47 protein-coding genes (1 of these 47 running past the window's edge) are annotated in these 57,671 nt (G+C 67.9%); 20 read left to right on the top strand and 27 right to left on the bottom strand.

Features of this window, described 5'->3' with window-relative positions; all coding sequences use genetic code 11:
- Both G6O54_RS20925 and G6O54_RS20920 read right to left on the bottom strand, forming a co-directional pair.
- Positions 1–736, bottom strand: the 5' portion of a protein-coding gene (locus tag G6O54_RS20925; RefSeq protein WP_165227619.1) for a serine/threonine-protein kinase. 1,637 nt of this gene lie to the left of the window's left edge; the window shows 736 of its 2,373 coding nt (coding positions 1–736); it begins with the start codon at positions 734–736; its stop codon lies beyond the left edge, outside the window.
- Between the two features lie 53 nt (positions 737–789).
- A complete protein-coding gene (locus tag G6O54_RS20920) occupies positions 790–1,530 on the bottom strand; it encodes an RNA polymerase sigma factor (protein ID WP_165227617.1) in 741 nt (246 codons plus the stop codon).
- A gap of 237 nt (positions 1,531–1,767) precedes the next feature.
- On the opposite strand from G6O54_RS20920, the gene G6O54_RS20915 reads away from it, so the two are divergent.
- The 3 genes from G6O54_RS20915 to G6O54_RS20905 all read left to right on the top strand — a co-directional run bounded on the left by G6O54_RS20915 (position 1,768) and on the right by G6O54_RS20905 (position 4,517).
- Positions 1,768–2,931, top strand: coding sequence for a hypothetical protein (locus G6O54_RS20915; protein ID WP_165227615.1), 1,164 nt, complete (start codon positions 1,768–1,770; stop codon positions 2,929–2,931).
- 200 nt (positions 2,932–3,131) lie between these two features.
- Positions 3,132–3,353: a hypothetical protein gene (locus tag G6O54_RS20910; RefSeq protein WP_165227613.1), complete on the top strand. Its 222-nt coding sequence runs from the start codon at positions 3,132–3,134 to the stop codon at positions 3,351–3,353.
- 129 nt (positions 3,354–3,482) lie between these two features.
- A complete protein-coding gene (locus G6O54_RS20905; protein WP_165227611.1) occupies positions 3,483–4,517 on the top strand; it encodes a DUF1559 domain-containing protein in 1,035 nt (344 codons plus the stop codon).
- Between the two features lie 201 nt (positions 4,518–4,718).
- Here G6O54_RS20905 and G6O54_RS20900 read toward each other — a convergent pair whose 3' ends face one another.
- Positions 4,719–5,609, bottom strand: coding sequence for a hypothetical protein (locus tag G6O54_RS20900; protein ID WP_165227609.1), 891 nt, complete (start codon positions 5,607–5,609; stop codon positions 4,719–4,721).
- A gap of 347 nt (positions 5,610–5,956) precedes the next feature.
- Between G6O54_RS20900 and G6O54_RS20895 the strand changes: the two genes are divergently transcribed.
- The 4 genes from G6O54_RS20895 to G6O54_RS20875 all read left to right on the top strand — a co-directional run bounded on the left by G6O54_RS20895 (position 5,957) and on the right by G6O54_RS20875 (position 10,442).
- A complete protein-coding gene (locus tag G6O54_RS20895; RefSeq protein WP_165227607.1) occupies positions 5,957–6,544 on the top strand; it encodes a hypothetical protein in 588 nt (195 codons plus the stop codon).
- A gap of 236 nt (positions 6,545–6,780) precedes the next feature.
- Positions 6,781–7,722, top strand: coding sequence for a polysaccharide biosynthesis/export family protein (locus tag G6O54_RS20890; RefSeq protein ID WP_165227606.1), 942 nt, complete (start codon positions 6,781–6,783; stop codon positions 7,720–7,722).
- Between the two features lie 351 nt (positions 7,723–8,073).
- A complete protein-coding gene (locus tag G6O54_RS20885) occupies positions 8,074–9,486 on the top strand; it encodes a sialidase family protein (RefSeq protein ID WP_165227605.1) in 1,413 nt (470 codons plus the stop codon).
- 440 nt (positions 9,487–9,926) lie between these two features.
- Complete coding sequence (locus G6O54_RS20875; RefSeq protein ID WP_165227604.1) at positions 9,927–10,442, top strand: Uma2 family endonuclease; 516 nt, start codon at positions 9,927–9,929, stop codon at positions 10,440–10,442.
- A 72-nt stretch (positions 10,443–10,514) separates the two neighbouring features.
- Here G6O54_RS20875 and G6O54_RS20870 read toward each other — a convergent pair whose 3' ends face one another.
- Positions 10,515–11,435 carry a Calx-beta domain-containing protein gene (locus G6O54_RS20870; protein WP_165227603.1) on the bottom strand — a complete coding sequence of 307 codons (921 nt, stop codon included), beginning with the start codon at positions 11,433–11,435 and terminating at the stop codon, positions 10,515–10,517.
- 422 nt (positions 11,436–11,857) lie between these two features.
- Entirely contained in the window at positions 11,858–12,640 is a 783-nt protein-coding gene (locus G6O54_RS20865; protein WP_165227602.1) for an SDR family oxidoreductase, read from the bottom strand.
- A 53-nt stretch (positions 12,641–12,693) separates the two neighbouring features.
- Here G6O54_RS20865 and G6O54_RS20860 point away from each other — a divergent pair, with 53 nt between their 5' ends.
- Positions 12,694–13,089 carry a winged helix-turn-helix transcriptional regulator gene (locus G6O54_RS20860; RefSeq protein WP_165227601.1) on the top strand — a complete coding sequence of 132 codons (396 nt, stop codon included), beginning with the start codon at positions 12,694–12,696 and terminating at the stop codon, positions 13,087–13,089.
- A gap of 124 nt (positions 13,090–13,213) precedes the next feature.
- Here the strand turns inward: G6O54_RS20860 and G6O54_RS20855 are convergent, their stop codons facing one another.
- The gene (locus tag G6O54_RS20855; protein ID WP_165227600.1) at positions 13,214–14,476 is read right to left on the bottom strand and encodes a glycosyltransferase; all 1,263 of its coding nucleotides are present in this window, start codon (positions 14,474–14,476) and stop codon (positions 13,214–13,216) included.
- Positions 14,477–15,390: 914 nt separating this feature from the next.
- On the opposite strand from G6O54_RS20855, the gene G6O54_RS20850 reads away from it, so the two are divergent.
- Together G6O54_RS20850 and G6O54_RS20845 are read left to right on the top strand one after the other, a co-directional pair.
- Positions 15,391–16,956 (top strand): 5'-methylthioadenosine/S-adenosylhomocysteine nucleosidase family protein, encoded by a 1,566-nt coding sequence (locus G6O54_RS20850; RefSeq protein WP_165227599.1) that lies wholly within the window; start codon positions 15,391–15,393, stop codon positions 16,954–16,956.
- Positions 16,957–17,228: 272 nt separating this feature from the next.
- Entirely contained in the window at positions 17,229–17,921 is a 693-nt protein-coding gene (locus G6O54_RS20845) for a PEP-CTERM sorting domain-containing protein (protein WP_165227598.1), read from the top strand.
- 447 nt (positions 17,922–18,368) lie between these two features.
- Here the strand turns inward: G6O54_RS20845 and G6O54_RS20840 are convergent, their stop codons facing one another.
- From G6O54_RS20840 to G6O54_RS20830, 3 genes are all read right to left on the bottom strand, one after another.
- Complete coding sequence (locus G6O54_RS20840; protein WP_165227597.1) at positions 18,369–19,406, bottom strand: DUF1559 family PulG-like putative transporter; 1,038 nt, start codon at positions 19,404–19,406, stop codon at positions 18,369–18,371.
- On the bottom strand, positions 19,403–20,533 hold the full coding sequence (locus tag G6O54_RS20835; RefSeq protein ID WP_165227596.1) for a hypothetical protein: 1,131 nt from the start codon (positions 20,531–20,533) through the stop codon (positions 19,403–19,405). Before G6O54_RS20835 ends, G6O54_RS20840 begins: the two co-directional genes overlap by 4 nt.
- A 934-nt stretch (positions 20,534–21,467) precedes the next feature.
- On the bottom strand, positions 21,468–21,941 hold the full coding sequence (locus G6O54_RS20830) for a hypothetical protein (protein ID WP_165227595.1): 474 nt from the start codon (positions 21,939–21,941) through the stop codon (positions 21,468–21,470).
- Positions 21,942–23,053: 1,112 nt separating this feature from the next.
- On the opposite strand from G6O54_RS20830, the gene G6O54_RS20825 reads away from it, so the two are divergent.
- Entirely contained in the window at positions 23,054–23,770 is a 717-nt protein-coding gene (locus G6O54_RS20825; RefSeq protein ID WP_165227594.1) for a fused DSP-PTPase phosphatase/NAD kinase-like protein, read from the top strand.
- On the opposite strand, the gene G6O54_RS20820 is transcribed toward G6O54_RS20825, so the two are convergent.
- Positions 23,749–27,165, bottom strand: a complete 3,417-nt coding sequence (locus G6O54_RS20820) for an exo-beta-N-acetylmuramidase NamZ domain-containing protein (protein WP_250847006.1) — start codon at positions 27,163–27,165, stop codon at positions 23,749–23,751. The genes G6O54_RS20825 and G6O54_RS20820 overlap by 22 nt on opposite strands.
- Positions 27,166–27,249: 84 nt before the next feature.
- Here G6O54_RS20820 and G6O54_RS20815 point away from each other — a divergent pair, with 84 nt between their 5' ends.
- The 3 genes from G6O54_RS20815 (at position 27,250) to G6O54_RS20805 (ending at position 30,721) form a co-directional block, all read left to right on the top strand.
- Positions 27,250–28,305, top strand: coding sequence for a formylglycine-generating enzyme family protein (locus G6O54_RS20815; protein WP_250847005.1), 1,056 nt, complete (start codon positions 27,250–27,252; stop codon positions 28,303–28,305).
- A gap of 98 nt (positions 28,306–28,403) precedes the next feature.
- Positions 28,404–29,678 carry a Gfo/Idh/MocA family protein gene (locus G6O54_RS20810; protein WP_165227593.1) on the top strand — a complete coding sequence of 425 codons (1,275 nt, stop codon included), beginning with the start codon at positions 28,404–28,406 and terminating at the stop codon, positions 29,676–29,678.
- Positions 29,679–29,836: 158 nt separating this feature from the next.
- Complete coding sequence (locus tag G6O54_RS20805; RefSeq protein ID WP_165227592.1) at positions 29,837–30,721, top strand: ThuA domain-containing protein; 885 nt, start codon at positions 29,837–29,839, stop codon at positions 30,719–30,721.
- Positions 30,722–30,794: 73 nt separating this feature from the next.
- On the opposite strand, the gene G6O54_RS20800 is transcribed toward G6O54_RS20805, so the two are convergent.
- The 16 genes from G6O54_RS20800 to G6O54_RS20725 all read right to left on the bottom strand — a co-directional run bounded on the left by G6O54_RS20800 (position 30,795) and on the right by G6O54_RS20725 (position 45,136).
- Positions 30,795–32,945, bottom strand: a complete 2,151-nt coding sequence (locus G6O54_RS20800) for a prolyl oligopeptidase family serine peptidase (RefSeq protein ID WP_165227591.1) — start codon at positions 32,943–32,945, stop codon at positions 30,795–30,797.
- Positions 32,946–33,743: 798 nt separating this feature from the next.
- Positions 33,744–34,034, bottom strand: coding sequence for a gas vesicle protein (locus G6O54_RS20795; protein ID WP_250847004.1), 291 nt, complete (start codon positions 34,032–34,034; stop codon positions 33,744–33,746).
- 82 nt (positions 34,035–34,116) lie between these two features.
- A complete protein-coding gene (locus tag G6O54_RS20790; RefSeq protein ID WP_165227589.1) occupies positions 34,117–34,347 on the bottom strand; it encodes a hypothetical protein in 231 nt (76 codons plus the stop codon).
- 456 nt (positions 34,348–34,803) lie between these two features.
- Positions 34,804–35,151, bottom strand: coding sequence for a gas vesicle protein K (locus tag G6O54_RS20785; RefSeq protein ID WP_205678956.1), 348 nt, complete (start codon positions 35,149–35,151; stop codon positions 34,804–34,806).
- A complete protein-coding gene (locus G6O54_RS20780; RefSeq protein ID WP_165227588.1) occupies positions 35,148–35,405 on the bottom strand; it encodes a gas vesicle protein in 258 nt (85 codons plus the stop codon). The genes G6O54_RS20785 and G6O54_RS20780 overlap by 4 nt, the downstream gene beginning before the upstream one ends.
- 3 nt (positions 35,406–35,408) lie before the next feature.
- A complete protein-coding gene (locus G6O54_RS20775; RefSeq protein ID WP_165227587.1) occupies positions 35,409–35,783 on the bottom strand; it encodes a tetratricopeptide repeat protein in 375 nt (124 codons plus the stop codon).
- A 139-nt stretch (positions 35,784–35,922) separates the two neighbouring features.
- A complete protein-coding gene (locus tag G6O54_RS20770; RefSeq protein WP_165227586.1) occupies positions 35,923–36,336 on the bottom strand; it encodes a gas vesicle protein GvpG in 414 nt (137 codons plus the stop codon).
- A 21-nt stretch (positions 36,337–36,357) separates the two neighbouring features.
- Positions 36,358–37,140, bottom strand: a complete 783-nt coding sequence (locus G6O54_RS20765) for a GvpL/GvpF family gas vesicle protein (protein WP_165227585.1) — start codon at positions 37,138–37,140, stop codon at positions 36,358–36,360.
- 18 nt (positions 37,141–37,158) lie between these two features.
- A complete protein-coding gene (locus tag G6O54_RS20760; RefSeq protein ID WP_165227584.1) occupies positions 37,159–37,506 on the bottom strand; it encodes a hypothetical protein in 348 nt (115 codons plus the stop codon).
- An 18-nt stretch (positions 37,507–37,524) separates the two neighbouring features.
- Positions 37,525–38,568: a gas vesicle protein GvpN gene (gene gvpN, locus G6O54_RS20755; RefSeq protein ID WP_250847003.1), complete on the bottom strand. Its 1,044-nt coding sequence runs from the start codon at positions 38,566–38,568 to the stop codon at positions 37,525–37,527.
- 127 nt (positions 38,569–38,695) lie between these two features.
- Positions 38,696–39,241, bottom strand: a complete 546-nt coding sequence (locus tag G6O54_RS20750; RefSeq protein ID WP_165227582.1) for a hypothetical protein — start codon at positions 39,239–39,241, stop codon at positions 38,696–38,698.
- Positions 39,242–39,411: 170 nt separating this feature from the next.
- Complete coding sequence (gvpA, locus tag G6O54_RS20745; protein WP_165227581.1) at positions 39,412–39,630, bottom strand: gas vesicle structural protein GvpA; 219 nt, start codon at positions 39,628–39,630, stop codon at positions 39,412–39,414.
- Positions 39,631–40,497: 867 nt separating this feature from the next.
- Entirely contained in the window at positions 40,498–41,340 is an 843-nt protein-coding gene (locus tag G6O54_RS20740) for a GvpL/GvpF family gas vesicle protein (RefSeq protein WP_165227580.1), read from the bottom strand.
- A gap of 188 nt (positions 41,341–41,528) precedes the next feature.
- On the bottom strand, positions 41,529–43,691 hold the full coding sequence (locus G6O54_RS20735) for a CDC48 family AAA ATPase (RefSeq protein WP_165227579.1): 2,163 nt from the start codon (positions 43,689–43,691) through the stop codon (positions 41,529–41,531).
- Between the two features lie 23 nt (positions 43,692–43,714).
- Entirely contained in the window at positions 43,715–44,236 is a 522-nt protein-coding gene (locus G6O54_RS20730) for an Hsp20/alpha crystallin family protein (RefSeq protein ID WP_165227578.1), read from the bottom strand.
- A 249-nt stretch (positions 44,237–44,485) separates the two neighbouring features.
- A complete protein-coding gene (locus G6O54_RS20725) occupies positions 44,486–45,136 on the bottom strand; it encodes a hypothetical protein (protein WP_165227577.1) in 651 nt (216 codons plus the stop codon).
- 451 nt (positions 45,137–45,587) lie between these two features.
- Between G6O54_RS20725 and G6O54_RS20720 the strand changes: the two genes are divergently transcribed.
- On the top strand, positions 45,588–45,896 hold the full coding sequence (locus G6O54_RS20720; RefSeq protein ID WP_165227576.1) for a hypothetical protein: 309 nt from the start codon (positions 45,588–45,590) through the stop codon (positions 45,894–45,896).
- 456 nt (positions 45,897–46,352) lie between these two features.
- On the top strand, positions 46,353–47,066 hold the full coding sequence (locus tag G6O54_RS20715; RefSeq protein WP_165227575.1) for a PilZ domain-containing protein: 714 nt from the start codon (positions 46,353–46,355) through the stop codon (positions 47,064–47,066).
- A 37-nt stretch (positions 47,067–47,103) separates the two neighbouring features.
- On the opposite strand, the gene G6O54_RS20710 is transcribed toward G6O54_RS20715, so the two are convergent.
- Positions 47,104–47,754: a response regulator gene (locus G6O54_RS20710; RefSeq protein WP_165227574.1), complete on the bottom strand. Its 651-nt coding sequence runs from the start codon at positions 47,752–47,754 to the stop codon at positions 47,104–47,106.
- Between the two features lie 420 nt (positions 47,755–48,174).
- On the opposite strand from G6O54_RS20710, the gene G6O54_RS20705 reads away from it, so the two are divergent.
- The 4 genes from G6O54_RS20705 to G6O54_RS20690 form a co-directional block, all read left to right on the top strand.
- Entirely contained in the window at positions 48,175–49,896 is a 1,722-nt protein-coding gene (locus G6O54_RS20705; protein ID WP_165227573.1) for an ATP-binding response regulator, read from the top strand.
- Between the two features lie 432 nt (positions 49,897–50,328).
- The gene (locus tag G6O54_RS20700) at positions 50,329–55,641 is read left to right on the top strand and encodes a PAS domain S-box protein (RefSeq protein WP_165227572.1); all 5,313 of its coding nucleotides are present in this window, start codon (positions 50,329–50,331) and stop codon (positions 55,639–55,641) included.
- Positions 55,598–56,827 carry an HD-GYP domain-containing protein gene (locus G6O54_RS20695; protein ID WP_205678954.1) on the top strand — a complete coding sequence of 410 codons (1,230 nt, stop codon included), beginning with the start codon at positions 55,598–55,600 and terminating at the stop codon, positions 56,825–56,827. Before G6O54_RS20700 ends, G6O54_RS20695 begins: the two co-directional genes overlap by 44 nt.
- 84 nt (positions 56,828–56,911) lie before the next feature.
- The coding region (locus G6O54_RS20690) for an Ig-like domain-containing protein (RefSeq protein WP_165227654.1) at positions 56,912–57,671 on the top strand (760 nt) is incomplete at its 3' end.

The raw sequence follows: 57,671 nt of genomic DNA, 5'->3' as shown, positions 1-57,671 counted from the left end.
CCATGATGTTGGAGGGCTTGAGGTCGCGATGGATCACGCCGCTGCTGTGGGCGTAGGCCATCGTCTGGCAGACCTGGTCGAAGGTCGCGAGCAGCCGCGGCAGGTCGTCCGTCGGATCCGCCCGCCCTCGGAGCATCTCCGCCAGCGTGCGGCCCCGGACCAGCTTCATGGCGATGTAGAGCCGCGAGTCCGGGAGCCGGCCCAGCTCGTAGACCGGGATGATGCCGGGATGCTGGAGCTGGCCCCCGATCTGGGCCTCCTCGACGAACCGGCTCACGACCTCCGGCCGCTCGGCGAGCTCCTCCCGCAGGACCTTCACCGCGACGTCCCGCCCGAGGTCCACGTCCCGCCCCCGGATCACCACCCCCATCCCGCCCCGGGCCAGCTCCTCGAAGAGCTGATAGCGGGCGGTGCCTGGGGCGAGCGGACCGACCGTCGCCACCCCGTTCTCTCCCCCCGGCCCTTCGCCCGTCGTGCCGTGGCGGAGATCGATCCGCGAGATCTTGCCCACGGTCGTGCCCGAGGCCCCCGGGGCCCGACGCACTCGCGCCGAGGGGGCTCGACGATCCGGGGCCCCCCGCGCGAGCTTCCGCCCGCCCCCCGACCTTCGATCGTCCCGGTCGATCCCCGGGCCGAGGGAGAGGCCCAGCCGCAGCAGGCAAGCCGGGCAAGCCCCCACCGGATCGCTCGGAGGCCGGACGACTCCGCACCGCGGGCAGACGAGTGGATCGCTCATGTTCGGTGGTTCGCCCATCGCGTCTCGGGCTCGAGGCCCGTCCCGATCCGGGTTCACGATCCCAGGGACGCGAAGAGGTCCCGGATCTCGTCGTCCACGTCGGCGGGGTCGTTGAGGGTGGAGGCGATCTCGCGGCGGAGGAGCTCGCCGTAGCGGCGGCGGAGGCGGTGGGCGGCGACCCGGGCGGCCCCCTCGGTGGTCCCCAGCCGGGCGGCGATGGCCGCGTGGGGGAGGTCCTCGGGACCGTGATCCAGGCCGATCCTCAGGATCTCGAAGGTCGCGGCCTTGCCGGCCTCGTCGTACTCGCGGCGGAGCCGATCCAGGACGCGGCTCAGGAGCTCGAGCGCCCAGCTCCGGTCGAAGATCCGGTCCGGAGTGACCTCGTGGGCGAGCTCGCGTTCATACCGCCCCTCGGCGTGCGCCGCGTCGATCGAGACGGCGACCCGCCCGCCCCCGCGCTTGCGGGCGGTCTCGCGGTCGTGGCGATTTGCCAGGTAGTGGGCGCAGACCGTCCGGAGGAAGGACCGGAAACGGCCGCGGGACGGATCCGCCTCCGCCAGGGTCCCGCGTTCGAGGAGCCGCGCGAAGAAGTCCTGCGTCAGGTCGCGCGCCGACTCGGGGCCGTGGCCCCGGCGCCGGATGTACGCATAGAGGGGATACCAGTACGCCCGGCAGATCGCGGCGAGCGGCTCGCGACTGCGAGACTCGCGGGGATCGGCGGCCGCGATCACGCGGCTCCAGTGGGTCGACGGGAAGCTCGCCGGAGTTTCCGGCTCCGATAGCGTCTGGAACATGACGGACCGAGCCCTGGATGGTCCCCGGCTGGGATGGGCGTCGCGGTTGACTCTATGCTCTCAAGCGTCATCGCAACGGGCTTGGGCCCATCGACCGCGGATTTACTACGAAATCCTACGGAGTGCGCGTAACGTCTCGCCGATTTCGCTTGAACTTCCTGTTGGAGACGGCTCGGACCGTCGCGGTTGACACCCGCGTTCGACGGCATTTGATCGATTCCTTGACGAGGTCCCGCCATGCTGGGCAAGATTCTCGTGATCGCGGTCCGAGTGACCGCCCTGGCCGCCATGTTCGGCGCGGGCGTGGCCATCCTCGTGTCTCCCCCCACGTCCGAGCCGCGGTGGCGTCATGCCACCGCCGTGCCGCCCGCCATGATCCTGCCCAGGTCCCTCACCGACCGGGCCGGCATCGAGCCGCAGGTGCTGCACCCGGATACGCCACGCGTCGAGCCGTTGGCACCGATGCTCCCGGGGGGGATCTCCCTCGACCTGGCTAGCTTCTCCCCCTGGGAGGACCGGGGACGGCGCCAGATCGTGGGGGTCGCATGGTCCCGCGGCGGCCTCGACGCGTCCGGCCCGGAGATGATCCGGATGGTGCTGCCCGATGGCCAGATCCTCGATCGGATCCCGCTCCTCGGCGATCCGCTCCCCAACGACGCCCCGTGCTGGCTGCCGGGGAACCGGGCCAGGGTCGTCTATCCGGGGGCCGACGGGCGGGTCTATGGCCTCGATTTCGAGGCGGGATGGGCCGGCGGGAGCTCGGACCAGCCGTCCGGGATCCGGCCTCGCGAGCTGCCCTGGCAGCCCTCGCCGATCGCCGACGCGACACCCTTCGTGGGCGACCTGTCCTGGGATGAGGACGACCCATCGGGCCGCCGCATGCTCGCCTCGGTCCAGTTCAGGGGCGGGGGGGCCGGGATCCCCACGGACTGGCAGCTCTGGTGGCTGGAGCTGGACCGCGGCACGACCAGGATCGTCGCGGCCGGACGTCTCCTGGACGCGGAGGAGACCGGGCTCATGGTCCGTCGGCGACATCCCCGGATCTTCCGCGGCGGGGACGGCAGCCCGAGGCTGGCCTACGTCGCCACCCGGATGCGGGAGATGACCAACGAGCTGAGGGTGGCGACGCTCCACGTGGCCGCCGGCTCCGCCATCCCCCGCGCCAGCGAAGCCGAGGCGAAGGTCGTGGCCAGCGGCATCCTCCTCGCCCCCCCGGCGATCGCCCCGGATCGGCGTTCCGTCGCGGTCCTGCGCGCGGCGGGGCGATCCGTGGAGGCGGTGCGCGTGCCGGCCGGGTGGGACATCGCCCGGTGCGCGAGCGTCCCTGACGTGCACAGCCCTCGCGAGCCGGTCCCATCCGCACCTACCGCCCAGACCCGAGGGCCGAGTACCACTTTCTGAAACCGAATGGGAAATCCGTCCAAGGACATCTCGGAAAGCGCTTGTTTCTCCAGCCAGGCCCGCTTAGATTCGCTGGCATCGGGTCTCGGTCGCGTCGAAGTGCCACCAACGTTCGGGGCCTTTAGGGTCAAGTGGCCTTCCGCTTCTGCAGAAAAATGCGACGTTGCAGCCGGCTCTGGTTCGGCTCACCGGAGGACATCATGAAGGGTTTGCGTCTGGTCTTGGCGGGTGTGGTGGGCTTCGTCGTCTCGTTCGGCACGGCCGCCACGTTCAGCGGCTGCGGTGGCGATAACCAGAACGGCACTCAGGTCAAGGAGAGCGCCGAATCCAAGCAGGAGAACACGCGTACCAGCGACGCGATGAAGGAGGCCATGCAGAAGCAATTCGGCCCGAAGGGGGCCACCAAGGCCAAGTCCCATTAGTCGGACGGACTCAGCGCTCTGCGCGAGGCGTCCAAGCGGCGGTGAGCCCGATCGGCACGAGCCGCCGTCGCTCAGCTTTCGTCATCATTTCCACTTCGTCCCGGTCGTTCGTCGTCGGAGGGTCGTTTCATGAGATTGCGCGGTCATCGAGGCTTTACCCTGATCGAGCTGCTCGTCGTCATCGCGATCATCGCGGTCCTGATCGCCCTGCTCCTGCCCGCGGTCCAGTCCGCCCGCGAGGCGGCCCGGCGGGCCCAGTGCATCAATAACCTGAAGCAGCTCGGCCTGGCGATGCACAATTATCACAGCGCCATCGGCACGTTCCCGCTGATGAACTCCATCGCCTATTCGGACGTGAACGTGACCACGGAATGGGGGACCTGGAGCGCCCAGGCCTTCTTGCTCCCTTACATGGAGCAGACCCCCATCTACAATACGATCAACTACAGTTGGACGAGCTGGTACGGGCTGAACTACCAGTATCCCAATCCGATCAATTCGACGGCCTGGAATACGAAGGTCAACTCGTTCCTCTGCCCGTCGGACTACATGGCCGGCAGCAATAACATCAACAGCTACCTGGGCTGCTACGGCACGACCACGGATTGCTGGAACTCCGACAGCATGGGCGTCTTCGCCCACAAGAACGCCTACAGCCTGGCCGCGATCCAGGACGGCTCTTCGAACACCATGGCCTTCAGCGAGTCGCTCGTCGGGGCCAACTCGGGCACGATCAAGTACCGGAGCGGCCCGGCCCTGAACATCAGCCCGACCCGATATCTCGACGCGACCCAGGACGCGAACTCGATCTCGGTCATCACGGGCTACATGCAGCAGTGCCAGCAGGCGTTCGCCACCAACCAGTACATCTCGAACAACAAGGGCTATCGCTGGGCCCCGGGCTCGCCCGGCCTCACGTTCTTCAACTCGCTCATCCCGCCCAACTCGAAGCAGTACCAGTACACGGGCTGCCGCCTCGACTGCCAGGGCTGCGGGATGGACTTCGGCGACTTCCTGAACGTCTCCAGCAACCATCCCGGCGGCGTCAACGCGCTGATGGCGGATGGCAGCGTCAAGTTCATCAAGGACTCGATCCAGCAGACGACCTGGTGGGCGCTCGGCACCAAGGACAAGGGCGAGGTCCTCTCGGCGGACAGCTACTGAGCCGGCCACGGCCGCCGACGGCCCGCTCTCGCGGGCCGTCGACGGCCATCGACACATCCAGGATCCCCGGGCCGAGCAACTCGCGGCCCAGGGCCGGGGCGAGCCGCCTGATCCACCGGCCATGCCGATGATCAGGGAGCCCGCCCCCGTCGTTTGCATCCGCGTCGGCGGCGCCGGTGACGACCGATCTCCGCGGGGCGATCACCGCCTCAGCAGGTTCCAACCGCCGTTGAACAGGGCGCTCAGGCGGCCCCGGCGAGGGGCCGCCGGTGCAGGCTGCGCGGCGACCGGGGCCGATGCTCCCGGACCTCCAAGGACCGCCCCGTCGCCGGCCTGGCCGACCTCCTCGACCTCGGGCAGGGTGACATCGGCAGACTCCAGCAGCGGACCGCGACTCGCCACCCGGGCGGGCAGGGCCTCCACGTCCCGATCACCCCTGGTTGAGCGACTGGCCCTGGGCGCCTCCGGGACGCCCAGCTCCGGCGCCCTCGGCGTCGCCGGGCCGGCCGCGGGGGGCTTGGCCGCCGGGGGCTTGTCGGCCGGCGTTTCGAAGGGCGAATTCACCGTGCCCGGCGTGGGCCGTGGGGTCGTCGGGGCCGCGGGCGGGGTGTTCACGGTGCCCGGCGTGGGCGTCCGAGCCGGCGCCGACGTCGACGGCCGGCGCGGGGCCGTCGACCCCTCGGCCGGGTCCATCTCGAACGGTGACTTGGTGTCCGTCGGCGGCTCCGGGACCGCCGGCTTGTCACCCGCATCGGGCGCCTCCCGGTCGGGCTTGTCCCCCTCCGCCGGGGGCTCCGAGACGGCCGCGAGCGGATGCTGCTGGAACTCCGCCGCGGCATTCGGCGTCTCCGGCCCCGCCAGGTTCCACCCCTGCGGGAACGGCTTCCACTGGGTCGGATAGTAGCCGTAGTACTGGTTCCTGTAGGTCCCGTAGATCGGATCCTCGTTCGGGCAGGCCACGCGCTGCCGCTTGATCGGATGCAGCGGGAAGAGCCCCCCCTGCTGGGCGTTCGCCAGCCCCGTCATGCCCGCGAACACCGCCAGCGCGGCCACGACCCGCCGGGTCCTTCGCTCCAATGTTCTCGTCAGCATTCCTTGCCTCATCCGTTCGGGTGACTCGATTCGCATGCCGCTCCCCGAGCGCGTGCCTCAGCACCTCGGGTTCCTGGAAATCTCGATCGGGTGCCGCGATTCAGAGGCTACAGAGAATCTGGATAAGCAAGGAGAAATCCGAGTTTTGCGCAATCGAGGCTTATCGGGGTTGAGCGGGAAATTCCGATCCCGATCGAAACACGGAGGGTATCGAGAGAAAGGATCAAAGCGGGGAGATGGCATTCCGATCTAGTCAAGGAGTCGCAGGGACACGCCTGCGCTGTCCCCCACTCCGCCGCCTGTGGGGTTCCGCGACGGAGGCTGCAAGCGGTCAGGGAGTCATGACGATGATCGAATGCCGGAATTTCTCGCGCCGGGTGGCGCTCCTGGTCCTGGTCGCGGCGTCCGGAGCCTGGTCGCCGACGGCCCGGGCCCAGGCGACGGCGGGGAGCAATACGGGACTCGGCCTGGCCCCGCTGCCGTTCAATTCGGGCGGCGGCAACTCGCCGGCGATGGGGATCATCCCGATGGGGACGACGGGGACCGGCTCCGCCACGGCGGGGTCGCGCGCCTCCGATCCGCTCGGGATCGGTTACGTCTATGGCGGCGCGGCGATGCCGATGACCAGGGAGCAGACGGGCCTGTACATGCTCTCGGCCTCGCAGCGGATGCTCGGCGTGGGCAACGGCCAGCTCAGCGGAGTTCGGCCGGGCGGGCCGGCGGGCCAGGCGAGCAAGGCCGGGCGGACGCGGACCCTCCGGGCTCCCGAAGGGGATGAGGATCCGAAGGCCGCATCGACCCACCGGCGGGATGCGAACGTCCCCGGGGGGCTGGCGGCGGCCTATTTCAACCGGCCGACCGGGCCGGCGGCCAGGGCCAACAAGCCGCAACGATTCAACCGCCCGCTCCGCTATTTCCCCCAACGCGGGCAATAATAGCGCGTCGGGCCTTTTCGATTCGAGAGACCGGGCGATTGTGCCGATTGTAAGTCGTGTCAAGACCGGCCTCGCATCGACGGGGCGGCATCTCGGGTGTCGGACGGGAATTCGAGGGTTCAAGGGATCGCCTCGGCGGCGAGCCGAGCCGGCCGCGATGGATCGCGGCGGTTGCGATGGTCCGAAGCTTCCGGGGGCCAGCTCGGCCGGTCTCGGAGTGCCGGGAGGAGTGGTGCATGGGACGCACAGAGAATATTCGCCGTGCCGGCTTGCTGCTCGTGCTCGTCGCATGCGTCGCGAGCGGCTGCCAGACCGTGAAGACGCCCGAGGAGAAGATCGCCAACAGCAATATCCCCAGCGAGTTCAAGAAGGTCACGATGCCGGAGTACGTCATCGAGCCCCCGGACATCGTCCTCGTCGAGGTGCTCGAGGCGGCCCCCGGCCGGCCGATCTCGGGCGAGCGGCTGGTCCGCCCCGACGGCAAGATCTCGCTCGGTTGGTACGGCGAGGTGTACGTCGCCGGCCTCACCATCAGCGAGGCCAAGGAGAAGATCATCTTCCACCTCCGGAAGTTCCTCCACGACGAGACCCTGGGCCTGTACGAGGAGGAGGAGGACGCCGACGGCTACCCCCACGTCAAGATGGACAAGGACGGCAAGCCGATGCACATCAACCCCAGGGATAGCGATCGCGTCTTCGTCGACGTCACGGCCTACAACAGCAAGAACTATTACGTCCTCGGCGACGTGGCCGCCCCCGGTCGCCTGCCGATCACCGGCAACGAGACGGTGCTCGACGCCCTCGAGTTCGCCGGCGGGCTGCTCCCGACCGCGGCCCCCCAGAACGTCCGCCTGGTCCGCCCCGCGCCCCCCGGAGCCTGCTGCGAGCAGACGCTCCCGGTCAACCTGGCGGCCATCATGAGCGGCGGCGATTCCACCACCAACTACCAGCTCATGCCCGGCGATCGCCTGGTCGTCTACCGCGACCCGATCGTCCGCACCACGGTCTTCCTCGATCGCCTCGCCGCCCCGTTCCAGACCGTCCTGAACGCGATGCTCCAGTACTCCTTCACGGCCCGCTCGGTCGAGTTCCTCTCGCTGGGCGTCCGCGGAACGACCGGGACCGGGACCGCGGCCACGACGACTCCGACCCTGGCCAACCAGCCCGGGGCGCGATGACCTCGCCCGAGGTCCCCGCCGGGGCCGATCTTCCGGCCTGAACCCGAGAATGCCCGGGCCGATCCCGCCAGCCACCCTGGCCCGGATCGGCCCGGGGCTTTTCCATTCCGAAGCCTCAGCTCAGGGCTTGGTGGTCGAGCCGTCACGGCGTCCGCGAGGCGGAGCCGACGCCCGGCGGCGTGATCCTGAATGAAGAGGACTCTGTCCCCGCTCCCTGGAATCTTCGAGGCATGACCCCAGGCTCATCGATCGTCGCCGGCCGTCCAGGGACCTCGATCGCCGCAACCCGACGCCCTATCATGACGAGATCGTGCGGAGGAGCGGACGTCAGGACGGTCGGAGGGGTTCGCCATGTGCGGATTGCGTCATGCGGTGGTCGTCGCCTTGCTCGTCGAGGCCTGGGGGGGCTCGGCCTTCGGCTGGCAACAGGCCGCGAAGCCGCCGGGGTTCATCAAGGACGCCGACGACCTGCGGGGCCGGATCGCGAAGGAGCTCCAGGCGACAAGGCCCGACTTCGTCGTGTTCGTGCCCAAGGTGGAAGGCGACAAACTCGTCGACACGGGCAACGAGCACTTCCTCGTCTTCGACGGCCCCACCGGATCGTTGATGGCGGTCTGGACCCAGAGCTCGGTCGAGAACTCCTCGGCCGCGCTCCCGCCCGACCAGCACATCGCGTTCGCCCGCAGCGACGATGAGGGGAAGACCTGGACCGAGCCCCGGATCATCGCCGGCCCGAAGAAGCCGGGCGACGGCCCGATGGCGAGCTGGGGCTATCCGCTGGTCTCGAAGAAGGGGCGGCTTTACGTCCTGTACAGCCAGCATGTCGGCAAGTACGACACGTTCTTCCACCACACAGGATGGCTGCGCGGGATCTACTCGGACGACGCCGGCAAGACCTGGTCGGCCCCGCAGGAGGTTCCCGTCGCGCGGAGCATCCACGACAACCCTGACCCGACAATGCCCCCCAACATGCTCTGCTGGCAGAAGCCCCTCCGGCTGGGCGAGGGGGGGAAATACCTCGCCGGCTTCACCCGCTGGACCAGCCACGCCGTCATCCCGCATAAGCTCAAGGACTGGCGCGCGGCCGACGCCCGGGTCGAGTTCATGCGATTCGAGAACGTCGATGATTCACCCGAGCCGCGCGACCTCGAGATCTCATGGTTCGCCTCCAACCGGAAGGCGCTGGCCGTGCCGTTCCCCGGCCATCCCGAGCTGAGTGCGTGCCAGGAGCCCTCGACCGTGAAGCTCCCCGACGGTCGCCTGTTCGTCGTGATGCGGACCGCGGTCGGGAGCCCGTACTGGTCGCAGAGCCGAGACAGCGGCGAGACCTGGGACGCCCCTCGGGTCCTGCTGCGCAAAGATGGCGGGGCCCCGCTGCTCCATCCGCTCTCGCCTTGCCCGATCTACGACGTCGGTGGCGAGGCGGCCGGCAGCGGCACGTACGCGCTGTTTCTCCACAACCACGACGGCCATTACAAGACCTACGGCCCGGAGGACACCGGCTTTCATCGTCGGCCCGTCTTCCTCGCCGCCGGCCGCTTCCATCCTGGCGGCGATCAGCCGATCTGGTTCGACGAGCCGAGGTTCTTCATGGACCACGACGGCGTTACGCTGGGCAAGCCGGGCACGGCCGGCCGGCTCGACCTGGCGCTCTACGCCAGCTCGACCGTCCGCCGCGGCCAGGCCGTGCTCTGGTATCCCGACCGCAAGTTCTTCCTCCTCGGCCGGATCATCGGCGAGGAGTGGTTCGCCCCGGTCCCCTGACCAAAGGTTGTCGCCACCGGCTCGAGGCCCTGAGCCGCCCCCCCCGAGCCGCGTCCAGCCCCGACTGGATGGACCCGCCTTCCTCTCTGTTTTGCCCGGACTACCCACTTCGGGTGCCTGGCCTTTGGTGTCCTCGGTCGCCTGCCGATCACCGGCAACGAGACGGTGCTCGACGCCCCCCAGAACGTCCGCCTGGTCCGCCCCGCGCCCCCCGGAGCCTGCTGCGAGCAGACGCTCCCGGTCAACCTGCCAGCCACCCTGGCCCGGATCGGCCCGGGGCTTCTCCATGAACCGGCCCGGCCAGCCTCCCGCCTGCTCGCAGCGGCCGATGCTCGAGGACCAAGCATCAATGCCGCCTGTCCTGTTGGTGAGCCGTCCGGTAGGATAAACGGTGACGCCCGCTGGAGGTCGCCATGGCCACTGATGTACGCAAGAAGCCGTTGTGGACGCCGGCAAGGTTCCGGGAGGCGGTCGACGCCGGCATCTTCGATGATGTGAAGAAGGTCGAGCTTGTAAGAGGCCGCCTGGTCGCGACCATGGTGGAAGATTGGCCGCACTACAACGTCGCGTCGAACGTGAAGGAGGCCCTCCAGCCGTTGCTCCCAGGCTTCTTCGTCGAACGCGAACTCACGGTGGACGCGGGCGACTCTCTCCTCGTCCCCGACGTGCTCGTGACGCGAGGGACCAGGAAATCCCGATCGAAACTGCCGCGACTTGGGGAGATCTTGCTCGCCATCGAGGTGGCCGACACCACCCTGCGCCGCGATCGGCGGCTGAAGGCCCCGGTGTACACCGCCGCCGGGGTCGTCATCTGGGTCGTCGATGTGCGACGCCGACAGGTTGAGGCGTACGCAGGCACTTCCGCCCCGACGGTTCATGGCGTCGAGGACTCCATCCCTGTCCGCATCGACGGTGTCGTCTTCGGGGAAATTCGCGTCCGCGAGCTCTTCGATTGATCGGGGGCGGGAGGCGTAGCAACACCTCCCGTCGGACAGCCTTCCGGCTCTCAGGGTGTCGCGGTCGGGCCGTCACGGCGTCCGCGAGGCGAGGCCGTCGCCCAGCGGCGTGACGGCCTTGCGGGTCACCATCGCGACGAAATCGCCGCCGGCCACGCCGTCGCGGTTGCCGTCGATCGGGCGGCCTGAAAGGTCCAGGAGCCCCGACGACGACCCGTTCACGGTCAGCCGCAGCGGCGATCCGAGCGCGAGCGAGCCGCCCCGGGCCGTGATCGTGATTGTGTTCGTCGCGGGGTTGTAGGCGGCCTTGCTGAGCCGGACCACCTTGTCGTCTCGAGTCCCAAATATCTTGTCGCGGCCGGCCGAGATCAGGACGTGGTTCGAGAGGGCGCGGGCGCTGCTGGAATCGAGCCCCCCGTCAACCTGGATCACGATCCCCGTCACGGTCTTCTTCTTCATCGCCAGGCGGGCGGCGACGATCGAGACCGGCCGTGGAGTGGACGGTCTCGATGTCGGCGGCTCGTCGTCCACGATGGTGACGGTCGTCGTGGCGCGATCAATGGTCTCCACGCCGTTCGATGTCTCCCTGATCGAGAAGAAACGAATCGTGAACCGCTCGTCTCCCTCGGACACCGCGTCGTCGATCACCGGCACCTTGAAGGTCTTGATCGACTCCCCGGGCCCGAAGCCGAGGATCTGGGCGGTGGGCTTGTAGTCGGCCAGGGCGGTCGCCGACTGGTCGTGGGTCTCGTAAAAGAGCGAGGAAACCACGACATCGATGTCGCCGGACCGAACGACGGTGACCTCCGCGGCCCCCTGATTCTCCAGGACCTTCACGTCCGCGACCGCGTACGAAACGGACGGATTCGCCACCGCCGCGTGGGCAATACCGGGTGGGATCGTCGGTGGCGAGCCGGCGAGCAACCGTCGCTCCTCCAGCCGCTCCATCTCCAGCGCGAACGGCCGGGGAGATCGTCCGCCAGGGTGCCTCATGGTCGCTTCCCGTGAAGTGATTCCGCAAAGAGCAATTTCATGACATGAGATCCTAGCAGCGATCGCCGCCGCCGGCCATGACGACCGGAGAATTTCGCGATTCCAGAACGGCTCGTGCCTGGTCAACACCAGAAATTCGGGTCGCAGGACACGGGTCGCAAGACAGGCAGGAATGCCTGTCCCCCGGGTTCATCGCCAGGCGAGTCGGAGGACAGGCATTCCTGCCCGTCCCGGCCAACCCCAAAATTGAACTGTGACAGAGCACCAGCGCCGGGATCGCCTGCGGGGACAGCCCTGCGGGGACAGCCGCGCAGGATCCGGCTCACAGGTTTGCATGCCTTGCGAGCGTCTGGCGTACCAGGCATGGTCGCCGTCGGGAGCGGGCGGGACCGTTGCGGCCGTCCGTTCCTGGGCGGCCAGCCTCATGCGGTCGGCACGGTCCCGCCGTCGATGACGAATTCCGTTCCCGTGATGGAAGCCGCTCGCGGCGACACGAGGAAGGCGACGAGATCCGCCACTTCCTGGGGCCGCGCCGGTCGGCCGATCGGGATGCCTCCCAGTGAAGCCATCAGGGCCTTCTTCGCCCCCTCGACGTCCGTGCCCGTCTTGGCGGCCAGTTCCTCCAAAAAGCCGGTGGCCGCGGTCGTCTCGACCCAGCCGGGGGAGACCCGGACCACGCGGATGCCCTTCGGGCTCACCTCCTTGGACAGGCCCTTGCTGTAATTCGAGAGCGCCGCCTTCGCCGCCGCATAGGCGAGGGTCGCCTCGGGCAGCGGCAACTGCCGCTGGATCGAGGTGATGTGGATGATCACGCCCGAGCCGCGAGCGAGCATCGCCGGCAGGAGCGCGCGATCCAGCCGGACCGCCGAGAGCAGGTTGAGGTCGAGGGCACGACGCCATTCGCCGTCGTCGAGCACCGCGAAGCCGCCCGCGGGGGCCGACGATCCCCCGGCCACGTGGACGAGGAGATCGACCCCGCCAAGCTGGTCTCGGGCCGCATCGGCCACGGCCTCGCAACCCTCCGCGGTCGCCAGGTCCGCGGCCACGAAGAGATCATCCTCCGCGACATCCCCGGCCCGATTCCTCGCCGCGATCAGGACCGTCGCCCCCGCCTCGCGTAACGTCGCCGCGACCGCCGCCCCGATCCCCTTCGTACCACCCGTGACCAGGGCCCGCAGCCCTTCGAGTTCGCGTCCACCGCCCATGTTCACCTCCCGGATTGGTTGCTGTGGGAGGCATTATTCTCGATACTGAATTCATGGCAAGAACGGACAAAATAGTGGGGTACTCACCCACAGGTAAGATAGAGGATGTCACGCCCCAGATGGCGGCCCAGGGCGTCGAACGCGCGCTCCGCATGCTGGAGGGCCGCTGGAAGGTGGTCATCATCTTCCATCTCTTCGCGCGAGGCATCCTCCGCTTCTCGGAGCTGGAGAAGCGGATCCCGGGCGTCTCCCAGAAGATGCTCATCCAGCAACTCCGCGAGCTCGAGCGAGACGGCCTCGTCAGCCGCACCGTCTACCCGCAGGTGCCCCCGAAGGTCGAATACGGGCTGACCGAATGGGGGAAGGCCATGTGCCCGGCGCTCGACGCCCTGCTGGAGTGGGCCGCGCAGTGTCCGCCGGCCGCCGAGGACGCCCCGCCCGAGGGCTGAGCGAGACGTGGCGAAACCTCGCTGAGCAGCCGGCCTGGACGTGTGGGGCGTTCTGAGAGTCCGCCTCCGCGGCGCGGATGGCACGCGGCTGCCCCGTCATCGCGGCGAGCCGATCGATTCGGGGTCAAGCGCGGTCGACCAGCTCGGTCTCGATCCACTCCGCGGCACTCGGGGCGCCGCCCGCCTCTCGGATGGACGATCGGATCCTCTCCGCCGCCTGCCGGTAGGACGGATCGTGGAGCACGCGGGTGAGGGCCGATCGCATCAATTCCGGCCCGACCCGGTCGAGCGAGGGGAGGGCCTCACCCGCCCCGGACCAGGCGATCCGCGCGGCGATTCCGGGCTGTTCGTTGGTCACCGGCACGGCCACCATCGGCACGCCCAGGCTCAGGGCGTCGAGCGCCGTATTCAGGCCGGCATGCGTGATCGCCAGGACGGCGCGGCCGAGCAGCTCCAACTGGGGCGCGTACGAGACCACCACGGGCCGGCCGGGGAGGTCTCCGAGCGCCTCCGGCGGCACCCCATGACCCGTCGAGATCACGAGCTGGGCGTCCAGCCCGTCGCAGGCCCTGGCCATCGTCCGGAAGGCGTCCTCGACCCGGTTCTGGAGGGTCCCCAGCGACGCGTAGATCAGCGGGCGGCCGTCCAGTCGTTGCCAGGGGAATTCCACCGGCGGATAGCCGCCGGGGAGCCGGAGAGGGCCCGCGAATCGGAACGAGGGCGGCAGCTCCGAGCGTGGGAACTCGAAGGCCGCCGGCTGCTGGCTGATCTGGAGCCGGGTCGACCAGAGGTCGGCGAGCCGGCGTGGGATCGTCGTCCCGTGGCGTTTGCAATACTCGCGGATCAGGGACAGGATCGGCCGGGTCCTTCGCTCCAGCCCCGCCCACGCCAGCCGGTTCCTCAGCCGCTTCCACGCGGACTTGCCGGGGAGCCAGGGGGTGAAGTAGGGCGGGACGTTCGGCTCCGGGTGCAGCATCAGGGCGTTGCAGACCGTCGCGAACGGCAGGCCGAGCCGGTCGGCCACGACACAGGCGGTTGACGAGGCCTGGTCGACCACCAGCCGGGTGACGCCGGCCCCGCGGATCGCCTCCGGCCCGACCGTGAGCACGGCCTCCGCCGACCGGCAGAAGAGGCCGATCGTGTGCTGGAGCGCGGCCTTCCCCTGGAGCGAGCCGAGGCGCACGAAGCCCTGCCGGAATTCGTCCGGCGGGAAGATCGATCCTCCCAGCGGCACGACCTCGAAGCCGGCGTTCGTCACGGCCGGCGGCGGGTCGCCCAGCAGGAAGAAGGTGGCGCGATGCCCGCGGCCGCGAACCGCGTCGGCGAGCGCGACCATCGGGTTGATGTGCCCCGGCGAATTCGGGCAGACGAAGCCGACGTGCTCCACGCGATCGCACCCTCGTGCTGGCGGCCGTGCCGTCCACAGGTGCCCCCCGCGGCCGGGGGGCCGATTGTAGGCCGTCGTGCTCCCCTCGTCCACCGCAGTCGAACCTGACCGAGGTCCAGGCCGATTCCGGCCCGAACCGACCGAGGCAAGCTTTCCTGTCCAGGTCGGTGACGTGCCGGAATCGGGGAATCCGCGGCCTGGGAAGCCGCGGCCATGCACCTAAAGTACTTCCTCCCGGCTGCGGCTAGGGGTTACGGCGCCCCCGAGTCCTCACGCCCCGGTCATCGTCCGATCCCATCCCGAGGCCTCCCGTTCCCGCCGCCGGCTCCGGAGCGCCACACACACGCCCCCTCGCGTCGTCAGCGTTGTTGTTCCTCGGTTGCGTGGAACGTTGTGTCAAGCAGCGATGGTCACGACCGAATCAATCTGCCATGGTCTCCGCCTTGCCTAGATTGCTCTCCTCGGATGACTGGCCGTTGATCCCATTGAACCTGTCCTCCAGAGCCGAATTCACGCGGCCTCCACGACGCGTTCTCCCAGGACGTCCGGACGCGGTGTGATGCCGAGGTCCGGGTCGAGGCTTGCGGCCATGAAGCACTGGGGGCGCTGGGGGCGCTGGCAGCGGTTATCTCGATGACGTAGCTGTTCGGCCGAATGGGGCGAGCCGAACATGGCCACCGGTCCGAACGGGGCCGGCCACTGCATAGCACTCCCTAGCAGTCCGCATCCTAAATTGCTCTGGTTTAATGAGTTATCGGCACAGACTGACACTTGTTTTTTGAGATGACTGACGGGTGTATCATATACTTCTGTCATCAGGACCACGGGAAGCGCCTATCTCCGTTGCCATGCCCGCCGTCCCCGATCAATTGCCTCGTTGAGGGCTTGACTCCGAGTTGAACCGAAAGCATGCCATGTCCGCCGCCTCTCCTCCGATGCCGCCCCTTGAACAATTGGAAGAACTCGCCAAGGCTCTCACGCGATTCCTCTGGCATGATGAGAGCTCCTTCTTCGCTGTCCCCAGAGCGCAGGAGGCACATCGCCTGCCGGGATTCCTTCGCGTTGCCGACACCATCAGGCCCCTACGAGATCTCCAGGAGACGAGCGGCTGGCCCCCCTGGCTAAAGGAATTCATCCCTCAGCTCATCAAGATCTTCGATGTCCTAGCCTACACTTGGGGATGGGGGGAGCTGCTGAAGCCGGAGGAAGTCCGTGCCGCATATATCCAACGACGCCACGAGCAATTCCGCGAATCCTATCTGATCCCCATCCAGGAGGCGGCCAGACTCTGCCGGATGCATTTCTCGTCGATCGATTGCCCTTCGGTCGTCGAAGAGCTGTGCGAGACAATCCCTCCGATCGACTTCGACCTTATGCCCAGAATGAACCCCCAGGATCGGCTCGATCCTCTCTGGGACGCGATCTATCGGAAGCAAGGGGCCTTCTTGCTGGGTGAGTCGTTTCCCTCGCTCTCTGGGGCGGGCGGCGATGCTGAGCAGTTCGCCCCGGATCGGGTCCTCGGCGAGGCCCTCAAGTTCGCACACCGGAAGCTGGAGCGGCTTGTGGCCCAGGCCAAGGCCGAGCAGCGGACTTCGCCGACCGAGCAGCCGCCTCTTCGACCGGTCCTCGAATTGCCGTTCTATCTCGCTGAGGATCAGCCGTGGCACGGCGCGCTACCCGAGGTCCGGGAGGCTGCTTTCAAGGATCTCATATCCCAAGTCGGCCAGATCGATCTCATTCTCTTCACGGTCACCGATATCGAGCTGCATGCCGCTCTACGTCTCGTCGAACCTTTGCCCCGCCGAAAGTTCGTACAAAAGGGGTTCGTCCAGCAGGAGACCTACTACCTCGGGAGGCTTGGCACATGCAACATGGCTGTCACCAAATGCCGCATGGGCTCGGTCGGTTCGGGCTCTGCCGAGCTTGCTACTCAGCACGCCATCCAGATTTGGCGACCTCGCGCCATTATCATGGCCGGCATCGCCTTCGGCAAGGAGCCGGCGAAGCAGAGGATCGCCGATGTGCTCGTTGCCTCCGAGATTATCCCCTACGAGCCACAACGGGTCGGGGAGGCTCTCACCATCCGGCGCGGAGCAGTAGTGCCAGCCAGTACGACCTTGTTGAACCGATTCGATAATGTGCCGCACTGGTCCTTCTCGCGGCCGGACCGATCGCCCAGTGGCAAGGTCGTCGGCCCCGTCCTATCGGGCGAGAAACTGGTTGACGATCTCGCGTTCAAGTCGTCCCTGTTCAACGCCCATCCCACAGCGATCGGGGGCGAGATGGAGGGCGCTGGACTGGCCGCAGCTGCGCACCGGCATGGGGTTCCCTGGATCATGGCAAAGGGCATTTGCGACTGGGCAGATGGAGCGAAGCATGACAGTCATCAGCCGCTCGCGGCAGCGGCGGCCATGTCTTTAGTCCATAATGTCTTGTCGCAAGCCGATGTCCTTCACGGCCTGGAGAAGAAGATCCTCTGAGCTACTCCGTACTCCCCTTGGATAGCTGGCAATCGGTGCCCCTGGCCATCGGTGCCCCCATCGGTGCCCCGCAGCCTACTCTCCTTGGCTGCCTGGCCATCAATGTCCCCAACCGGAAAGCCCCTCTTCCCTCTCTGCATCACTCTAATTGCCCGCTTTGGGAGCCTGGCCTTTGATGTCTGCGTGTCGAATCTCTGCGACACACACGTCCCCGCCGCGATCATTCCGCACAACATGCACTTGTGACGGGTTCAGGCATCCGTGATGACCAGATGTCTTTGATCAGCACCCTCGAACCGCAGGGAAACCGACCTATGCGCCGAATGGCGATCTGTCTAGCCATTGCCCTATGCGCACCGTCGTTCCTGGCCTCCTCGCTCCACGCCGAAATCATACTGGAGACGGCCACCGCAGGCCCGAACCCGACGCCTGCCGTCGGCATCGGCGGCTTGCAGTGGATCGGTGCGCGGTTCAGCCTCACTCAGACGGTCAAAGTCGAGAGCATCGGCGTCAATCTGTCGGGCTCCTCGACGATCTTTGGGGCCATCGTCGCGCTGAGCGGGCCGGGCGGCCTGCCGGGAGTGCCGCCCTCGCAGATCGAGGCCGACGCCCTGGCGGGGACCTCCTTCACCGTAGGCCAGGCCGTGGCCGACTACTCCACCGCCCTGCCGGTGCTGCTGGCTCCGGGCGATTACGGGGTCGTCTTCGGCGTGGGTGAGTTCGGTGCCAACGGGGGAGCGAACCTGACGGGGGGCAACATCCCGACGGCCCAGGCATCCTTCTTCAGCGCCTTGCCGCTGAACGGGAACATCTGGTTGGATCGGCCAGACCTGACCGGTCTTCGCATCTTCGTGAACGGCCAGGCCGTCCCCGAACCGGGATCGATCACCTTGCTTGGCATGGGTACTCTCGGCCTCCTGCTCCTTGGATCGAAATCGGGTTACCCGACGCGGCGTCTTGGATGACCAAGAACGCAGCTCCGGCATCCTCCGAGGACATCCCGCGGGCAGTCGAAGTCCTGATCGGCATGGTGCTCCGCGGAATTTGCCTGATGCTCGCGGCGGGTCTCGCACTGCTGGGGATTCTGGCATGGTTCAAGACGTGGCCATGGTGGAAGGCTCCCCTGCTCTTCTCGGCGGTCCTCGCTCTATGCACCTTTGCTTTCAGGCCGCGGGGTAGGGGAGCCTGTGGCCACGCACTCAAGACAGAAAGACCAGGAAAGCTGGCGAACACACGAAGTGAACGGCTCGTCGCTATCACGAGCCGGCCGCTGACAGCCCCAGGTCCCCGAATCCACCAACCGGAAGGCCCCGCTTCCCTCTCTCGCATCACCCAGATTGCCCGCCTTGGGAGCCTGGCCTTTGATGTCCTGGCCTTTGATGTCTTTTGCTGACCGGAGGGTAGGATTCCACTCAGTCGATGGCGTCCAGGACCTCGCCTCCGGCACGGGTCGCCAGCGCTCGCCACACGCGCGGCGAGACTCCGTCCGCGACGAAGCGCACACTGCCGTCCATCGAGGCCGTCATGACGCCGCCGTTGTGGTAGCTTGTGGCCGGGAACACCCCCCCGTGAATGACTCGGATATCGATCGGCTCCAGGAGGTCGTCGAAGGCGCAGGCCACGCCCTTTCCATTAGGCGGCAGTAAGTGGTTGTAGTTCGTGAAGTGGAAGCCCGAGACGAACCAGCTTTCGCCTCCGCGCGATTCGACCGCGAAACCGGCCGGCACCGAATTACAGAGCTCCACGGCTTCGTCGGCAGAGAGGATCTGCGCCGCCCCATTGAACGGCGAAAGAGAATAATCGCCCCCGCGCTTGAAAGTGGACTTCACCCAGTCCCCTTGGAGACGCTCCGAGACCCCGACGGTGTTGGATAATCCGTCCGTGAAAGCCGCCGGTGAGTAAGCGAAGTGCGTGGTGAAGGGACCTGCCAGGGAAGGCGGGTCGCTTGCACCGGGTGCAAATCGGCACGTCACGCCAACGTTGAAGCGATAATTCGTCCGGCCATAACCTTCGACCACCCCGCCCGAGTCCGACGGACACAAGAACAGCCCTACGTGACTCAACATCGCGGTCCGGTTTGAGACGAGACCGTCGGTGACGACAGGAACAAAGTAGAAATTCACAGAGTTATACAGGGGCACATTGTCGGCAAGATGCAACGTCCGGGTCAGGACACTGTAGTAATGTGCGGCGGGCATGCCAGGTCGGTACGACGCAAGATCAATCGGTGGGAAGCACCCGGATTGGGAGACGTAATTCTGAAGAGCGAGCCCAATCTGTCTCAGATTGTTCGAGCAGTGCATCTTCCGCGCCGCTTCCCTCGCACTCTGCACGGCGGCCGTGGTGAGCATGAACAGGATGCCGAGCACCCCGACGACGATGACGAGTTCGACCAGCGTGAGCCCCGAGCGAACCGCGCGCAGGAGCACGGCCCCCTTTGTTCCGCTCATCGGATCCACCTCTTTCGAAGCCAGATCGCGCACACGAGCACGGCGGCCGATACGAGGCCGATGGCCACGATGAAGGCGTGGCGGGGAGAGTTCTCCAACTCTCCCGGCAGGGCGGGCGCCCCGATGGCGTTCCCGGCTAATGGCTTGATGAATCGTGCCGGCGTGGTAGAGGCTTTCAACGCTTTCAGGTCGCGCAATGATATTCCGCTGAGGTCCTGGTAGACGACTTGCTTCACGGAGTCCGGAATCACGACCTTCTCGTCGAAACTCAACTGGAAGTCGCTTGATCTCGGCTTCTTGCTGACTTCGAAACCGGTCATTCTCATCAATTTGGCCGTTCCGTTCATCGCGTTGTAGAGGACCATAGACTTGGGAAGCCAGCAGCGATCGGCGCAGTGGAACACGTCCCCCAGGACGGCCATGGTACCAAGTCTGCCATGCTCGTCGTAATTCTCCGTCGCCATGGGCAGGCAACCTCGCACCGGATCCACCGTGTACGCCCGCTTCAAACCAGCCTCGGTCTCGAAGACGACCCGAATCATTTGCCGCCCGTCGCGTTGGAAATCCATGTTCAACTCGCTGACTCGTGTCTTCTTCTCCTCCAGTAGCGGGAGTTCGCTCGTGAACCTCGTCGCGCGATCCCGAAAACCAAGCGGCTGCACGAATAGAAAGTAGCTGCGGAAGTAAGACTGGTCCGCGTCCGGGAAGATCTCCACGGAGTGGCCCAAGGACCCCTTCGCCGGGTCGACGATCGACTTCACGTCCAGGCACGTCGACTTGCGATCCGTGAGCGCCTGGATGCTCATGTGCTTGAGGCGGAACCTGGAAGCAGAATCCACGGATACGCCAGCCTTCAAATCCGCTTCGTCGTAGAGACACCGGTAGACGGCGTTTTCCGCTTCGAAGACGTAACTGCCGCTCGCTCTGGAGGAGACCTCGATCTCACCGCGCAGCGCCTGCTCAGGGCCGCGTGCCGTCCCTGTCACAAGATCGAAAGTGAACGAACCATACTCCAATTGGGACAGGTTCGCCGCCTGGCTCGTGGCAATGAACCTCGGGACGGCGTCTTGCTGTTTCTCATCCGTTGCGGCAACCGCGACTGCGGCGACCATGATCACCACTGTCATCATCAACACTCCCCAATCGGCCCACGCGGCGGGATGCGACCCCGTAGGTGAAGACCGCAGAAGGTGCAAACGGACCAGTGGCCACGCCGGAACCAGTGGCCACGCCGGAACCAGTGGCCACGCACCCAGGATAGAGGACCCAATGGAATCAGTGACCACGAGGGGAACCAGTGGCCAGGGGAATCAGTGGCCACGCACCCAGGATAGAGGACCCACGCGAACGGGGGAATGCACCGGCCGAGCGGCGCATCGATCCCGCGCAGGACAGTGAACAGAAGGCACCCGCCGGAATAGCTCGATGGGAACGGAGCAATTGTCCCCGGGAAACTGGCATAGAGGCAAGGCTTGATTTGCCGCGATCCGGGCGGCCGTGATCGTCTCCGTGAAGGTGCGGGGGATCTTGATGGGCAACTTCTTGGAGATTCCCCGCGAGTTTGTCCCCATCCCAGGATTAGTTGGCGAATGCGGCGTAGCGAGATTGCCCCCATCGGAGACGCAGCCTGTCTTGCCGTGACTCGATGATCCGGCAGGGGCGGAGCAACGGCCCGCGAGCCGGGGGGACGCTGCGCTCCTCTTCTCTCTGGCCACCCATTCGATCGTGTGGGATCAGATCATGGGGAGACTCCTCTCTTGCCTGGTCGCGGCGGGAAGGATCGCTGCCCGAATCTCCCGGCACGGATCGAGGATCCGGATAGACGGTCCGGCGATCCCTCCCGAGCACGGATTTCCGATTTTGGTGAAACTGGCCGCCGCCTTTTCGGGATTGTACTGGATAGGCGCTCGCGCGATTGCGCGCGCTTCACCAGGTACAACCCACGTGAGGGCGACCGGCGATGAAGACCAGGCCCGGGGGTTCGGCGAGGGGACGGAAGGCGGCGGCGCGGCCGAAGGGCCGGGGCGAGGATCCCCGGGGCATGGAGCGGAGGACGGCGGACTACCTCAGGGACGCGGGCCTCGGCGCAAGCGACCACGAACGCGAGCTGCTGGCAAAAGCCGCCGAGCTCTCCTGGAAGATCGAGCAGGCCGAGAAGGCGGAATCCGCTTTCCTGGCAAAGGTTACGGCGAAACCGAAGGGGCCGCGGAAGCGGTCGCCCGCGACGAACGAAGCCAATCGCGAACGGGTCGAAGTCCTCACGCAGAAGCTCCTGGCGTGGACCGGCTGGGTCGACGATCCGAGCGAGCAAGCCGCGGCGATCATCGCCGAGCTGGAGACGACCGAGGCGGGCCGGCTGACGCTCCGCGGCCACTGGCGGACGCTCCGCGACTGGATCCGGCTGGGGGGCGAGATCGGCCTCCCCGAACGACACCAGTTCGTCCGGCTCCTCGGCGGCGACTCCTGGGACACGACGATCGACCCGCTGATCAACGCCGTCTTTCGGGCCTGCAATGCGCTCGATCCCAATGGCATGGCCGGCTGCGAGGCCTACTTCGCCGCGGCTCGGGCGCATGCAGGAAGGGGCGAGGGGCGAGGGGCGAGGGGCGAGGAGGAGCAGACGGAGGGACGGGGAGAGATCATCGGTTGCCAGGCTCGGGACGGAAGCGCGGTGATTGACGGCACGGGCCGACGTCAGCCATTCCCCCCGTCCTCCTCGTCCCTCGCCCCTCGCCCCTCGCCCCTTTCCGAGGCCCCTCGCCGAAGCCCCTCGATGGGGTGCCCGGACTTTCTGATCGAGTCGCTCTGCTGGCGCGAGCTGGGGCCGCCGCCGAGATCGGCGGATGCGGCCTGGACGTTCCTGCTGCGGGTCATCGACGACGAGCTCGGGCGGATCGAGGCCCTGGACGGTGCGGCGGAGGAAACCGGTCGCGACGACGACGCGGCGTTTCTCGCGGAGGCCGATCTCGAAGGGCCAAGGCGAGAGGTCGCGGCGATGAGCCGGGAGCTGATGGAGGTCCTCGACGCGCTCTGCCGGCTTCGGCGGGGGAAGAACCCGGCCGGCGAGCCGCCGATCCTCGAGGAGCCGGCCGGGGCCGAGGATGGGGACGGTTCAACGGCGCCGAGCGCGGCCAGTCCCGAGCCCCTGATGGGCCGGCTCGACAACGAAATCGCGACCGAGCACTCGTCACAAAATGCGCGTCAAGTTTCTAACAGGCAAGAACTTACATCGATCGATCCGGAAACGCCGCGCGACGAACGGACCCAAATCGGGGCCGGGTCATCGGGATCGGAATGCGGCCCGGCGGTTCGGGGTCGCGGGGCCGGCCGGCGGAGGCTGAAGGCCGCCCGGGACGCGTGCCGAAGAGTGGGAGGAGGGGTGGCCGGGCGGTCCTTCCGATTCGCCCGTCCGTCCGTTCGACCTTCCGGCGGCCGTCGCACCGGGATCGACCTTGACCCCTCCGGGCCGTTGGCGTTTCATGAGGCCCTCCGTCCCCGAGGTGAGAGTCCCGGGGTCCTATCCGGACGCGCCAGTCCCCGACCGAGGCAAGAGAGAAACCGTGCACCCCACGATCGGAGTCGCCGATCCCCCCCCTTCCCCGGCGAGACCCGGGGCGTCGATCCCATGGGCCCGGCGGATCGTCCGGATGGCACTCCTCGCCGCCCTGGCGGGCGTCGGTGGCCTCGCGGCGCTCTGGCTTCGGCCGATGGTCACCGCGAACTTCGGGGTCGTGGACCCGGGTCGCGTGATCCGTGCCGCCCAGCCGACGACCAACCTGCCCGCGCTGATCGCCGAGAATCATCTCGCCTCGATCCTCAACCTCCGGGGTGGGTCGTTCCGGGATCCCTGGTATGCGGAGGAGGTGCAGACGACCGCGGATCGCGGCGTCGCCTTCTACGACGTCCCCCTCAGCGCCACCAGGCGGCCGGGGCGTCACGAGCTGCTCGCCATCCTCGACGTGATCGCGACCTGCGACTATCCGCTCCTGATCCACTGCAAGGCCGGGGCGGATCGGACGGGGCTGGCCTCCGCCCTCTATCGGATGGTCCGCCTCGGCGAGGGCCCCCGGCAAGCCTCGCGGGCCTTCACGATCTACCACAGCCACCTGCCGCTTTTCGGCCCGGAGCACCTCCACGAGCCGCTCGAGGAGTACGCCGCCTGGCTCGAAGCCCGGGGGCTCGACCACACTCCGGAGCGGTTCCGCGACTGGGTCCGGGACGAGTACCGTTCCGACGACCCGCACACGGACCCGCCCCGGCCGCGGCCCGGGCCCCGCGCACCCGCGAAGTCCAGGAAAGCCGCGCCGGAAGAGCCGCCGCGCCACGACATCGCCGCCGGGCCTCAATCCGCCGAGCGGTCGTAGAGCAGGTAGCGGGCCCGAACCTTGCGGAACTCCTCGAGCTCGGGACCCCAGCTCGCCATGATCTCGGCGGCGTCCTTCCCCTTGAGGATCGCGTCCTGCGACGCCCGATCGCCGAGCATGCCGAGGACCTTCTCCGGCTTCCAGTCGTTCGGATGGAGCTTCCGCAGCGTCAAGGCCAGCGACAGCCCCAGCCGGAGCGGATCGAAGGCCGACCGGTCGGTGATCTCGATCAGGACCCCGCCGCATTTCTCGCCCTTGAACTGCCGCTCCGCGGGAGCGAACGTGAGGGGGACGAACCGCGCCCCCGGCACGCCCGAGGCGTTGAGCGCGGCGGCGAAGGCGACGGGCTCGATCCAGGGTGCCCCGACGCGCTCGAACGGCGTGTCGGTCCCGCGCCCGGTCGCGAGGTTGGTGGCCTCGAGCCAGCCGACGCCGGGGTAGAGCAAGGCCTCGGTCGGGCTCCGCATGTTGGGCGACGGGTTGACCCAGAGCAGGCCCGTCCGATCGTAGGTCCGCTCGCGCGTCCAGCCCTTGCAGGGGATCACCTCCAGGCTCGCGCCGATCTTCCGCTCCGCGTTGTACAGCCGCGCCAGCTCGCCGAGGGTCATCCCGTGTCGGACCGGCAGCGCATGATAGGCGATGAACGACTCGAGCCCGGCGTCGAGCACCGGGCCGCCCACCGCCAGGCCCCCGATCGGGTTCGGCCGGTCGAGGACCACCAGCCGCTTCGAGGACTCCTTCGCCGCTTCCAGGACCAGGCCCAGGGTCGTGCTGTACGTGTAGTAGCGGACGCCGATGTCCTGGATGTCGTAAACCAGGTCGTCGATCCCTTCCAGGTCGGCGGCCGTCGGCTTCCGCCTGGAGCCGTAAAGGCTGATTACCGGCAGGCCGGTCGCCGCGTCCTTGCCGTCGGCCACGGCCGCATCGACCTCGCCGCGGATGCCGTGCTCCGGGCTGAAGAGCCGGACGAGCGTCACCCCCGGCGCGCGGAAGAGGACGTCGATCGTCGACCGGCCGTCGCGCGATCGTCCCGTATGGTTCGTCACCAGCCCCACCCGCCGGCCCTGAAGCGGCTTGAAGCCGTCGGCGGCCAGGACGTCGATCCCGCAGAGGACATCCGCCGGCCGATCCGGCCTCAAGGCCGATGCCGCCGCGGGCGGAGCCGGCGATGGCGATTCCGCCCCGGCCGAGGCCGGCCTCGTCGCGGGTGCGTCCACGATCGCCGCGGCCGTGAGGGTCGCGACCCGCGCCCGCAGGTCGGCCGGCGAGGCCCCCTTGCCGTCGGGGTGGAGGCGGCTCGTCAGCAGGATCACGAAGGCGTCCGTCTCCGGATCGATCCAGATGCTGGTACCCGTGAATCCGGTGTGGCCATAGCTGGACGGCCCGAAGAGCGCCCCGCGCGGGCCGCTCTGCCCGGTGGCAACGTCCCAGCCGAGCCCCCGCCGCTGGCCCGGGGGCGTCGAGCCCGGATCGATCATGGTGCGGACCGTGAGCGGGGCGAGCACCCGCCGGCCATTCGCCGCGACGCCCCCCGCGAGCATCATCCGGGCGAACGCGGCCAGGTCGTCCGCGGTGGCGAAGAGCCCCGCGTGGCCGGCGACGCCCCCGAGCGCACGGGACCTCGGGTCGTGGACCTTGCCCCGGAGCATCTCCCCGCCGGGCCGGTCGCGCTCGGTCGGCACGCAGCGATCGGCGGGGGCCATGGGCCCGGCGGATCCGATCGGCCGGAAATGGGCGTCGGCCATCCCCGCCGGGCCGAAGATCCGCTCCGCCGCGAATCGGTCGAGCGATTGCCCGGAGATCCGCTCGACCAGCCGGCCCAGGATCATGTAGCCCACGTCCGAATAGACGAGCTTCTCACCGGGCTCGTACTCGAGCTCCAGCGCCGCGATCCGCTTCCAGGCCTCCTCCGGCCCGTTCGCGAAGTCCCCGATCGGGTTGTCCGCGATCAGGCCGGCGCGATGCCGCAGCAGGTGCTCGATCGTGATCCTCGCCTTGCCGTGGTTGTCCAGCTCGGGCAGATACCGGACGATCCGGTCGGAGAGCCGGAGCTTGCCCTCTTCCAGGAGGATCATGACCGACGTGGCCGTCGCGACCGGCTTGGTGATCGAGGCCATGTCGAAGAGCGCATCCCGCGTCATCGGATCCGGCGACGGCTCCACGGCCCGCTTGCCGGCCGCGTAGGCATGGGCGACGGCCCCGCGGCGGCCCACCAGCACGACGGCGCCGGGGACCTCGCCCGCCGCGATCGACCGGTCGATGGCGGCGTCGATCCGCGCCAGCCGCTCGGCGTCGAAGCCGAGCGTCTCGGGCGCCCTCGACGGCAGCGGCAGTGGTCGCGGCAGCGGCCCCGGCGCGGCGGTGGCGGGCTTCGCCGTCGTCCGGGGCAATTCCTTGAAGCGGGAGGACTCCTGGACGCGAGGACCTTCGGGCGTCTCCCGGACGTAGACCGCCGCCACGCCCGGCATGCTCTCGATCAAGGCCAGCCCCCGCTCGGGCCCCATCATGTAGACCGAGGTCTCCAGCGAGTCGGCCGTGCCGCCGTCGGGCGCCACGACGGTGACGCTGGCCCGCTCCACCACCCCCATCCCCGTGACCGGATTGATGATGTGCGAGTACCGCTTGCCGTCGATGACGACGAACCGCTCGGCGTCGCCGGACGTCGAGACGGCGCAGTCCCGGAGCGACAGGTAGGTGAGCGGCTCGGCCTTCGGATCCAGGCCGGACACGGCGATCGTCCAGCCTTCGGCGTCCGGCGGCGGATCCCCCAGGACGATGTCCCCCGCGCCCCCCACGAGGGCCCGGGGCACGCCGTGGGATCTCAGGACGTCGATCGCGGCCTGCGAGGCGTAGCCCTTGGCGATGCCGCCGACGTCCAGCCGCATGCCGGCCTTCGCCAGCCGGACCGTCCTCTTCGCCGGGTCGAGCGTCATCATGTCGGCGCCGACGAGCTCGCGAGCCTTCGCGATCAGGTCCGGGTCGGGCAGCTTGCGGTCCCGCCGCGCCCGCCTCCAGAGCCGGCCCACCGGCGCGATCGTGACGTCGAGGACCCCGCCGGTCCGCGCGTGGAAGTCCTTGGAGAGCCGGAGGACGTCGAAGAGGTCCGCGCTCACGGGCACGGGGGGGCCGCCCGACAGGAGCCCCAGGCGCGACAGCTCGCTGTCGGCCTGGTAGTCGCTGAGGCAGGCGTCCAGGGTGGCGATCCGATCGAAGGCCGCCCGGGAGGCGCTTCTGGCTTCGGCCTCGCCGGTCGAGTATAAAACAAGCTTGAAGGAACAGCCCATGTGCGTCTCGACGAACTCGAAACGCGCGAGTGATCCCGCCGGATCCGGATTCGAGACGGCCCCGGCTGTCGTCGCGAGACACAGCCAGGCGGCCAGGTGCGATGCGAGCATGAAGTCTCCCCTGCGGACGATGGCTCGAGGCGCGGCAAGACCGATGAGTCCGGACCTACCCCGTAAAGCTGGAGCATATCAAACGTGAGCCGACCGTTGCACAACCGCGGCCGGGTCGTCGCCGCGGCCCTGTCCCTGTCTCTCGCCCTCGCCCACCTCTCCACCGCCGTCGCCCAGGAGCCGGCCCCCGCCACGCCGGACGCCTCCAAGGCCTACACCGAGTCCATCCCCGGGACCGACCTCAAGTTCGAGATGGTCCCCATCCCGGGCGGCGAATTCGTCATGGGCTCGCCCGCCGACGAGGAGAAGCGCGGCGAGGACGAGGGCCCGCAGCATCCCGTGAAGATCGCCCCGTTCTGGATGGGGGCCCGCGAGGTGACCTGGGACGAGTACGACCAGTTCGCCTTCCAGCTCGACATCAAGAAGAAGAAGCGCGATAACGTCGACCTGACCGCCCAGCCCGAGACCGAGAAGAAGGCCGACGCCGTCACCCGCCCCACGCCCCCCTACGCCGACGAGACGTTCGGCTTCGGCCGCAAGGGCCAGCCGGTCATCTGCATCACCCATCACGCGGCCATGGAATACTGCCGCTGGCTCTCCGAGAAGACCGGCAAGGTCTACCGCCTCCCCACCGAGGCCGAATGGGAATATGCCGCCCGCGCGGGGACCAAGTCCGCCTACTCCTTCGGCAACACCGCGGAGCCGATCGGCGAGTACGCCTGGTACGTCGAGAACGCGGAGAAGCCCCAGGCCGTCGGCAAGAAGAAGCCCAACCCCTGGGGCCTCTATGACATCCACGGCAACGTCGCCGAATGGTGCCTGGACCATTACATCCCGGAAGGCTACAAGGCCTACCCGACCGACAAGCCGACGCTCGGCCCCGTCATCCTGCCCGACGCCAGGGAATACCCCTACGTCGCCCGCGGCGGCTCCTGGGACGACGACGCGGAGAAGCTCCGCGTGGCGGCCCGCCGCTCCTCCAACCCGGAATGGAGCGTCCAGGACCCCCAGCGCCCGCAGAGCATCTGGTGGCACACCGATGCCACGTTCGTCGGCTTCCGGATCGTCCGCCCCGTGGCCGAGCAGGAGAACCTCAAGGGACTGAAGTCCCAGGTCGTGAAGGGCAAGACCACGCGCTAACCTACGCCGCCGGCCCGGGGGGGCCGATGACTCCCCCCCCCGGCCCGGGCTCGTTCGTGCGACCCCCGCCTCGATCCCCATCCCAGGAGAATGATCCCATGACAGGCCCCTTCGGCTCCCATCGCCGCGACTTCCTCAAGGCCTCGACGGCCGCCGCGGCCGGATTCGGCCTCCTCCCCAACGCCCACGCCCGGGGCACCGACGCCATCAAGGTCGGCCTCGTCGGCTGCGGCGGCCGGGGCACCGGCGCCGCGGACAACATCTGCGAGGCCGCCGGCACCACCTACAACATCAAGATCCACGCCCTGGCCGACGTCTTCGAGGATCGCGTCCGCAACTGCCGCGACGCCATCAAGAACGGGGACCACAGCAAGGACAAGTTCGACGTGGCCGACGAGCGCTGCTTCATCGGGCTCGACGGCTACAAGAAGGTCATCGAGGCCTGCGACCTGGTGATGCTGGCCACGCCGCCGGGCTTCCGCCCGCTCCACATCGCGGCCGTCATCAAGGCGGGCAAGAACCTCTTCACCGAGAAGCCGGTCGGCGTCGACCCCACCGGCATCCGCAAGGTGCTGGCCGCCTACGAGGAGGCCAAGGCCAAGAAGCTCTCCGTCGTCGCCGGCACCCAGCGGCGGCACGAGGCCGGATACGTGGAGAGCATGAAGCGGATCCACGAGGGGGCCATCGGCGAGATCGTCTCCGGCCAGGTCTACTGGAACGGCGGCGGCATCTGGGCCGTCAAGCGGCAGCCGAACTGGAGCGACACCGAGTACCAGATCCGCAACTGGTATCACTACCTCTGGCTCTGCGGCGACCACATCGTCGAGCAGCACGTCCACAACCTGGACGTCGCCTGCTGGGCGCTCGGCTCGCCCCCGGTCCGCGCCGTCGGCATGGGCGGACGCCAGGCCGCGCCGGAACCGGAGCGGGGCAACAGCTACGACCACTTCGCCGTCGACTACGAGTTCCCCAACGGCGTCCACATCGCGTCCATGTGCCGCCAGATCCCCGACACCGAGAGCAACGTCTCCGAGACGTTCGTCGGCACCACGGGCCAGTGGCACAGCGGCGGCTACCGCTTCACCGGCAAGTCGCCGGCCCGCGTCCGGGCGCGGGGCATCAACCCCTACGTCCAGGAGCACATCGACCTGCTGGAGAGCATCACCACCTCCAAGCCCATCAACGAGCTGAAGCAGGTGGCCGAGAGCACCCTGGTCGCCATCATGGGCCGGATGTCCGCGTACACCGGCAAGGCCATCACCTGGGAGCAGGCCCTCAACTCCAAGCTCGATACCTTCCCGGCGACCCTGGACATCCACGGCAAGATCGAAGAGCCCCCCTTCCCCAGGCCGGGCGTGTCCGAGCTGATCTGAGCGGCCCCGAGCCGGCCCGATCGGAGTCGATGCGTTCGACGCGCTACCCACACACGCCCCACCGGGCCTCGCCCCCGCCGACGAGCCCGGTGGGCGTTTCGTTCCCGATGATCGTTCCTCCCCGACCTCAAGATTCCACCGATGGAGACCGTCCCTCCATGGCAAGAAACCTCGCGATCGGCCTGATGACCGTCGGCCTGCTGATGGGCAGCATCGCCCGCGCCGCGTCGGCCGCCGACACCACCAAGATCGTCCTGATCGCCGGCCGCCCGAGCCACGGCCCCGGCGACCATGAGTTCAACGCGGGCTGCAAGCTGCTGGCCAAGTGCCTGGCCCAGAAGCCGGGCATCGAGCCCGTCGTCGTCACCGGCGGCTGGCCGAAGGATGAGTCGGTCTTCGAAGGCGCCAAGGCCCTGATCTTCTTCATGGACGGCGGCGGCGGCCACCCGATGATCCAGGGCGACCACATCGAGAAGCTCCAGGCCCTGGCGGCGAAAGGCGTCGGCATCGCCTGCCTGCACTACGCCGTCGAGGTCCCCAAGGGGCAGCCCGGGGACAAGTTCCTGGACTGGATCGGCGGATACTACGAGACCGGCTTCTCGACCAATCCCCACTGGATCGCCGACGTCAAGGCGCTGCCGAAGCATCCGATCACCGCCGGCGTGGAGCCCTTCGCCGTCCGCGACGAGTGGTACTTCAACATCCGCTTCCGCCCCGAGATGAAGGGCATCACGCCGATCCTGATCGCCAAGCCGGACGACGAGACGCGCAAGGGCGTCTCCGCCTCCCCGCGGGGCCCGTATCAGCACATCCTCGACAGCAAGGGCCGGGATGAGGTCATCGCCTGGGCCGTCGAGCGCCCCGACGGCGGCCGGGGCTTCGGCTTCACGGGCGGCCACGCCCACAAGAACTTCGGCGACCCGAACTTCCGCAAGCTCGTCCTCAACGCCATCCTCTGGACCGCCGGCCTGGACGTCCCCGACGGCGGCTTCGACAGCAAGGTCACGGCCGGGGAGCTGACCGAGAACCTCGACCCGAAGTGAGGGCCGGCCCCGGGCGGCGAGGAAGCCTCCTCGCCGCCCGGCGACGCCACGACTCCCCCGCCCCATCCCTCGCCTACTTCCCCTTCGATTCGCCCACGTTCAGCGTCTTGACCAGGAAGGCGAGCTCGTCGGCGGCCTCCTCGATCTGCTTCGCCGTGGGCTTCCCCGCGCCGTGGCCGGCCTTGGTCTCGATCCGGATCAGGGCGGGGTTGTCGCACGACTGGGCTGCCTGGAGCGCGGCGGCGAACTTGAACGAGTGCGCCGGGACGACGCGATCGTCGTGATCGGCCGTGGTGATCATGGTCGGGGGGTAGCACGTACCGGCCTTGAGGTTGTGGAGCGGGCTGTAGGCGTGGATCGCCTTGAAGTGCTCCGGGTCGTCGGGCGAGCCGTAGTCGTCGGTCCAGGCCCAGCCGATCGTGAACTTGTGGAAGCGGAGCATGTCCATGACGCCCACGCCCGGCAGGCACGCGCCGTAGAGGTCCGGCCGCTGGGTCATGCAGGCCCCGACGAGCAGGCCGCCGTTCGAACGCCCCTGGATGGCGAGCCTGGTCTTGTTCGTGTACTTCTCCGCGATCAGCCACTCGGCCGCGGCGATGAAGTCGTCGAAGACGTGCTGCTTGTTGGACCGCGTCCCGGCCTGGTGCCACTCCTCGCCGTACTCGCCGCCGCCGCGGAGGTTGGCCACCGCGTAGACGCCCCCCATCTCCATCCAGGCGAGCGCGGAGGGCCTGAATCCCGGCTTGACCGCGATGTTGAAACCGCCGTAGCCATACAGCAAGGTCGGGTTGTTGCCGTCCCGGGCCAGGCCCTTCTTGTAGGACAAGAACATCGGGATCTTCGTCCCATCCTTGCTCTTGTAGAAGACCTGGACCGACTCGTAGGCCGAGGGGTCGAACGCGAGCTTCGGCTCCTTCCAGAGGGAGACCGCCCCCGCGGCGAGGTCATACCGATAGACCGAGCCGGGGGTGGAGAACGACGTGAACGAGAAGAACGTCTCCTTATCCGTCCGCTTGCCGTGGAAGCCGCCCGCCGTCCCGAGCCCGGGCAGGGGGACGTCCCCGATCGCCTTGCCGGCGAGGTCGAGGACCTTCACCACGGTGTGGGCATCCTCGAGATACTCGACCAGGAACCGGTCGCCGACGACGTCCACGGATTCGAGCGTCCGCGCCGATTCCGGGACCACGTCGACCCAGTGGGCCGGCTCCGGCTTCCGCGTGTCGATCGCCACGACCTTGCCCCGGGGGGCATTCTTGTTGGTCTTGAACCAGAAGACCGGCCCGTCGTTGTCGATGAACGAGTACTCGGCGTCGAAGTCGCCGACGAGGTGCACCGGCTTCGCGTCGGCGTCCCGGTACGGCCGGAAGAGGACGCGGTGCTTGGCGTCGGTCCCCTTGCCGAGCGTCAGGATCAGGTAGGCGCCGTCATCGGTGACGCTCGCCCCCGCGCGCCATTCCTTGTGCTCGGGGTCCTCCCAGATCAGCCGGTCGGCGGACTGGGGCGTGCCGAGCTTGTGGTAGTAGACCTTCTGGTAGTAGTTCGCCCCCTTCAGGTCCGCGCCCGGCTTCGGCTCGGGGAATCGTCCGTAGTAGAAGCCCGCGTGCTCGGGATCCCACTCCGCCCCGGAGAACTTGACCCACCTGATGTGATCGTCCAGGTCCTTGCCGGTGGCCACGTCGCGGACCTTCCACTCGTTCCAGTCCGAGCCGGCGGCGGCGACCCCGTAGGCCAGGAGCTTGCCGTCTTCGGTGATGCTCGCGCCGGCGAGCGCCACGGTGCCGTCGGCCGAGAGCGTGTTGGGGTCCAGGAGCACCCGCGGCGCCGCGCCCAGCGCGTCGGCCGTATAGAGGATCGATTGATTTTGCAATCCGGTGTTGAAATTGAAGAAGTACTTGCCCCCCTTCACTTCCGGTGCGCCGTATTTCTCGTAGTTCCAGAGCTCCGTCAGCCGGCCGCGGATCCCGGGCCGCTGGGGGATGCCCTCCAGGAAGGAGAAGGTGATCTTGTTCTCGGCCTCGACCCAGGCACGAGTCGCGGGCGCGTCGGGGTCCTCGAGCGGCCGATAGGGGTCGGCCACCTTGACGCCGTGGAGGTCCTCGACGGTCTCGGCTTGTGGCGCCGTCGGATAGCGATGCGGCGTACTCACGTCCTCGGCCTCCGCGGGCGTGGCCCATGCACACCCGGCGATCAAGGCCACGGCCGGCACGATGCGCTTCCCGATCATGATGATGTTCGTCCCTTTCGTTTCGAGCGGGGGATTCCCCGGCGGAGCGGCGGCTCCCGGCCCTCCGCAGGCGTGGAGGAAAGCGTCAGTCTCGCCCCATGCGACGAGTCCCGTCAACGGCTCCTGGCCACACTCGGGCCCATTCCGGGAAAGTCCCGGTTTGCCCGTCGATCGCGCCGCGTGGTGCGGCGGGCCCGTTTCCGGCTGCGAACCTCGCCCATTCGTCGGAGTCCGGACGCTCGAAGATCCGGGTCGAATCGTCCGCCCGGCCCCTCGTCTCGGGGTCAGGGCGCACTTCATGGCGATCTGGTGAAAGGGGCGGAAGTCGGCCGGACCGGAGACTTCGGTCCGGATGGTCGGCGAGGGGGCGAGCATCGAGGCCCGCTATCATCGCGGCGACCCGCCGGTGGGGCAGCCGACATCGCCAGGATCACCCCGAGCGCCGCCGGCGCGAACGCGGCGAGGGCGAGCGCGACCGAGATGGCGTTGGGAGAGGAGCCACTTCGGGGTCGCGGCCATATTCCACTTACTTATCTATCTACTATGATCGTTCAATGGTTAGCGACATCCGGGGCGCCCTCGAGGTCCTTCGGCCCCTCTCGACGAGATCCGCCACGCGGCGCGAGCCTGGTCGTGCCCCCCGGTTCGGCACGCTCCGGCGAGGTCGGCCCGGGAGGGCGAGCCGGATCGGCGCGGGGATCGCGTCGGGAGCACGGGCGTTGTCGTCATCGGCCCCGTCGGGGGATGCGCGCGGCGTCCGACGCCGTGGTCCCCCGCCTCGGTCGCCCGCGGTCCGGATCATCGGGCCGGCGCGGGGATGGCCTCGGGCTGGGGACAGGGCTGTTCCGTGGCGAGTCTCGACTCGAGCTGGGCGACCCGCTCGCGGAGGGCGTTGATCTCCGCCTTCTCCTGCACGGGCTTCGACTGGAACGCCGAATTCGAGCTCCACCAGTCCATCCCCATCTCGCGGGCCTTCTCGACGGAGGCGACGACGAGCCGGATCTGGATGGTGAGGAGTTCGATGTCCACCAGCTTGATCTTGATGTCGCCGGCGATCACGAGCCCCTTGTCGAGGACTCGCTCCAGCACGTCTGCAAGCGTTGCAGACTGGATCGAATGGGCGGCAGATCGTGAGATTTCCGTAGCCATGTTGGGAAGGAGGAGCTCGAGGTCAGTCCGGGAGATGCAGGTTCCGCGCCTGCGCCACGCGGGCTCTGGAATCAACGGGCCCCGCGGGGCGGCCTCCCGGTGTCCGGGAGATCGAGCGGGGCTCTCGACGAAGGGGGCCGCCGGTGGCGATGGCCCGGAGCATCACGGTCCGGCCATCGTGGCTGGCGCGTCGGAACGCGGAGCCTCTGAGCGAGGTCTGAACGTCCTTGTATTGCTTGATGCGTGTCGTCATCGGACTCTCCCCGAAAGTTCCGGGATTCGGCCCCTCCCGTGACAGTGAAGGCAGACGAGGCCGCTGGAGGGGTCGGCCCCCCGTCCCCGACATTCCCCGCATGAGACGGTCGGTCCGTCCATCTCGGGGACGACGCCAGAGCCGGAGCAGACGGGACAGCGATAGGTCTTGTAGCTCCCGGATCCGCCGCAGTAGACGCATGGCACGTGCGGCACGTCCACGAGCAGTCGGCCTTCCCCCTGGCAGGCACCGCAGACGGAGAGCTCCGACATGACGCCGAAGGGATCGGTCCCCCGCCCCTGGCAGAAGGCGCAGGGGACGTATTCCTGGGGCCGCAGGGGCCGTCGCATTCGTCTCTTGGTTTCCATGATTGCCATCCCTTCTCGGGTGAATCGCGGCCATCGGCCCGGCTTCCCGGACCTCGGACCGCGGCGGATTGCGAGGAGGGCCACCAACTCAGAGCAGCTTTCCGAGGGGGCCGAGGTCGAGATTCAGGTCCTCCTCGAGGAGCCTAAATTGCTCGCGAAGCCGGGCGATCTGTTCGCTCAACTGGAGGAAGGTCAGGCCCAGTCGCTCGACCTCCTCCTCCGTGAGCGAGCCGGCCTCCATGCGATGGATGGCCTGCCGCTCCAGGAGCTGGCGAATGAGCTCCACGACCGTCAGCACCAGCTTCCCCAGGCCACTCTGGACGTCACCCGGATCGAAGGCGACCCTGAGCCCGGAAGAGGAAGCCGGGGGACGGTCGAGCATGGGCTCTCGGGGGAGGCCGGACAACCGTGCCCGCGATGCGACCGACTCGGTCATGCGGCACCTCCATACGGCACCCCTTCCAGGATCGGGATGGGGCGGCAGGCCGCTTCCACCGAAGCTAAGAGGACCTGCAGGTTCAGATAGATCAGATCGACGCCCGCGACCGAGATGATCAGCTCGCCGGCCACGACGACCCCGGCGTTCAGGACGCGATCCAGGGTTTCGCAGAGGGTGATCTGCCGCTCGGGATCCAGCTCGAGCGGATCGGGGTCCTGGAAGATTCCCGCGAGTTCAACCGGTGTGTCCATGGCTCAGCTCACTTTCAGCAACCGCTCGTAGAGCCCGCGTGCCTGCCGGAGTTCCCCCTGATCCTCATAGTGCTGTGCGATCGCCAGCAGGTGTTCCTCGGCGTCGACGGCCTGCGAGGTGCCGGCGTGGTCCGCGACGACCTCGAAGAAGAGCTCGATCGCCTGGCGGATCGACCCGTTCCTGGCGTATTGCCTGGCCATGCCAAGCAGGTGGTCCAGGACCTGCGCGCGGTGATGAAGCTCCGGCTCCTCGCTGGGGGGCGCCGGTCGCGGCGGCAGCACCACGGGGGCCGCGGAGCGGGACGTCGCCTCGATGAGGGACCGCGGATCGTCCGCATCGACCTCGATCTCTTCCAGCGTCTGGATCACCTCGGTCATGTGGGCAGGACTCACAGGATTGCTCCTTATGATGGTCGCGATTCATTCGGCCCGCCGGAGGCAAGCCGTCCATTCTGGGGCGTCGCCGCGTCTTGGCGGATACTCAAGGGACATCCCGGGACCCTCTCGCGCCGTTCGCTCAGGAATCGTCGCCGGAGAGAGGGCCCCGGGATTCGACGACGACATCATCGTCATCGTCTTCGTCTTCGTCTTCGTCATCATCATCATCGTCGTCCGGACCCGGGTCCTCTTCGTCGAGTTCATCCCGGGCCTCATCGCCGACCGCTCCCTCTTCCAGGTATCGCTCCTCGTCCGCGGCGGTGCCGTCCCTGGCCTCGATTTCGTCCAGCCTGTCCAGGATGGCGCGTTCCCGGTCGTCGAACGTGACCTCGTCGATGGCGCCCGATTCGAGGCCAAGATAGAGCTGGCTCAGCTCCAGCCGCAGGCGGTCGCCTTCCTGCTCGAGATCCTGGACCGCCGCGTTGTAGATCTCGCGGAAGACCTTGAGGATCGCTTTGAACGGGAACAGGGCGACGTCATCGACGAGCATCATGGCTGGGCCCTCCGGGTCCGGTCACGACAACTGGAGCGAGATCTCGACGAAGTTGTGGCACGGCCAGGGCCCATTGATGTCGAAGGCGAAGTTGTTGTCGAAGCGTCCCGCGACCTCGAGCACCGCCTGCTCGAAGGCCGGCAGCTCGTCGCGGGCGACCAGGAAGGCGAGGTTCAGGACCTCGCGTTCGGAGCGAGGTGGGTTCGACTTGACCTCCGCGGCGTGGCCCTCGAGCGACTCGCTGATCCGTCCGAGGTAGGCCTCTCGATCCTGGTTGAGGAGCCGGTCGAAGGCGCGGCCGAGGTCGATCTTGTCATCCTGGGTCGACTCACGGCCGCCCCGGAAGATCCGGTCCCGCAGCGACCGGAGTTCCTCGTGGCGAGAGATCATGTACTCGAAGATGTTCGGTACGTCCCAGGAGACGCGCAGCCCCATCTCGACGCGTCCGCGGACCTTGTCGAGCTGCTCCGAGAAGGCGTCCCGGTTGACCCTGAGGATCCGGAGGACGGCCTCGGGGCCGTCGGCCACGATCCCGAAGGCGATCGGCAGGACGGCACGCCCGTCCATGAGCCGCCGGAGGACCTCGTGGTGGGCGGCCAGCCTCCTGCGCTCGGGCCGGAGCTTCTGGTTAGGCAGGTCGCTCACGATCGCCGATATGTGACCATCGCCGATGGAATGGACCTCGGATCCGTCCAGCCCGAGGTAGTCGAAGACCTCGCCGTCGGGCACGTCTTCCGCGATCGCATAGAGGTAGCGGCCCCTGGCGACGGCCTTCAGCGGTTGGGGTGATGCGAGGGCAGACATGACTAGATTCCTTCCTGTTCAGTAGGAGAACTCGCTGACCTTGAGGGGGCCCCCGGGCATGACCTCCGGGGCCGCCTGGGGCTCGAATCGGGACGTCGGCGACGGCGTGTCGATCCCTCCCTGGACGGGGACTCCGTCGCGGACGATCCCCATCAGCCGCACTTCCTTGGACTCGATCTCCTTGAGTCGGCGATGGATTTCCCTGCCCCGGCGCGAGGCCCGGGCGACCTCTCGTTCCAGGAGCTGCCTCTCGTTGGCGAGGGCCGAGAGCTCGATCAACGCCCCGGCCGTGGTCCGGGACCGACGCTGGTCGTGAAGCCCGGCCATCGTGCGAATCCCCTGGACCCCCCTGCGTTCGATTGCCACGGTCTCCTCCGCTGGTGTTCAGTTGACGTCGAACCCTTTGCATTCCTGAAGGCCGTTGCCGGAGAAGAGGGCTTCCGCGCCCTCCAGCTCCTGACGCTTGAGGGACAGGCCGCGTGCCGGGGCCGACCTCCTCCGCGCCTCGTTCTTGGCCGTCGCGCAGTTGCGATCGAGGATCTCGTCGAGCCAGGTCGAGGCGGCCGGGGTCCCCTCGCGGGTGACCTTGATCGCGTCGATGCGGAGCACGTCGCGGCAGGTCTCCCGGAAGATCGGGTCCTCGCTCCGGATGCTGGCCCCGCGGAGGGACGCGACCCTCGCGATCATGATGCTGGCCCGCACCGTCGGCGGCAGTTGATGCACCCCCAGCCCCCGGAACTCGCGGACGATGTCGACGATCCGCTCGGCGTCGGCGCGGGCGAGGCCCGATTTCGCCGCCGTGATCTCGACCTCGGTCTCGCGGTCATACTGGCCGACGGTGATCGTGATCATCCTGTCCAGCAGGGCGTCCTGGGTCTTGTGCACGCCCGCGTATTCCTCCGGGTTGCTCGTGAAGATGGCCCGGAAGTTGGGATGGACCGAGATGTATCCCTCGTTGACGCGGCCCGACGGCATCTCCAGCAGCCTCTCCTCGAGGATGGCCAGGAGGACGTTGTTGGCCTCGGGGCGCGAGCGATTGAACTCGTCGTAGATCACGGTGAAACCATACTTGCACGCGTTCGTCAGGCGATGGTCCACCCAGGTCTTCGCCACGTTCTCCTCCGTCTTCATGACGGAGTGGATGAAGTTGTCGACGACTCGCGTCGACCGGTAGCCGAGCTGCCCCCCGACCAGGTCGGAGGAGCCATACTCGTCGTCCCCGTGGATCAGGGCGACGGGCCTGCCCATCTTGGCCGCCGCGTGCATGGCCAGTGTCGTCTTGCCGGTTCCCGCCGGCCCGCTGAAGTGGATCGGATAGCCCGCGTTCAGGTAGGAGGTCGCCCGCTCGCAAAGGCTCCTCACCACGGGCGTCTCCACGAAATCGGGCTTCTGCTTGAGCGCGAGCAGGCTCAGGTCTTCGGCGTTCACGGCGAAAAGGCCTCCCAGGTCGATTCGGTGATTCCTCGGTTGATCACCCATGGACCGGCCGGGCAGAGCGACACCGCGACACCAGGTTCGCTCTTGCCCGGACGGTCCAAGGCGATGAGGGTCGGGGCTACTTACCCCGTCCTCTCGGTCTTGTCTTGGTGGCCGCCCGCTTGGCCCCAGCGGGCTTCGCCCCGGCCGGCTCCTCAGCGGGAGCGGCGTGGTGAGCCTCCGCGGGAGTCGCGGGCGTGCCGCCGTGATGGCGGCTCACCGTGAATTCGCGCCAGGCGAATCCGGCCGCGCGCAGGTCATCGGCGACCGCGTGTCGAGCCTCGGCGAAGGCGTTTCGCATCTCCGCCACGGTGCTGTGTCGTGCCGCCCGATTCTCTTCGAGCTTGCGCCTCATCTCGGCCCGCGAGGCCGCCAGGCCATCGCGATGGTTGGTGCGCATCTCGGCGACCTTGTCCTTCAGGTCGTCGTGGAAGGTCTCGAGCATCTCGTGCAGCTCCTCCGCACGATGCTGATGCTCGAGGGAGATGTTGCCCATGAAGGTGCGTGCCTCTCCGAGCAGATGGTGGGTGGCCTGGTGGACCTGGCCGAGGGCGACCCCGCGACCCTCGATGGAGGCTCGCAGGTGTTCCGTGAGGTCCTTCATACGTTCGGCGAAAACTGGCATGTCGATTCTCCTCTCAGGGCACGTCGGGAAACCTCGGGCATTCGGGTCCAGGCTCGGAAGGTAGCGGAGGGTGAGAAGGAGAAGTCATCCCCCGTCCACCGGAGCCGTGAAGTGAGACCGGGATGCCCGAGGCAGGTACCTCCCTGAGCCACTTGCCACTCGTGCGAACGTCAGGCGGGGCTGGCGGCGGTGGCGGTGAGGCCGATCGCCTCCGCGTACTTGAGGTAGGTCTCGACCGACGCGATCACGACGCGAGCCTCGACCGAGAGCAGCTCGATGCCGACCAGGGAGACCTTGGCCCAGGCGTCGATGACGATGCCCTTGTCCAGGATCCGATCGACCACTTCCGCGAGGCTCGAGCTGTCAGTCGACTTCATGACCTTTGCCATTTCACACCTCTTCGTTAGGAGTCGCAGTGTCTCACCTCTCCAATGAGGTGATTGAGCGAAGCTGATCGCTTCATCTCTGAATGAACCGTAGGACGTCACGCGGCCGGCCGCGGATCGACTAGGGAACTCCCCGAGGCGGCTAGGGGTTTCCGCAGTAGCCGGCCGGGGAGCGAGGGCAACATAGTCATCGCAACTTTTATTGAACGTATGTTATATTCGCGTTATGCATATGCTTAGCAATTTCAACCAACCGTCCGGGGGCCCTCGCGATGTGACACCGCGCCCGACGGGGCGGGGCGGCGGGAGCGTTCGGCCCCGAGTGAAGAACGAAGTGGAATGAGGGCCCCGGTGATGAGCGGCCGCCAGGCGTCGCTCGCCGGGGGAGGTTGGGGGGGAGACGTTGGCCTGCGAGCGCCGGTGGGATCGACGCAGCGACAGGCGGAGTGACTCGGCCTGTTCCGCCCATCAGCAATCGAGGCTATCGGACGGCCTCGCGGCGCGCCCGAGGGACATCAGGTATCGTGTCCCCGGGCGATCCGCGGGGAAGCCGTCGGCGGGTTCGCCCGGCGACCAGTGCGGCCGCCCCACTTCGAAGGCGCTCCCAGGGACGGGCACGAGGTGGACGCCGGACGCGTCGCAACTCTCAACCGGGCGGAGCAATATCAACCGATGAGCGTGATGAAGGCGGAGGAGCCGAATCAGGTTGCCCGGGACGTCGGCCGTGGCACCGAGGGGATGAGGGCGTCGTCCTCGATGGCGGAAGAAGGCACGGCGAGGTCGTTGCCGCAGCGGCAGTCCGGCCCTCCGGGCAGCCGATCGGGCTCTCCGGGACCGGCGTCCGACGCAACACGCCGAAGACGAGGAGTTTCAGGGGACCGGCTCGCCCAGCCGCGGGCAGAAGTGATAAAGGGGCAAGGGACCGGCCGGATCGAAGCAAAGGGGGATGACGCCGCGATCGGTGGCGGCCTCGTCCAGAGCCGCGAACATCCTCTCGCGCCCATCCCGATCGAGCAGGACGGCGAGCCGGAGCATCGGGTGGCGTCCGCCGTCCTCGCCTGCCCTCAGGGGGAGTGCCTTGATGCTCGTGGCCAGTCCGACCAAGACTCGGTAGACGTTCTCCGCGGCCGTCTTGCCCGCCCTGACTGCCACGCGACGAGCCTCCTCGCCGAGCTTCTTCTCCAGGAAGTAGCGGGTCCCGGGAGCATCCGGCAAGGCCCGGTACCGAGCCGATAGGGCCGGATCGCACCGGAGCAGGAACGAGACCGCCTGGGCTTCATCCAGGGTAACCCGGAGGGACCATTCCTCCTGGCCCGCCATCCGCTGGAGGAAGTCCTCGATCGGCGTCCGATGCCTCTCGATCGCCTCCACGAGCGCCGCCTCGGTGGCGAACACGCAGCCGAATCGGACGGGCAGGACCTGCGTTCGCTGCACGGCCGCCCGGAGGACCTGCTCGTGGTGGAGGGCCCGGGGAACGATCCACCCCGGGTCCGGGGGTTCGAGCGAGAGTCCGGCCTCGATCATGCCCGGCGGGACCATGCTGGCGATGGCCCCGAGCCCGCCGCATTCGTACATCCGGACGGGACCGATCTCCTCATGCCCGGGGTGGAGGAGATCCGGGGCCGTCTCGGAGGCCGCAAACCCATAGACGTAGAAGCCGTGATCGGTCATGAAGGTCGCGTCCCTGTGCCGCCCGGTGAATGCCCTCTCCATTTCGACTCACGCTCGGGTTCGCCGGCCCGGTCGTCCGTCATCTCCGCAAGACGCCCGCCGCACCACGGGATTCAAGGAGGCGTCCCGAAGACCAGGCCGGCGCCCGGCCGGGTGCCGGGAAGTCGGCCTGGTCTTCTTGGGAACGGCAACCTCGGCGATGGGGGGTGGGCCGCATCGACTGCTCCGGATCAATAGGCCCGCTGGGGCGCCGACTGGACTTCCACCAGCGCGTCTTCGAGGTCGTTGCGGGTCACGCCGACACCGACCGGCTTGCCGTTCTTCCCCCCCGCCGTGGCCACCGCCCGGCGGATGGCTGCCCAGGCCGATCGCGTGCAGACGGCGCGGATCTCCGCCCCGCTGAAGCCTTCCGTCGCCGCCGCGAGGGCGTCGAGGTCGATCTCTCCCGACAGGGGCTTGCCCTTCAGGCCGATCTCGAAGATCTGCCGGCGGCTGGGCGTGTCGGGCAGCGGGATCGGAACCTGGATGTCGAACCGTCCCGGCCTGAGGATGGCGGGGTCGAGGATGTCGGGACGATTGGTGGCGCCCAGGATCAGGACCCCGTTGAGCTCCTCCACGCCGTCCATCTCGGCCAGGAACTGGCTGATGACGCGTTCGGTTACGTGGGAGTCCGCTCCCCCCCCGCCGCGGGTGGGGACCAGGGCATCGATCTCGTCGAAGAAGATGATGCACGGGGCGGCTTGCCTGGCCTTGCGGAAGACCTCCCGGACGCCTCGTTCGGACTCGCCCACGTACTTCGAGAGGAGCTCCGGGCCCTTGACGGGGATGAAATTGACCTCGGTCTGGCTGGCCACGGCCTTGGCGAGCATCGTCTTGCCGCAGCCGGGAGGGCCAGAGAGCAGGATGCCGCGGGGCGGCTTGACGCCCGCCTGCGTGAAGATCTCGGGGTGGTGCAAGGGCCACTCCACCGCCTCGATCATCTGCCGTTTCACCGCGTCCAGGCCGCCGACCTGGGCCCATGTGACGTTGGGCACCTCCACGAACACCTCGCGGATGGCCGAGGGCTCCACTTCCCTCAAGGCGCCCTCGAAGTCGGTCATCATGACCTCGAGCGTCCGGAGGCGCTCGTACGGGATGTTCCTCGAGGCGAAGTCGATCTCCGGCAGCAATCGGCGAAGGCAGATCATCGCCGCCTCGCGGCAGAGCGCCATGAGGTCCGCCCCCACGAAGCCGTGGGTGATGTTCGCCAGGTGGGCGAGGTCCACGTCGGCCGCCAGGGGCATCCCGCGGCTGTGGATCTCGAGGATTTCGCGGCGGCCGTCGCGGTCGGGGATGGAGATGGCGATCTCGCGATCGAAGCGGCCGGGGCGACGCAGGGCCGGGTCCAGCGCGTTGGGCAGGTTCGTCGCGGCGATGACGACGACGCTCTGCCGCTTGGCCAGCCCGTCCATCAAGGCCAGGAGCTGGGCCACCACGCGCTTCTCGACGTCGCCGACGACCTTCTCGCGCTGAGGCGCGATCGCGTCGATCTCGTCGAGGAAGATGATGCTCGGGGCCTGGCGGGTGGCCTCGTCGAAGATCTTCCGCAGGTGGGCTTCGCTCTCGCCGTAGAACTTGTGGATGATCTCCGGGCCGTTGATCGTGAAGAACCGGGCGTCGGTCTCATGCGCCACGGCGCGAGCGATCAGGGTCTTGCCGCAGCCCGGGGGGCCGTGGAGCAGGACACCCTTCGGCGGGTCGATGCCCAGCCGCTCGAAGACCTCGGGATAGCGGAGGGGCAGCTCGACGATCTCGCGGATGCGGTGCATCTCTCGCCTGAGCCCGCCGATATCCTCGTAGGAGATGGGCTGGGACTTCTCGGATTCCGAGCCGGTCGACTTGGCGCGCTGGGACGCGGCCCTTGCGATCTCGAGCACGGTCCTCGGCCTGATGACGACCGGGCCGGGGGGCGTCGTGCTGGCCACCTTGAAGTCGGCGGACCGATTCCCGAACAGGGTCGCCCGGACGCGATCGTCGGCCTGGACCGGCAGGCCGTCGAAGAGGCTTCCGATGTAGTCGAGGTCGCGCTCCGCCGGCACGAAGCCGAGCGGCGTGAGGACGACCCGCTCCGCGGGACGGACCGCCGCCTTGCTCACGTTCAGGACCTGATCGATGGCCGCCCCGGCATTCTCCCGGATGACGCCGTCGATCTGGATCCGGGCCTGGTCGCGATGCTCCTTGTACGCGGGCATCGCCTTGGCGACGGTCATCCGCTTGCCCTGGATCGCGACGATATCGCCGACCTCCAGGCCGAGGCGGGTCATGTCCGCTGGATCGAGCCGTGCCAGCCCCCGCCCCAGGTCCTTCGGCAAGGCCTCGCTCACCTTCAGCTTCAACGCGGTCGAATTCGTCATCGTGGTCCCCTCTCGTCCCGCCGCTACCGTTGGAACCGGACCTCCAGCATTCCATTGCGACAGGTCTGGGTCATCTGCCCGGGCGTGAACGCCGCCGGCAGGAGGACCTCCTTCTGGTACTTCCTGTCGCCGCGCTGGGCCTTGATGTTCAGGATGTCTTCCTGGAGATCGACGGACAGGTCCTCCGGGCCGACGCCCGGCAGCTCCGCGACGACCAGCACGTGGTCGGGCTCGTCGAAGATATCGGTCGGGGGCTCGATGACCTCGTGCACCTTGACCCGCCCGGTCTTCTCGTCGGGACGCACGTTCCCGAACGGCTCGACCTTGACGCCCTGTCCCTGATCGCCCTGCCCCAGGTTCGTTCGGATCGTGAACCCGTAGACTCCCTTCAGCTCGTCGCCGCCGAACTCCCGGACGCCCTGCAATTCCTTGCCCTTCTCCGCGAGCTCGCCGAGACTCTCGATGAGATTCGTCAGGCCGGACAGGAAGCCTCCCGGCTCGCCGTCGCGTCGAGAATCTCGGGGCTTCCTCGTCGTTTTCGACATGGTATCTACGCCTCCTTCACCTCGAATTCGCCGCCCTACGTCGGGTCGTCCCTTCGCATCGACGGCCGGGATCATGGGAGAATCACGCCGGATCGAGATCCCGGCCATGAAGGTCTTCGGGGCTCCATGCCATCCCCGGTCGCTCCGTCTTCACCTGCACGCGACCGCCCGACTCGTGCTCGTCGGCGAGATCGCCGGACGGTTCGCCTTGAGGCGGACGGCGCCAGGCTGGCCTGGTTCAGGGCGCCCTCAGCTCCTGTCGGCAGCCGGCAGCCGATCCAGGGCGATGTCCGGAGGCAGGCGCTCCCTGATCGGATGCATGAGGCCCAGGAAGAGGCAGCCGATCTGGCCGGCACCGAGCGTCTCGTCGATCCGGCGGGCGATGAAGGCATCGCGTCGGTCCAGGAGCTCGCGACTCAGCTTCTCGACCTCGGCGGCGAAGGGCTGGGGCCGCGGGGATTCCTCGAGGAGGAGCTGGCGATTGAGCTCGTACTCCTCGATCAGCAGCTCCGGCGATTCCGTGCCGACCAGCGTCGCCCCCCTGGATTTCAGCTCCAGGAGGAGCCTGTGGTTGGCGCTCCCCGCCCTGGCCAGCTCCTCGACGATCAGGTCCTCCTTGCCGCAGACGGGGAGGCCGTCCTGATAGAGCAGCATGCGCGAGAAGTCGCAGGTGAGCCGGAGCAGCTCGGTGCGGATGGACCTCCAGAGCTGACCGATCTGCTTGACCCGATCTTGCCAGGCGCCGGTTCCCCCGCGAGCCTGATGGAGCTGCCTGACCCGGCGCTCGAACGTCCCCAGGTCGACCGGCGTGTGCACGATCGGGATCCAGATCAGCCGCCGCGAGCCGGCGACCGCTCCTCGTCCCTCCGGTCGTTGACGATCTGCAAGTGGAGTCTCCATGGCCGTCGCGATCTCCGACGCCGCCGCGTCGCTCCGGCAAACTCGCCGGCGATCGAGCGGGCTCTTCCCCCATCCTAGATCATCGCGAAACCCGACCAATGATCCCCGCCGGGGCGTCCAGGGATTACCCGATCTCACCTAGGGGATTCCCCGAGCCCGCCGCGGATGCCGGCCCGTCGCCCCGTCGCTCACCCCTTCGGCCTGGTGCAGGGATATTCGCGCCGATCCATCGGGAAACTCCCGATAGCGAATCTCACCACATCGTTCATGATTGAGGAGGTCCGTGATCGGCCCGAGATCCGAACCGCGACGGGGCGACGGCTTCTCCAGCGGACTAGCGGGCGGGACCCTCCGCCGATCCCGCGGACCACGCGATTTTCTGCATATGAATCTGTCAGCGCTACGCATCGACTCCACCAGGGGTGGTGCAGTGCATTCGGGGGAAACCGCCATGGCGACGCAGATCCTCAACCGCCGAAGCAGGCGGCGTGTGCGGCCGGTAGAAAGTGATTCCTCGAACAGCCGAGGCGCGGATCTCATCATCTCACTCCGGCCGACATGCCCCGGCTGCGGCGAGTCGCTGGAGCTGCTGCAACCCGACATGAGTCGCTACCAGGCCATCCTCGGCTCCTGTTCCCAGTGCCCGGCCTGGTATTTGATCGACATGGAGAGCGGCAAGATCGTCGATCTCCACCTCTGTGAGCACCTGCTCTCCGAGGAATTCGTCACGATCCCGGCGAAGACGTCGGTCTCACGATGAGAACCACGCGGCCCCATGTCAGGGTCCGCCGGCCTCCGGCCCGATCTCGATCGCCCGGGCCCGGGGCCGGTCCGAGGCCGTGGCTCCGGTGGAGAGGCTGTCGTCCGTCCCTTCGTGGCCTTGATTACCCCCCCCCGCACGCCCCCCACGTACCTCCCGATGGGATCAATCCCGGCGGAGCGCCTAACGGCCCGCCTCATCTCCGATCAACGCTGGCCACGCGCGAGGAAGTGCGGGTGCCTCCCACGCCCTCCTCGGGATTTCCCCTAGGCCCCGGACCGGCTCGTCGGGCTGATATTAGAGTTGAGAGGGACTGGCGGAGGTCCCTCGAGCCGGGGGCGGACGTCGCGGACGTCGTCGCTCGACATCGGCACGGGAAGTCGATCGCGCAGGGCGCGGTTTCGTCCGCGATCGCCTGGGAGGTTGCTCCGCGACCCCTCGGATTTCGGGTGTCCCATGAACAAGCCATATTATCCGGAAGTCAGCCCCGCGAGCGACCGCGGCCCCGATCGGATCCATGAACGCCGAAGGTGGGTCCGGTTCATACTCCCCGACGTGGTCACCAGACTGAGCTGGAAGGAGGGCGACCGGACCGAATCGCACCTGGTCAGCCTGGTGAATATCAGCGGAGAGGGCGCCGCCTTGATGATGGACTTTCACCCCCAGTGGGACCGTGCTTACTTGCTGAAGGTCGATCACGGACAGCCCCGCCCCACGACGATTCCTGCTCGACTGGTCTCCGCCGAGGAGACCGGGAATGGGAGGACGCTGGCCTCCTTCAAGTTCGACACATCCGACTCTACGATCGGCCTGGTCCCCGAGCAACGGGAGCGGCGAGCCTGGCAGCGCCACGTGCCCCGCGAGAAGGCCGCGGTCCTCTCCTGGGTCTCGGGGAACTCGACGGTCTCGAAGGGCGTGGAGCTATCGGACATCGGCGGGGGAGGTGCCGCGGTCCTGAGCAAGGAAAGGCCCCCTACGAACGAGCCACTGTGGCTGTGGGTGGGCCGCGAGGGCAGCGAAGTCGGGCCGGTCGAATGCAGGCTGGTCGGCGTCTGTTCCGCGGCGGACAACCTCCACACGATCCGGCTCGCATTCATCGGCCTCTGCCCCATCCTGGTATTCGAGGTGGCGATGGGCCTGCAAGGCGGGGTGCTCGACCACCTCCCGTGATCGCGGCGCGTCCGCGTGGACTTCCGGCCCGAGGGGCTCAGGCATCGGATGAGGTGAGGCCGACGCGGATGGCATAGCGCACCAGGCCCGCCACGTCGTAGATCTGCAGCCGTTCCATGACCTGGGAGCGATGGGCCTCCACCGTCTTGACGCTGATACCCAGCCGGTTCGCGATGCGTTTGGTGGTGTCCCCCCGCGCGATCATCTCGAGCACTTCCCACTGCCGAGGCGTCAGGTCTCCCTGGTGCGAAGTCAGCTCGCCGCGATCCAGATAGCCCTCCACGATCGGCCCCGTGATCGACGGGCTGAGGAAGACCTCTCCGCGGACGACGGCCCTCACGGCCAGCTCCAGCTCCTCGATCGCCGATCGCTTCAGCACGTAGCCCCGCGCCCCCGCCTTGACGGCCCGATGGACGTATTCGGGGTCGCTGTGCATCGACAGGATCACGACCCCGGTCGATACCTTCTCGTCGGTCAAGTGCCGGGTCACCTCCAGTCCCGTCGAACCGGGCATGGCGATGTCGGCCACCAGGATATCGGGCTGGTGCAAACGAACCATCTCGATCGCCTGCAAGCCGTCGGACGCCTCGCCGACGACCGTGACGTCGGGCAGCTTCTCGAGAAGGAGGCGGATCCCGCCGCGCACGATCGTATGGTCATCCGCAATGACGACGCGAATGGTATTCATCGCACCCATCCCCAAAATCGCGAGCCCGCATCCCGACCCGCCGGATCGCCGCCCCCTTGCCTCCTTTCATGGGGATACCGCCGACGACTCGCGACCGATCCCGAGAACCTGCGGTTCGTCCCGGCGGGACGTCTCCCGCCATCGTCGATCATACTCCCCGGCAGCACCGTTGTCGCGGGCATGGCGCTGATTGCGACGCTCCGATCCGCGACCTTCGGCAACCCGTGGGCGCTTCGGGGCGGCCGGCCTCGCCACCGGCGCTCTCGGAGCTCCGGATTGGTCGGCGACTCGCGGGGGACATCGGTCGACGAGCCAGGATCCCTCGGGGGAAGAGCATCGACGCCGGCCGGGGCAAGATCTATCATCTCTATTTGAGGCGCTGATGTACTCCCCGACTCAGCGTTCGAAAGGTCGATGGTCATGGCGAGGCAACATCCACGCGGTGTCCGATCGAGAATACTCCCCTCGACGACGGTGCCGGATGAAGCTCCCCAGGCCGGGGAGCACCGGCCCCTGCTCCTGCTGGTCGACGATGAACCCGTCGGCTTACGGTCGCTGGCCTCGATGTTCAGCGACGTGGAGTACGAGCTGACGTTCGCGTCCAGCGGCTTCGAGGCGATCAGCAAGGTCGAGGAGAGCACGCCCGACCTCGTGCTGCTGGACGTGATGATGCCCGGCATCGACGGGCTGGAGACCTGTCGCCGGATCCGGGCCCTCCCCGGCGTGGCCGAGGTCCCCATCCTCCTGGTGACCGCGCTCGATGATCGCGAGTCCCGCCTCGAGGGCCTGAGCTCGGGCGCCGACGATTACATCACCAAGCCGTTCGATCGCGCCGAGGTCCGCGCCAGGGTCCGGACGGTCACGCGATTGAACCGCTTTCGCAAGCTCCAGGCCGAGATCATCCACTCTCGACAGGCCATGAGCGACCTGGCCGCCAATTCCGCCCTCCAGGATGGCCTGCGGCGGATCGACAAGGCGATCCTCCAGGCCTCGTCCTCGCAGGAGATCGCCGCCGCGGTCCTCCCGCTGCTCCGGGACTTGATCCCTCACGAGCACGCGGCGATCTACCGATGCGACCCGCGCGGCCAGCCGAACGTCCTGCTGTCGGAGCATGGCCACCGCGTGCCGCTCCTGGCCGGCCTCCCGGGGCCAAGGGCGAAGGACCTTGGCCTCGAGCTGAGGGCCGGCGCCGAGGAGCCTCAATCGGCGGTCCTGCCCCTCCCGGGCGGGGTGCCGCTGCCCGCCGTGATGGAGGGATTTCGCGCCTCGGGCGCCAGCGACCTGCTGGTCGTCCCGTTACGCCTCAAGGGACGGAGCTTCGGCGTCCTCCTGCTCGGCTTCGCGGCCGGGATCAGCGCGGCCGGGCCGCGGGCGGAGGTCGTCCGCGAGATCGCGGACATCCTCTCGCTGGCCCTGGCCCACTCCGAATCGCTCGAGACGGTCACCCGAGGTCGCAGCCAGCTCGAATTCCTCTCCCGCCGCCTGCTTCAGGTCAGAGAGGAGGAATCTCGGCACATCGCCCGAGAGCTGCACGACGAGATCGGGCAGTTCCTGGCGGTGCTGAACTTCTCGCTCCGGGGCATGCAGCAGTCCGAGTGCAGCGAGTCCGTCCGGGAGACGCTCGGCTATTGCCTGGATGTGGTCGAGCGGCTGCTATCCAAGGTCCGGGGGCTCTCCCTCGACCTCCATCCCTCGCTGCTGGAAGACTTCGGGCTGGTGACGGCCCTCCGCCGCTACATCGGATCGGTCGTCAGCCGGATCGGCCTGGCCGTGATCCTCGAGGCCGACGAGTCGATCGATCGTTTCGACCGAGGGCTCGAAACCGCCTGCTACCGGGTGATCCAGGAGGCGCTGACCAATGCCCTCCGTCACGGGAAGGCGAACAGGGTCCGCATCGAACTGGCCGAGCGGGAAGGCGCCCTGCACCTGCTCGTCGAGGACGACGGCCGGGGTTTCGATCCCGACGCGGCGATGGAGCGGGCTGCCAGGGGAGGCAGCCTGGGCCTGCTGGGCATGCGGGAGCGCATCTCGCTGGTCGGCGGGGAGCTGTCCATCCTCTCGGAGCCCGGTGCGGGGACGCAGATCCGGGCCACCTTCCCCCTCGCCCACTCCACGCCGGCCGACGAATTCCAGGAGGCTTGACGCGATGCCTAACGCCCGTCCCGCCCGTCGGGGACTGGGAGGTCGACGCGGGACGACTCGTCGCCTAAGATGACGTGGGAAGTGTCGTCGTCTCGGAGCCGTGCATCGGAACGCCTGGCCGGCATGACAGCGCCCCGTGCTTCCTGCACCGCCTCGAGTCGCGGAGGCTTCCCGGCCCCCCCGCCGTCATCCCCGCGAGAATCGGGCCGGTCCCCTGCCGATCGACGGTTGTCGGCTTCGATCCTGCTGCTGGCCTCGCGCTGAGCGCCCTAGCGGTGCCCGGGCGATCATTCCGGGCCCTTGCGAACCTCCGCGAGGGGACTCGGCCCGGAAACCGATCCGTCCTCATCGCTCCGGAGCGGCGTGGGCGGCGAACCATCGCCCACGTCGTTGGACGCTGCCCGAAGCGACTCTCCACCCGGAGTTGAGCTCATGAGGGAGCCCCATCCCCCCTCGACGCCAGATCCGATCACCTATCAGCGATTGCTGGTCGAGGTGGAAGACCTGAGGCGAAGGCTGGCCGAGGCCGAGAGTGGAACTCGGGCCGCCGACCTCGCCACCCGGGGCCGCGACCCGTCGACGGGCCCCGGGACGGCCCGGGAGCGAGAGCGGCTGCTCGCCGGCGCGGTCGAGAACTCGGGCCAGGCCTTCGTCGCGGGGAGGCCCGACGGGTCCATCCTGCTGGCGAACCGAGCCGCCGGGGATCTCCTCGGCTACGACGGGGACGAGATCCGCTCGCTCAATTGGAGGGCCGGCCTCATACCGCCGGATCGTCGCCATGGGGCGGAGAACGCCCTGGAGGAGGTCCGCCGGGGCGGCGGGCCGATCCACTTCGAGACGGAGCTGATAAGGAAGGGGGGCGGCCGAATCCCGGTTCGGGTCTGCCTTCACGCCGAAGGGGACGCCTCGTGCCGGGCCGGATGCTACTGCATGTTCTGGACCGATCTCTCCCGCCGCACGATCGTCGAGCAGGCATGGCGAGGGGGCCATGCGCCCGACACGTCGATCGTCGATCAGGTCTTCCACGGTCACGTCCGCTGCGTGATGCACTACGAGCAGGGCAGGCCCGTGGACTGGACTTATCTGGAGGTGGACCCGGCCTTCGAGACGCTGGTCGGACTCAAGGGCCTCGCAGGCAAGCGGGTGAGGGAGGCGATCCCGCGGCTGCTGGAGCTGAATCCCGAGCTCCTCGAGATCTATGGACGGGTCGCCGCAACCGGCAAGTCGGAGCACCTCGAGATCCACGTCCTCGCCCTCGACATGTGGCTCGCGATCTCTGCCTATTCCACGCGCACCGGGCATTTCGCGGCCGCCTTCCGGGCGATCTCCGAGCGCAAGCGTGCGGAGGAAGCCGTCCGCCGCAGCGAGGAGAAGTTCCGCACCCTGTTCGAGACCCTGCCCCTGGGGATCCTGTACCAGGATTCCGCCGGCAGGATCATCGACGCCAACCCGGCCGCCCAGCGCATCCTGGGGCGGAGCCGGGAGGAGCTCCTCGATCTGGAACCCGCGGACCGGGCGTGGGAGTCGAGCCACCCCGACGGCCGCAAGTCCCCGGCCGAGGATTTCCCCACGCGGGTCGCGCTGCAGACCGGGACTCGGGTCACGGACGCGATGATGCGGGTCTATCATCCGGTCCTGCAGGAAACACGCTGGCTGAGCGTCAACGCGACGCCCCTGCCCGAGGCGGGCCGTGTCGGCCCCTCGCAGGTGTACTGCACGATCCGCGACGTGACCGAGACGGTCAGGGCCGGCGACGCCCTCGCGGCCAGCGAGGCCCGCTTCCGGGCGTACATCGACGGGGCTGCGGATGCTGTCTTCGTGCACGACGCCCTGGGCCGCTTCCTCGACGTCAATCAGCAAGCCTGCCGCAGCCTGGGCTACACGCGAGACGAGCTGCTGCGGATGAACGTCATGGATGTGGAATGCGAGATCACCGCCGGAGCCGCCCATGACATCTGGGGTCGAATCTCTCACGTCCGACCCTTCACGGCGGTGGGGACCCATCGCCGCAAGGACGGCTCGACATTTCCGGTCGAGGTACACTTCGGCTGCTTCGAGCTGGACAGGCAGCTTTGCTACGTGGGATTGGCACGCGACGTCAGCGAGCGGAAGGAGGCGGAGAGGCTCCTGAAGGAGCGAGACGAGCTCCTCCGCATGACCGGCGAGATCGGCCTCATCGGCGGATGGGAGTTCGACGCCCGGACGGGTGAAGGCCGCGTGACGGAGGAGGTCGCCCGGCTCCACGACCTGGAGCCGGGTGCCGACTTCGGCGTGGAATACGGGCTGGGATTCTACACGGAAGGATCACGTCCCAGGATCGCGGAGGCGTTCCGGACGGCCCTGGAGCGGGGCGTCCCCTACGACCTGGAGCTGCAGATCCTCACCGCCCGGGGGGTGCAGAAGGACATCCGGACCGTCGGGATCCCGGTCGTCGAGGACGGCAAGACGGTGAAAGTGAGGGGGATCGTCCAGGACATCAGCGAGCGGAAGCGAGTCGAGGCGGCCTTGAGGCAGAGCGAGGAGCGCTATCGCCGGCTCATCGAGACGGCCCAGGAAGGGGTCTGGGTCCACGATCTCGAGGGCCGCACGACCTTCACCAACTCCCGGATGGCCGAGATGCTCGGGTGCCTCCCCGGCGAGCTGGAAGGGCGGCCGGTCGTCGATTTCCTGGACCCGGAACTGCGCCCTTCCTTCGCGGGCCTGGTCGATCGGAGGCGGCACGGGATCGGCGAGACGCACGACCTCCGATTCCTGCGGAAGGACGGGAGCCTTCTCTGGGCGATGGTCTCGGCCAGCCCGCTTCGGGACGACGACGGCCGCATCATCGGCGTCCTCAAGATGGTCTCCGATGTCACCACTCGCCACTGGGCCCAGCAGGAACTTCAGGCCAGCGAACGCAAGTTCCGGGCCCTGGCCCGGAACATCCCCGGGGTCGTGTATCAGTTGCGGTTCCGGCCGGACGGCACCTATTACTTCAGCTACATCAGCCCGAGACTGACCGAGGACTACGACTTCGAAGTCCCGCTCGATTCGCTCGACTGGTCCCTCGGCTCGGGAATCCATCAGGACGATCTCGAGCGATTCCTGAGCACGATCTCCGAGGCCGTTGAGGGTCGGCACGATTGGGCGTTCGAAGGCCGCTTCATCCTCCGCGATGGGCGCGTCAGATGGTTCCAGGGGATCTCGAGCATTCAGGTCGAGGGCGATGAGATCGCCTTCAATGGCCTGCTGCTCGACATCGACGTGCGAAAGGCGGCCGAGGAGGAAATCCGGGCGCTCAATGCGACCCTGGAGCGGCGCGTGGCGGAGCGGACCGCCGAGATCGAATCGATGCTGAACCATGCCGAGGTGGGCCTCGCGTTCTTCGACCGCGAGTGCAAGTTCATAAGGATCAATGAATTCCTCGCGAACATCTCCGGCGTGCCCGTCTCGGACCACATCGGCAGGCATCCGAGGGAGGTCTACCCGCCCGTGACCGAGCTGGTGGAATCCAACGTCGCGCGGGTCTTCGAGACCGGCGAGCCCGTGTCATTCGGCGAGTTCTCGCTCCCGGGCCCTTCGACCGATGACGAGCACTGCTACCTGGTCAACTTCTTCCCGGTCCGACACGGCGACGGGGCCGTGACCTCGGTCGGCAGCTCGGCGTCCGACATCACCCCGATCAAGCGGGTGGAGCGGGAGCTAGCCGAGCTGAACCGTGCCCTGCAGGAGGAGATCGCGGAACGCGAACGCGCCGAGGGGCAGATGAGGAGGCTCACGGCCATCCTGGAGTCCTCGCCGGATTTCGTCGGCATGGCCGACCCCGAGCTCCGCGTCGTGTACTATAACCAGGCCGCGATCCGGGCCATCGGCTGGGCGCCGGGACGCGACGACTTCGCGGTCGGCGATACGTACCCTCCCGAGATGGTCCGGCTGATGCTCGAGACCGCGCTGCCGGCCGCCGCCCGCGAGGGCGTCTGGCGCGGCGAGACGGACGTGCTGTCGCGTGACGGCCGGCTGATCCCCGTGTCCCAGGTCATCCTCTCCCATCACGACGCCGACGGGAACCTGGCCTACTACTCGACCATCATGCGCGACATATCGGAACGGCGTGCCCTCGAACGGGACCTCCGCGAGCACTCGGACGAGCTCGCCCGAGCCAACCTGGACCTGGCGAGGGCATCTCGGCTCAAGGACGAATTCCTGGCCAACATGAGCCACGAGCTGCGCACCCCGCTCAATGGCGTGCTCAGCATGGCGCAGGCGCTCGAGGAGGAGGTCTACGGCCCGGTGAATCCCGATCAGGTCGAGGCGATCCACGACATCCTCAGCAGCGGCCGCCACCTGCTCGCGATCATCACCGACATCCTCGACCTGACCCGCATCGAGGCCGGCAAGCTGGAGTACATCCCCGGCGACGTGGAGATCGCCTCGACCTGCCAGGCCGCCGTGCGGATGATCGCCCAGGCCGCGAAGCGGAAGCGCCAGCGCGTCGAGCTGACCCTGGACCATGCCGTGGGGATCGTCGTCACCGACGAGCGACGGCTCAAGCAGATCCTGGTGAACCTGCTGAGCAATGCCGTGAAGTTCACGCCGATCGGGGGGGAGATCGGCCTCGAGATGCACGGCGACCGGGCACGACGAAGGCTCCGCCTCACGGTCCGCGACGCGGGCATCGGCATCGCCGCGGGAGACCTGGACAGGATCTTCGAACCCTTCACGCAGGTCGATAGCGGCCTGTCGCGACACTACTCGGGGGCCGGGCTCGGGCTGGCGCTCGTGAGGCGGATGGCCCGCCTACTCGGCGGCGACGTCACCGTGGAGAGCGAGCCCGATCGGGGCAGCCGGTTCACCGTCGCGCTGGACTGGGTGGTCCCGGCCGGCCAAGACTTCCCCGGCGAGGAGACGTCGTCCGGCCGGCCGCCCCATCGGACTGGCGGTTGCGACGAGTTCCTGGAGGGCCCCGAGGCGATCGCCGATTTCCTGGCGACGATGGGCATCCCGACGATGATCTACCCCGCGGACACCGCCGCGCTCCAGCACCTCGTCAAGACACGCCCCTCCGTCGTCCTGGTCGATTCGCGCCCCGAGAGTGCGTTCCTGGACGACCTCCTGCGCGGACTCGCCGCCGCACCGGGGCCCGTCGTTCACGAATGTCGCGTCGTGTTGCTCTGCGACGACGTGACGGAGCACGAGGCCGAATCCCTCGGGGGAGTCGTCACGCTCCGCCGGCCCGTCCTCCGGGAGAGCCTGCGATCGGCCCTATCTCGCGTCCAACGGGGCGGATCCGACGAGATCACCGCCGTGATCCTGACCCCGGGCCTGCGTTCATCCGGGCACTCCAACATCGTGCTCCTGGTCGAGGACGACGCCATCAATGCCAGGGGTGTCCTAGACTTCCTTCAGACCCAGGGCCTCTGCCTGGCCCTGGCACGTGATGGCGAAGAGGCCGTTCGCAAGGCCCTGGAGCTCCTGCCGCGGGCAATCCTCATGGATGTCCACCTGCCGGGGCTGGACGGCCTTGAGGCGATTCGCAGGATCCGGTCCGACCGATCCACCGCGGCCGTCCCCATCATCGCGCTGACCGCGCTCGCGGTCCCCGGGGACCGCGAGCGCTGCCTGGACGCGGGCGCCGACGCCTACGTGGCCAAGCCCTTCGTCCTTCGCGAGCTCCTGGGCGTCCTCCGGGAGCTCCTGGACACCACTCACCGGGAGAAGGCACGTGGTTGCAGCGGCGGACTCGGTGAGCCTGATCCTCATCGTTGACGACGAGCCGTCCGGCCGGCGCGCCCTCGAGTCGCTGCTCCTGGGCCAGGGTTACGGCCTGGCCTTCGCCACCAACGGGCCCGAGGCCCTGGTCCTCGCCAGGCGGATGGAGCCCGACCTGATCCTGCTCGACGTGATGATGCCGGGGATGGACGGCATCGAGGTGCTGAAGCGACTCCGGAGCATCCCCCGCCTCGGCGAGATCCCCGTCATCCTCGTCACGGCCCTCGACGACCGTGCCTCTCGCCTGGCCGGGCTGGAGGCCGGCGCCGACGATTACGTGACCAAGCCCATCGATCGCTGCGAGCTGCGAACCCGGGTCCGCACCATCATGCGGCTCAACCGCTTCCGCAAGCTCCAGGATGCCCTCGTCTCGCTCGAGGAGGCCTACGACGCGACGCTCGAGGGCTGGGTGAGGGCCCTCGACCTGAGGGAGCACGAGCTCGAGGGCCACAGCGTGCGGGTCGCCGAGATGACGGTACGCCTGGCACGGGTGATGGGCCTCGAGCCGGATGCCCTGGTCCACACCTACCGCGGCGCCCTGCTCCACGACATCGGCAAGATCGCCATACCCGACGCGATCCTGCTGAAGGCGGGGCCGCTCGACGAGGACGAATGGGCGATCATGCGCCGTCACCCCGACTACGCCCGGGCGATGATCGAGCCGATCGCGTTCCTGCGCCCGGCCCTGGAGATCCCCTACTGCCATCACGAACGGTGGGACGGCAAAGGGTATCCTCGGGGGCTGAAGGGGGAAGAGATCCCCAGGCCCGCCAGGATCTTCAGCGTGGTGGACGTCTGGGACGCCCTGACCAGCGATCGCCCCTACAGGCCGTCCTGGGAAAGGTCTCGGGTCGGCCGGTATCTCGAGGACAACGCCGGGAGCCTCTTCGACCCCGAGGTCGTGGCGCGCTTCATCGAGCTCCTGCGCGACGAAGGCTCCCAGTCCCGCCCCATCTCGTCGGCCGCCGTTCGCCAGGCCCTGGGCTTGCCCCACGCTCCCGCCGGATGCGACCCGCACGCCGCTTGCGCTCCGAGCGGCGACCCCTCGAAGGTGGAGCTCCTCGCAGCCGGGATGCATGGGGAGCAACTCCGCCTCGATCCTCTCCAGGTCCCGTGCCGAAGCCCTCGGAAGGATCGCGACGGCAGGCCATCCTCGGACCGGTCTCTCGTCAAGTCCGGCTAATCGCGCGGCGAGCAACATCGGGAGTCGCCGCCTCGAGGCGCCCAGACGACGCTCAGCTCCACCTCCGCGACGACCGCCTATGGCCTGCCCGTCACCTTCACGGCCCGGGTCCTGGCGACGGGCATGAGCCCCGAGGGCAACGTCGCCTTCCTCGAGGACGGCACGGTGATCGATGTCGAGCCGCTGGTGAACTCGGTCGCAACCTGTATCGTGTCCAACCTCGCGGTGGCGGGACATGCGATCACGGCCTGCTATCAGGGCGATCCCAGGATTGCCTCCAGCCAGTCCCGGGCGACAAGTCACGTCGTCACCCCGTACTCCACGGTCACGACGGTCGATATCGACGCCCCGCGCAAGCAAGGATCGCGGGTACTTCGTCGAAGCCATCGTGACCTCGGCGTTCCCGGGCGGATCCCCGATCGGATGGGCCACCGCTTACGTCAACGGGCGGGCGGGGATTCAATGCTCCAGGCCATGGCAGAGCCGGCTCTCGAGGACCCTCTCCTCGATCCGAGCACGGGCGTTCTGGAGCCAGCAATCGACCTCGATCATGCGGGGAGGGCGGGAGAATTCGCGAAGCTCATCGATGCGGTGCTCGAGATCCAGCAGCGCCGAGGTCGACGGCCAGGTTTCGAGCAACAGTCGGTGCGTCTCCAGTGCGAGTTCCCGGAGCTGCCGAGCGAAGCCCGACGGGTCCAGTTTCAGGCCAACCTGCCCAGTTTCGCATCCGGCCGTGGGTTCATGGGTCGTCGGCATCGCTCGTCTCCCCGAAACGAATCCTCTAACCCGCATTTCTCACCCATAGAATTCGGAGTGCTCGTCGAGGGTGGCGGACAGGCGGAGG

Origin of the sequence: Aquisphaera insulae (assembly GCF_011064615.1) — a bacterium.
GTDB classification, from domain to species: Bacteria; Planctomycetota; Planctomycetia; order Isosphaerales; family Isosphaeraceae; genus Aquisphaera; species Aquisphaera insulae.
This window is presented reverse-complemented; position numbering and strand designations above follow the sequence as displayed.

Excerpts from the sequence above, each read along its gene's own strand:
- G6O54_RS20920 (WP_165227617.1), bottom strand. The coding sequence starts at position 1,530 with ATGTTCCAGACGCTATCGGAGCCGGAAACTCCGGCGAGCTTCCCGTCG.
- G6O54_RS20915 (WP_165227615.1), top strand. The coding sequence starts at position 1,768 with ATGCTGGGCAAGATTCTCGTGATCGCGGTCCGAGTGACCGCCCTGGCC.
- G6O54_RS20910 (WP_165227613.1), top strand. The coding sequence starts at position 3,132 with ATGAAGGGTTTGCGTCTGGTCTTGGCGGGTGTGGTGGGCTTCGTCGTC.
- G6O54_RS20905 (WP_165227611.1), top strand. The coding sequence starts at position 3,483 with ATGAGATTGCGCGGTCATCGAGGCTTTACCCTGATCGAGCTGCTCGTC.
- G6O54_RS20900 (WP_165227609.1), bottom strand. The coding sequence starts at position 5,609 with ATGCTGACGAGAACATTGGAGCGAAGGACCCGGCGGGTCGTGGCCGCG.
- G6O54_RS20895 (WP_165227607.1), top strand. The coding sequence starts at position 5,957 with ATGATCGAATGCCGGAATTTCTCGCGCCGGGTGGCGCTCCTGGTCCTG.
- G6O54_RS20890 (WP_165227606.1), top strand. The coding sequence starts at position 6,781 with ATGGGACGCACAGAGAATATTCGCCGTGCCGGCTTGCTGCTCGTGCTC.
- G6O54_RS20885 (WP_165227605.1), top strand. The coding sequence starts at position 8,074 with ATGTGCGGATTGCGTCATGCGGTGGTCGTCGCCTTGCTCGTCGAGGCC.
- G6O54_RS20870 (WP_165227603.1), bottom strand. The coding sequence starts at position 11,435 with ATGAGGCACCCTGGCGGACGATCTCCCCGGCCGTTCGCGCTGGAGATG.
- G6O54_RS20865 (WP_165227602.1), bottom strand. The coding sequence starts at position 12,640 with ATGGGCGGTGGACGCGAACTCGAAGGGCTGCGGGCCCTGGTCACGGGT.
- G6O54_RS20860 (WP_165227601.1), top strand. The coding sequence starts at position 12,694 with ATGGCAAGAACGGACAAAATAGTGGGGTACTCACCCACAGGTAAGATA.
- G6O54_RS20850 (WP_165227599.1), top strand. The coding sequence starts at position 15,391 with ATGTCCGCCGCCTCTCCTCCGATGCCGCCCCTTGAACAATTGGAAGAA.
- G6O54_RS20845 (WP_165227598.1), top strand. The coding sequence starts at position 17,229 with ATGTCTTTGATCAGCACCCTCGAACCGCAGGGAAACCGACCTATGCGC.
- G6O54_RS20840 (WP_165227597.1), bottom strand. The coding sequence starts at position 19,406 with ATGAGCGGAACAAAGGGGGCCGTGCTCCTGCGCGCGGTTCGCTCGGGG.
- G6O54_RS20835 (WP_165227596.1), bottom strand. The coding sequence starts at position 20,533 with ATGACAGTGGTGATCATGGTCGCCGCAGTCGCGGTTGCCGCAACGGAT.
- G6O54_RS20830 (WP_165227595.1), bottom strand. The coding sequence starts at position 21,941 with ATGCCATTGGGATCGAGCGCATTGCAGGCCCGAAAGACGGCGTTGATC.
- G6O54_RS20825 (WP_165227594.1), top strand. The coding sequence starts at position 23,054 with ATGGCACTCCTCGCCGCCCTGGCGGGCGTCGGTGGCCTCGCGGCGCTC.
- G6O54_RS20820 (WP_250847006.1), bottom strand. The coding sequence starts at position 27,165 with ATGCTCGCATCGCACCTGGCCGCCTGGCTGTGTCTCGCGACGACAGCC.
- G6O54_RS20810 (WP_165227593.1), top strand. The coding sequence starts at position 28,404 with ATGACAGGCCCCTTCGGCTCCCATCGCCGCGACTTCCTCAAGGCCTCG.
- G6O54_RS20805 (WP_165227592.1), top strand. The coding sequence starts at position 29,837 with ATGGCAAGAAACCTCGCGATCGGCCTGATGACCGTCGGCCTGCTGATG.
- G6O54_RS20800 (WP_165227591.1), bottom strand. The coding sequence starts at position 32,945 with ATGATCGGGAAGCGCATCGTGCCGGCCGTGGCCTTGATCGCCGGGTGT.
- G6O54_RS20790 (WP_165227589.1), bottom strand. The coding sequence starts at position 34,347 with ATGACGACACGCATCAAGCAATACAAGGACGTTCAGACCTCGCTCAGA.
- G6O54_RS20785 (WP_205678956.1), bottom strand. The coding sequence starts at position 35,151 with ATGACCGAGTCGGTCGCATCGCGGGCACGGTTGTCCGGCCTCCCCCGA.
- G6O54_RS20780 (WP_165227588.1), bottom strand. The coding sequence starts at position 35,405 with ATGGACACACCGGTTGAACTCGCGGGAATCTTCCAGGACCCCGATCCG.
- G6O54_RS20775 (WP_165227587.1), bottom strand. The coding sequence starts at position 35,783 with ATGACCGAGGTGATCCAGACGCTGGAAGAGATCGAGGTCGATGCGGAC.
- G6O54_RS20770 (WP_165227586.1), bottom strand. The coding sequence starts at position 36,336 with ATGATGCTCGTCGATGACGTCGCCCTGTTCCCGTTCAAAGCGATCCTC.
- G6O54_RS20765 (WP_165227585.1), bottom strand. The coding sequence starts at position 37,140 with ATGTCTGCCCTCGCATCACCCCAACCGCTGAAGGCCGTCGCCAGGGGC.
- G6O54_RS20750 (WP_165227582.1), bottom strand. The coding sequence starts at position 39,241 with ATGCCAGTTTTCGCCGAACGTATGAAGGACCTCACGGAACACCTGCGA.
- gvpA (WP_165227581.1), bottom strand. The coding sequence starts at position 39,630 with ATGGCAAAGGTCATGAAGTCGACTGACAGCTCGAGCCTCGCGGAAGTG.
- G6O54_RS20740 (WP_165227580.1), bottom strand. The coding sequence starts at position 41,340 with ATGGAGAGGGCATTCACCGGGCGGCACAGGGACGCGACCTTCATGACC.
- G6O54_RS20735 (WP_165227579.1), bottom strand. The coding sequence starts at position 43,691 with ATGACGAATTCGACCGCGTTGAAGCTGAAGGTGAGCGAGGCCTTGCCG.
- G6O54_RS20730 (WP_165227578.1), bottom strand. The coding sequence starts at position 44,236 with ATGTCGAAAACGACGAGGAAGCCCCGAGATTCTCGACGCGACGGCGAG.
- G6O54_RS20725 (WP_165227577.1), bottom strand. The coding sequence starts at position 45,136 with ATGGAGACTCCACTTGCAGATCGTCAACGACCGGAGGGACGAGGAGCG.
- G6O54_RS20720 (WP_165227576.1), top strand. The coding sequence starts at position 45,588 with ATGGCGACGCAGATCCTCAACCGCCGAAGCAGGCGGCGTGTGCGGCCG.
- G6O54_RS20715 (WP_165227575.1), top strand. The coding sequence starts at position 46,353 with ATGAACAAGCCATATTATCCGGAAGTCAGCCCCGCGAGCGACCGCGGC.
- G6O54_RS20710 (WP_165227574.1), bottom strand. The coding sequence starts at position 47,754 with ATGAATACCATTCGCGTCGTCATTGCGGATGACCATACGATCGTGCGC.
- G6O54_RS20705 (WP_165227573.1), top strand. The coding sequence starts at position 48,175 with ATGGCGAGGCAACATCCACGCGGTGTCCGATCGAGAATACTCCCCTCG.
- G6O54_RS20700 (WP_165227572.1), top strand. The coding sequence starts at position 50,329 with ATGAGGGAGCCCCATCCCCCCTCGACGCCAGATCCGATCACCTATCAG.